This window comes from Salegentibacter sp. 24 (assembly GCF_004362395.1).
GTDB lineage: Bacteria > Bacteroidota > Bacteroidia > Flavobacteriales > Flavobacteriaceae > Salegentibacter.
Genome location: NZ_SNWE01000013.1, coordinates 57672 through 115342, shown reverse-complemented (window position 1 = coordinate 115342; position 57671 = coordinate 57672). Strand labels below are relative to the sequence as shown.

Genomic DNA, 57671 nt, shown 5'->3' with positions numbered 1-57671 from the left:
GTCCTAGTTTTTTTTCTCTTTTTCTATGATTTCCAGGATTTCCCTTAGTTCCTGAGCACTTATTTTTTCCTCTTTAGCGAAAAAGGAAACCATACTTTTATAAGAATTGTCAAAGAATCGCTTGGATGTTAAGCTTATAATATGCTTTCTGTATTTTTCTTTGGAAATCACCGGGTAATATTGGTGGGTGTTCCCGTAGGTCTGGTGGGAAACAAAACCCTTATCTTCTAAGTGGCGCACTATGGTGGAGATGGTATTATAATGCAATTTTTTATCCTGTATATGAGGTATTATTTCCTTTACAAATGCCTTTTCTAACTTCCAGAGGATGCGCATTATTTCCTCTTCTTTATTAGTTAATCTTTTCATCGTTAATTTGTTTGGTTTCCTCAAATATAACGAAATGTATAGTTATTTTACTATATAAATAGTTCCTTTTTGATTTATGATGCTTTTAAGCTGAGTTGATGAGATTATTTTATATTCGCAAAAAATTAAAATTAAATGAGTATTATTTTTATTCTTATAGGTCTGGCTTTACTTGTGGTAGGGGGAGAATTTCTTGTTAGGGCTTCGGTGGCACTATCCTTTAAATTAAATGTATCCCGAATGGTAATTGGTTTGACGGTAGTTTCCTTTGCTACTTCCGCTCCAGAGCTTCTGGTGAGTTTACAGGCTGCTTTAAGCGGGTTTTCAGATATCGCCCTTGGCAACGTCATCGGGTCTAATATTGCCAATCTGGGATTAGTCCTGGGAATTACTGCCGTAATCTCAACCATAGCTGTGGACAGGGAATTCTACCGGTTTAACTGGCCGGCTATGATGATTTTTTCCATTGCGCTTTATTATTTTTTGAGTACTGGTGGCAATATTTCACGTTTAGAAGGTCTTATCCTCTTTTTGGGGATTATTGTCTTTCTTTTTTTCCTTATAAAAAGATCACGCCGAAAAACTGAAATTGCGGTAGAAGGCATCGATGATTCTCTGAAATATACTTCTAATATTAAAATGATTATTTGGCTTCTTATCGGAGGGATAGCGCTTTATGGCGGATCTGAATTATTGGTGAGCGGTGCAGTGGATCTTGCTACAAAACTTGGGGTGAGCGAAAGGGTGATTTCGGTGACTATGATCGCAGTTGGTACAAGTGTGCCTGAACTCGCTGCCTCAGTAATAGCCGCTTTAAAAAAGGAAAAAGCGCTTTCTCTGGGGAACCTTATAGGTTCAAACATCTTTAATATAGCCACCGTATTAGGAATTACTGCCATGATCCAACCGATCTTTCTCAAATCAGAACAGATTCTAAGTAATGACATTATTTGGATGATTGGGGTGGCATTTGCCATTGCTCCTTTAACTTATCTTCCAAAAAGGTTTCTTTTCACCAGGTATAAAGGTGTGATTTTATTTATAAGTTATGTTATTTTTACGGGTCTTGCATTTTTGGGGTAATTTTAAGGGGGTGTATTAAGAAAAACATAAAAATATAAATCAAGGTGCTGTTATTTAGCGGGGTGTGTGTAAAATTACATACATTTGGTAGCTGAAATTTAAAATTATCAAACAACACCAATATGTCAACTTTACGATTTGAAGCTTTAAAAGAAACCTTTAACCGCAAGCCGGTTAAAATTAAAGAGCCGGCCCGAAGATCTGAGCTCTTTGGAACAAATGTGTTCAACGAAGCCTCCATGAAGCAATACCTTACCAAGGAAGCTTACGAAAATGTGATGGAAGCTATAAAAACTGGTAAGAAAATTGACCGTAGAGTCTCAGACCATATTTCTACGGGAATGAAGGAATGGGCCATCAACAAAGGTGCAACCCATTACACCCACTGGTTTCAACCCTTAACCGGAGCAACTGCTGAGAAGCACGATGCTTTTTTTGAAACTCAGGCTGACGGGACTGCAATAGAAAAATTTGGGGGTGGTGCATTGGTACAACAAGAACCGGATGCCTCAAGTTTTCCCAGTGGAGGAATAAGAAATACCTTTGAAGCTCGTGGTTATACAGCGTGGGATCCTACTTCACCTGCCTTCATTTGGGGAACTACACTTTGTATTCCTACCATCTTCGTTTCATATACCGGAGAAGCTTTAGATTATAAAACCCCGCTTTTAAGAGCCTTACAGGCTGTAGATCAGGCTGCTACTTCAGTAGCTAAATATTTTGATAAGAATGTAACTAAAGTAACTGCAACCCTTGGTTGGGAGCAGGAATATTTCCTAATAGATTCCGCTTTAGCGGCAACACGTCCAGACCTTAGTTTGGCCGGACGAACTTTGCTCGGACACTCTCCGGCAAAAGGGCAACAATTAGATGACCATTATTTTGGTTCCATTCCTTCCAGGGTACTGGCCTATATGCGTGACCTGGAAATCGAGTGTATGAAACTCGGAATTCCGGTTAAAACTCGTCATAACGAGGTAGCACCAAATCAATTTGAGTTGGCTCCTATTTTTGAGGAAGGGAATCTTGCTGTAGACCATAATTCATTAATTATGGATATTATGAGTAAAATTGCCGAGAAACACCATTTCAAGGTAATTCTTCACGAAAAACCATTCGCTGGAATCAACGGAAGTGGTAAACATAATAACTGGTCATTGGCTACTGATACAGGCACAAATCTTTTATCGCCAGGTTCTACCCCAATGAAGAACCTTCAATTTTTAACCTTTTTCATCAATATAATTAAAGCGGTTCACGACAATGAAGAATTGTTGAGAGCAGCCATTGCAAGTGCATCTAACGATCACAGGTTGGGAGCTAACGAAGCACCCCCGGCAATTATTTCAGCATTTATTGGTTCTCAGTTAACTAATGTGCTAGATGAATTGGAAAAAGTAACTGATGGGAAATTATCACCCCAGGAGAAAACCGAGTTAAAACTTAATGTAGTAGGTAAAATTCCTGAAATTTTACTGGATAATACAGATCGAAACCGTACTTCTTCTTTCGCCTTTACAGGTAATAAATTTGAATTCAGGGCGGTTGGTTCCACTGCGAACTGCGCGAACCCTATGACGGTTATAAACACCATTATGGCTAAACAACTCAACGACTTTAAAGCAGAAGTTGATGAGCTGATCAAAGGCAAGAAAATGAAGAAAGATGATGCTATCTTTAACGTACTTAGAGAATACATCAAGCAATCCAAGAACATCCGTTTTGAAGGTGATGGTTATGGGGAAGCCTGGGAAAAAGAGGCTAAAAAACGTGGTTTAAGCAATAACAGAACCACCCCACAGGCATTAAAAGCGCAGGTTTCCGAAAAAACAATCGCGCTTTATGAACAAATGAAAGTGATGAATAAAGTGGAAATTGTAGCTCGTCATGAAATTGAGCTGGAAGATTACGCGATGAGAATTCAGATTGAAGGTAGAATTCTTGGGGATATCGCCAGGAATCATGTGATCCCAACTGCTGTTCGTTACCAGAATATTCTTATTGAGAATGTAGAAGGACTGAAACATATTTATAATGAAGACTTCAAGAAGCATTCTAATGAACAATTGGAAATAATCGAAGAGATTTCTGCTCATATCGCTAAAATCAATAGTGGGGTAAAAGCTATGATCGAGGCAAGAAAGGTTGCCAATAAAATCGATGACGCTGAAAAACGTGCTTTCGCTTATTGTGATGATGTAAGGCCTTACTTCGATGAGATAAGATATCACTGTGACAAATTAGAGCTTTTGGTAGATGATGAGCTTTGGCCATTAACTAAATACAGAGAATTGTTGTTTACACGATAATTTGCTGGAACAAATAGTTATTAAAAACCACGTGTTGAAAGACACGTGGTTTTTTTCTTATGTAAAATTAATAATCGACATCTTACGTTGAAAAATCTAATCTGTTTATCTTTGGGATTTCAACAACACAATTATGAGTCAGGAAATAAGCAAAAGATATGCCCAGCGTGGGGTTTCAGCAGGAAAGGAAGATGTTCACAATGCAATTAAAAATGTAGATAAGGGTTTATTTCCACAAGCATTTTGTAAAATTGTGCCCGATTATCTAACCGGTGATCCAGATCATTGTCTTATTATGCACGCCGATGGAGCTGGTACAAAATCTTCCCTGGCTTATATGTACTGGAAAGAAACCGGAGATCTTTCGGTATGGAAAGGGATTGCCCAGGATGCACTAATTATGAATATTGATGACCTATTATGCGTGGGGGCTACAGATAATATAATGCTTTCCTCCACCATTGGCCGGAATAAGAATAAAATTTCGGGGGAGGTAATTTCTGCAATTATCAATGGTACCGAGGAACTGATTGCTGAATTGAAAGAATTCGGTGTTGAAATTCATTCCACTGGTGGAGAAACAGCTGATGTTGGGGACCTGGTGCGAACCATTATTGTAGATTCTACCGTTACTGCCCGAATGAAAAAAGCCGATGTAATTGATAATGCCAATATCAAACCCGGAAATGTGATTGTGGGCCTCTCTTCTTCTGGAAAGGCGTCTTACGAAAAAGAATATAACGGGGGTATGGGTAGCAACGGACTTACTTCTGCACGACATGATGTATTCTCTAAAGTTTTAGCTCAGAAATATCCTGAAAGTTTTGATAATGATATTCCACAAGACCTGATCTATTCCGGAACAAAATCCTTAACAGATACTGTTTCTAATTCTCCTTTAAATGCCGGTAAGCTGGTGCTTTCTCCAACAAGGACATATGCCCCGGTTATCAAAAAAATACTTTCTAAATTCAGTAATAAAGACATTCATGGGATGGTGCACTGCAGTGGGGGAGCACAAACAAAAATTCTGCACTTTATAGATAAACTACATATAATTAAGGATAACCTATTTGAAGTCCCACCCCTTTTTAAACTTATTCAACAGGAGAGCGGAACCAACTGGAAGGAAATGTACCAGGTTTTTAATATGGGCCACCGGATGGAACTATATGTAAACCCTGAAATCGCACCGGAGATTATAGCAATTTCTAAAGCCTTTGATGTAGATGCACAAATTATCGGTAAGGTTGAAGATTCGCAAGAAAAGAAACTTAGCATTAAAAGTGAATTTGGAGCGTTTCAGTATGAATAGTGATAGCTGCGGCTTATTTCATATTAAAAATATACTGAATCCTTTTAAAATGATTCACTTATACCTAAAAGACCCGTATTGTTTCTCAAAAATCATAAGGTCCCTTGTTGTAGATAATGATGATCTTCAAGTTCTTTTGGTGTAGTAATAAGCCGGGAACATCCGTCTTTTAAAAAATATAAATCATCGCTTAATTCCAGAATATCGCGATAGAGATGATCTGTCATCAAGATGGCCTTATGGTGTTTTTCTATGAGAATTTCTCTCTTAATTATTTCACAGTAAACCGGCGCCAGGTGAGAGAAAGGTTCGTCCAGAAGGACCATATCCGAAGGACTCTTGAGAATTAACCAGCTCGATATAAGTCTTCTCTCTCCGCCGGAAAGTTTTTTCAAACCAAAATTCTTGAAGGCTTTAAAGGAAGGGAAGCGTTGGGTGAAATGCTTCCATGAGACCTTATGATATTTGAAAATTGAAATAATTCTCATATCCTGTGGTAGAAAATCTTCCTGAGGTAAAAATTTTACATTTTTATGCGTATAAAGTGGCTTTAAGCTCCCCTGATGGTTTACTCGCACTAGCTTGTTGTTACAGGAAAGGCTTCCGAAGAAAATTTTAAGCAGACTCGTTTTTCCAGAACCATTTGGACCGAGCAGACCAGTGATTTTTCCTTTTTCCGCTTTGATATAAACACCGTATAAAATACGTTTTTCATCAAAACTCAGCTCCACGTTATCCAATTCAAAGATCATAGCATAATTATTGAAACCTTATAACATAGCATCATAATGATTAAATCTGTAAAAATGCAGTAACCGAATAAATATAGGGGGGTAATGCTAAAATTGCGATAGAAAAGTAATTTGTCATTAGAAGCCAGAAACCGGTGATGAAGAAAGAGCAATCCTATTAAAAATATCTTTACTAGCAGCGTGACTTGTTGGGGATTACCAAAAAAGATCATAATTAAATTCAGGAGCACCGAACTTATTATAAGCCTTTGATAAAAATGGAAAGCCAGCCTTAGTTTAAAAAACAATTTATTTAAGAATAAAGATGAATAGTTAAATTTAGGAAAATTTTCGTGGTTGTCGGTTTTTATATTTTATTCTTCAGGTTTTTTAAATTTTCTCGCATTCCCTTTCTAGCCTTCAAAGGACTTGATTAAAACCATTTTGGATAATTTTACGTAAGTTAGGAGGCCACCAAATTAATAATTATGCCCTCCAATAGAGTACTGGTTTTATTTGTCCTACTTTTATTATTTTTCAATTGTCTGGTAATATCCCAACAAGAACTTGTCCTGAATCGTTGGTCCAGATTTATAAGTACCGGTCTAATTTATTTAATGCTGGTATTGCAAAGGTCTAATTCGAAAAAAGTACGCAGTATTTTTGCGCTTTTTTTGATTGCAGATATCTTGCTTTTCTTTTATGAACAGGTTTTATTTAACGCCTTAACCTTCATCGTCAAGATCTCAGCCTATATCTTACTTTCCTTACTTGTGGTACCTGAACTAAAGAAATTAAAAACCAATCTTTTTCAAAAAATTCTTTTTCTTGCCATTTTGGGATTAAACCTGGCCATGCTCGTCTCTCTGGTGAAGATGGTACCGGAAAAATTTAATTACCCTTATTTGAATGTATTGTTTTTTGCTTATGGAATGGCGATGATGGCGATGATAATTACAGCGGTTTCCTATAGCAACCGTTACGCAAGCAATCCATCCTTTTATTATACAGCCGCGACTTTATTTATAGTTTTTGCTGATATCACTTCATTTATAGCCTATTACCTGGAGTTTTATGAATTCTTTTATGCCGACCGGATTTTTTACCTTCTTTCTCTTTTAGCCCTGGTTAAATTTGCCTCTTTAGACAGGAAACACTCGGCAGTTTCTGAATTGGAAAACATTTAAAGCCATTCTTAGATTTCGGGCAATTTATCGTAAATTTGTTTTCCTAAAATCCGTGTGATTATATGATTGAGAAGCTTAACATAGTAAAGCAGCGTTTTGATGAGGTGAATGATTTAATTATTCAGCCCGATGTAATTTCAGATCAAAAGCGATATATAGAATTAAATAAAGAGTATAAAGACCTTAGGGCTTTAATGGATGAGCGAGAAAAATATTTGGAGCTTACCAATAATATAGAGGAAGCCAAAGAAATTATTTCAGATGGGAGCGATCCCGAAATGACTGAAATGGCCAAAATGCAGCTTGAGGAAGCCGAAAAGGAAGTGCCCAAACTCGAAGAAAAGATCAGGATGATGCTGGTCCCTAAGGATCCGGACGACGCCAAAAACGTGGTGATGGAAATCAGAGCGGGAACCGGTGGAGATGAAGCCAGTATTTTTGCTGGAGATCTTTATAGAATGTACACTAAGTATGTGGAAAGCAAAGGCTGGAAACATAATATTGTAGATTATAGCGAGGGTACCAGCGGGGGATTTAAGGAGATGATTTTTGAAGTTTCTGGGGAAGATGTGTACGGGACTATGAAATTTGAAGCTGGTGTACACCGCGTTCAGCGTGTACCTCAAACCGAAACTCAGGGTAGGGTACATACCTCGGCAGCAACGGTAATGGTGCTTCCTGAAGCTGAGGAATTTGATGTGGAATTAGATCCGAAAGATGTAAGGATTGATTATTTCTGTTCTTCTGGTCCAGGTGGTCAATCCGTAAATACAACCTATTCTGCAGTACGTCTGACCCACGAACCAACCGGTTTGGTTGCACAGTGTCAGGATCAGAAATCTCAGCATAAAAATAAAGAAAAAGCTTTTAGGGTTTTAAGGTCCAGGTTATATGAAATTGAACTTGCTAAAAAGCAGGAAGCCGATGCCGCCAAGAGAAACTCAATGGTTTCCAGTGGGGATCGTAGTGCCAAGATTAGAACTTATAATTATTCCCAGGGAAGGGTTACTGATCACCGTATAAACCTTACTTTATATGATCTTTCTAATATCATTAACGGGGATATTCAGAAAATTATAGATGAATTGCGTTTGGTGGAAAACACCGAGAAGCTTAAGGAGAATTCTGATATATTTTAAATCCAGCATCCCGGAACTGGAAATCTATTTTCTTTTAAGGATTACTTTTTCTTGAAAGCGGAATTTTCTTTTTATATTTTCAAACATATTTTAATTACAAAATCTAACCTATGTCTCCACAAGAATTAACCGAGCAGATCCTGAAAAAGAACTCTTTTTTGTGTGTAGGCCTTGATGTGGATATAGATCGTATTCCGACTTATTTATTATCTGAAGACGATCCTATTTTTGAATTCAATAAAGCCATTATTGATGCAACCCATCGATTTTGTGTCGCATATAAACCGAACATTGCCTTTTATGAAGCAAGTGGCGTTGAAGGTTGGCTTGCTTTAGAAAAAACGATAAATTACCTTCATCACCAGTATCCTGAAATCTATACTATTGCAGATGCAAAACGCGGGGATATTGGTAATACCTCCAGAATGTATGCTAAAACTTTTTTACAGGATCTCGGGTTCGACTCCGTGACAGTGGCACCATATATGGGTAAAGATTCGGTAGAACCCTTTTTGGAATTTGACAACAGGCAGGCAATTTTACTGGCCCTGACTTCCAATGAAGGTGCTTTCGATTTTCAAACACAGGTTATAGATGGGGAAGAGCTTTATAAAAGGGTGATTAAAATTTCTAAAACCTGGAAGAATGCCGACCGGCTTATGTACGTGGTCGGAGCTACGAAAGCGGAGTTTCTAAAGGAAATTAGAGAAATAATTCCCGAAAATTTTATTCTGGTGCCCGGGGTGGGGGCCCAGGGGGGGAAATTGGAAGATGTGTGTACCTATGGAATGAGTAAAAATGTAGGACTTCTGGTAAATTCTTCTCGAAAAATAATATACGCTTCAGAATCTTCAAATTTCGCTGAAATAGCAGGAGCAAAAGCTGAAGTGCTGCAAAAGCAAATGGCCGAGGAATTGAAGCAGCTTTAATTTTTTTGCTTATGGAGCTCAGAGATCAGTTACATAGAGAAATTCACCTTCCCGATGTGCCAAAACGTATTATCTCCCTGGTGCCCAGCCAAACAGAATTGTTGATTGACTTAGGCCTAGAAGAAAGCCTGGTAGGAATCACTAAGTTTTGTGTTCATCCCGAAGAGCTTCGGAAAAGCAAGAAAATTGTTGGGGGAACCAAACAGGTAAAGCTAGAAAGAATAAAGTCCCTAAAGCCTGATATTATTCTTTGTAATAAAGAAGAGAACACCCGTGAGATGGTGATGCAGTTAGAAGATATTGCTCCAGTTCATGTTTCAAATATCGTAAAGCTTGCCGATGCCTTTGAATTAATGGATCAGTATGGAAAGCTCTTTCAAAAACAAGCTTTGACCCAAACCATGGTGAATTCCATAAAGATAAAAATGAACTCGCTGGAGAAGCAACTTAGCGGCAGGCCTGTAAAAAAAGTAGCTTATTTAATCTGGAAAAAACCTTTAATGGTAGCCGGAAAGGATACTTTTATAGATGAGCTCTTAAAGTTGAATAGGCTGGAAAATGTTTTTAATGAAGCTCGCTATCCCCAAACAAGCCTGAAGGACTTAAAAGCAAATAAACCTGATATTATTTTATTATCTTCTGAGCCGTTTCCTTTTCAGGAAAAGCATAAAGCATATTTTTCTGAATTAAATACTCAAGTAAAGTTGGTAGATGGGGAATATTTCAGCTGGTACGGGTCAAGGTTGATAAAGGCGATGGATTATTTTAAAAGCCTTAGCCTTTAATCAATTTTATCATACTGCATTCTTTTGAGCTCCATTAGAATCTTCTTGGCCCGGGCGTTCAGCCTGTCACTCTCTTCTTTGTCGGTAAGTGCCAATTTATAAGCTTTATGCATAAGGTATTGATACTTATCACTAAGGTGTTCTTCTGTAGATTTTGTCTCAAAGATTTTGAACATAATTTTGTTTTCGTCTTTGGAACAAAGATAAGCCTCATCTATGCAAAGTAAATGCTAAGCGGGCGTTAAGATTGATGTAAAAATTATCCTGTTTGAACTCAAATTGTTAAAAATATTAATTAAACGTTTTTATTTGGTGAATCCTTGTCATAATTAACCCTCATCTTGTGTTTAGAACTCATAATGAAATACAGAAATGCTCCAAGGAAGTTAAAGAATATTACTACAATGATCCAAACTATTTTATTGTTAGCGGTAAATTCATTCCTTAAAATGTCTATTAAAGCAACGATGGGTAGTAATAAAAGTGGAATAAGAACTATGAGTATCAAAATAATTTGAGGAGCTCCAATAGCTAGAAAGTGAGTCATTTTTTAGGAATTTTTAAATGAAAAAGTTAATCCTGAAGTGCGAAAACGCGTTTTAAAAGGGCTGTAGATCTTGCCGAAACCTTTTCCCTAATCTCCCTTTCTTCAATGGCAATCATGGTATAAACCCCATCAAGGGCCTGATCGCTCACATAATCTGCAAGATCTGGATTTACGTCATTGGTAAGGGGCAGGTTGTTGTAACGCTTGATAATAGTAGCCCAGATTTCTGTCGCCCCAACTTTATCAAGGGAAGAAGCAACTACTGGCTTAAATTTATTATAGAGGGGTTCTTGTGTTTTATTGGTAAGGTATAAAGTGGCGGCATTATCAGGGCCTAACAGAATATCCCGAGCATCATAAAATGTAATTTCTTTCACCGCATCTACAAAGATTGGAGTAGCTTCTTTTACGGCTTCTTCAGCAGCGCGATTTAGAACTTTTAAACCTTCATCGGCTAAGGCGTCTAAACCGACATCACGAAGGGTTTTGTCAATTTTTTGCAATTCGGGGGGAAGCGTAATTCTTACCAGTTCGTTATTGTAAAACCCATTTTCTTGCGTAAGCTTGGTCACCTGCTTTTCAATTCCCATATCTAAAGCCTGACGCAAACCGGAAGCAATTTCAGTATTACTAACACCAATTTGTGGGTAGTTTTCGGCAATGGTTTGCAACTGGGCACAGGAAGAAAAGATAAGTACTATAAAAACCAAAAAAATCTTTTTCATATAATTGCTTTTTAACCAAAGATATAAATTTAAGATTGGGACTTGAGAATTTACTTTTTCAATGCAATGTTTTTCGGGAATAGCAATTGGAAGATCCTTATAAAAAACTTAAAATACCAATATTTGAATGCGATTTTCGTAAATTGCAGGTCCAAAATTCAGAGATAATTAGCAATGGAACAACAAAAACCATATACTCCTAAAAATAAAATAAGAATTGTTACGGCTGCCTCGCTCTTTGACGGGCATGATGCAGCTATAAATATAATGCGCCGGATTATTCAGTCTACGGGTGTTGAGGTAATTCACCTGGGGCACGACAGAAGTGTGGAAGAGGTGGTCAATTGTGCAATTCAGGAAGATGCACAGGCCATTGCAATGACTTCTTACCAGGGTGGGCATACCGAATATTTTAAGTATATGCACGATTTGCTTCAGGAAAAGAACGCCAGTCACATTGCTATTTTTGGTGGTGGTGGCGGAGTTATTCTTCCTGAGGAAATTAAGGAGTTAATGGATTACGGAATAACCCGAATCTATTCTCCTGATGATGGCCGTGAAATGGGACTCCAAGGGATGATCAATGATATGGTCAGACGGGTTGATTATGAAACACGTGATCTGGCGGAAGAAAAATCTGTTGCTGAAGATTTAAAGGATAAGAATGTAAACACTATCGCAAGGCTTATTTCCCTTGCTGAAAATAAACATGATGCTTTTCTTAAGCATTTTAGGAACTTAAGAAAAGAAACCGAAAAAAGTAAAATTCCTGTACTGGGAATCACAGGAACCGGTGGTGCGGGAAAATCGAGTTTAGTAGATGAACTGGTACGCCGATTCTTAAGTGATTTCCCCGAAAGAAATATAGGGATTATCTCAGTGGATCCTTCTAAAAGAAAAACCGGTGGCGCTTTACTAGGGGATAGAATTCGAATGAATGCCATTAACAGCGATCATGTCTATATGCGTTCCCTGGCCACACGACAATCCAACCTTGCCCTTTCTAAACACGTGGCTGAAGCCGTGGAGGTTTTAAAAGCAGCGGAATTTGATTTGATAATTTTGGAAACCTCAGGAATCGGCCAGAGTGATACCGAAATTATGGATCATTCTGATGTAGCATTATATGTTATGACTCCGGAGTTCGGTGCCGCAACGCAATTGGAAAAAATCGATATGCTCGATTTTGCTGATTTAGTGGCCATAAATAAGTTCGATAAGCGCGGGGCACAGGACGCCTTGAGGGATGTGAAAAAACAATATCAGCGCAATCACCAGTTATGGGATAAAGACGCTGAAAAATTACCAGTTTTTGGAACCATTGCCTCTCAATTTAACGATCCTGGAATGAATACCCTATATCGTGAAATTATGGATACGGTAGCGGAAAAAACCCGGGCGGATCTCCATTCCACTTTTGAGATCTCGGCTGAAATGAGCGAAAAAATATTTGTAATTCCCCCAAAACGTACCCGTTATCTTTCGGAAATTGCTGAGAACAACAGAAGCTATGATGAAAAGGCCGCAAGCCAGGCTGAGGTCGCCCAGAAACTATATGGAGTTTTTAAAACTATAGAATCTGTGTGCGGTCTAGACCTGAGCAATAACCAATCTCAGTACCTGGAGAAACACGGTATTAACCAGGAGGAAATAAAGGAATTTGCGGAAGATTCTCAAAAGGATTTTCTAAAAATGCTTTTTGCAGAATTCGATAGGGTGAAAATGGATCTGGATCCTTATAATTGGGAAATTATTCAGAGCTGGCAGGATAAAGTAACAAAATATGTAGAGCCGGTTTATTCCTTTAAAGTTCGGGATAAAGAAATTAAAATTGATACTCATACGGAATCCCTTTCACATTCGCAGATTCCCAAGGTTGCATTGCCCAAGTATAAAGCATGGGGTGATATTTTAAAATGGTGCCTTCAGGAAAATGTACCGGGAGAGTTTCCTTTTACTGCAGGGCTTTACCCCTTTAAACGTCAGGGAGAGGATCCCACAAGAATGTTTGCCGGGGAAGGTGGCCCGGAGCGTACCAACCGACGTTTTCATTATGTGAGTATGGGCTTGCCGGCTAAAAGGCTTTCTACTGCGTTCGATTCGGTGACCCTTTATGGAAATGATCCCGATGAGCGTCCTGATATTTACGGGAAAATCGGGAATTCCGGAGTTTCTATTTGCTGTTTGGATGATGCTAAGAAATTATATTCCGGCTTTGATTTGGCCGATGCGATGACCTCGGTCAGTATGACTATAAACGGTCCTGCGCCCATGTTGCTTGGTTTCTTTATGAATGCGGCTATAGATCAGCAATGTGAAAAGTATATCAAAGAAAACCAACTAGAAAATAAAGTTGAAGCAAAATATAAAGAACTTTATGATGACAATGGTTTGGACCGCCCGGTTTATCGAGGAGATCTGCCCGAGGGAAACAATGGTCTTGGCCTTATGCTCCTGGGGCTTACCGGTGACCAGGTATTACCGCCAGAGGTGTATGCTAATATCAAAGAACAAACTATCAGCGTGGTTCGGGGAACGGTTCAGGCCGATATTCTTAAAGAGGACCAGGCACAAAATACCTGTATATTTTCTACGGAATTCGCTTTACGTTTAATGGGTGATGTCCAGGAGTATTTTATCAAAGAAAAGGTAAGGAACTTTTATTCGGTGTCTATTTCCGGATACCATATTGCTGAAGCCGGAGCCAATCCAATTACCCAGCTGGCCTTTACCCTTGCCAATGGTTTTACTTATGTGGAGTATTATTTGAGCCGTGGAATGGATATCAATAAATTCGGTCCCAACCTTTCTTTTTTCTTTTCCAATGGAATTGATCCCGAATATGCGGTAATTGGACGGGTAGCACGGAAGATTTGGTCTAAGGCACTTAAACATAAATACGGAGCGAACCCACGAGCACAGATGTTGAAATACCACATTCAGACTTCTGGGAGATCCCTGCACGCCCAGGAAATAGATTTCAATGATATTAGAACGACGCTTCAGGCTTTGTATGCCATTTATGACAATTGTAATTCCCTGCATACCAATGCCTACGATGAAGCCATTACCACGCCTACAGAAGCTTCAGTAAGAAGGGCAATGGCAATACAGCTGATTATCAACAAAGAGCTAGGACTTGCCAAAAACGAGAATCCAATTCAGGGATCTTTTATAATCGAAGAGTTGACCGATCTTGTAGAAGAAGCCGTATTAACCGAATTCGATCGAATTACAGAAAGAGGCGGGGTGCTTGGAGCGATGGAAACGATGTACCAACGTGGAAAAATTCAGGAGGAAAGCCTGCATTATGAGACCCTGAAGCACAACGGAGATTATCCCATTATTGGAGTCAATACTTTTTTAAGTTCGACGGGTTCTCCCACGGTCACCCCAGGCGAGGTAATCAGGGCTACGGAGGAGGAAAAAAAGCACCAGCTTAAAACCCTCAACACGCTTCATAAAGCCAAAGAAGATTCCGCTGAAGAGGCATTGGAGAGGATTAAGGAAGCTTCGATTAAAAACGAAAATATTTTTAAAGAATTGATGGAGGCCACCAAAGTTTGTTCCCTGGGGCAAATTACCAAGGCGATGTTTGAAGTTGGGGGCCAGTATAGAAGAAATATGTAAGCAGAGAATGAATTTTCGAAGCCCCTTTGCCTGCTAACAATTCGTGAAGCAGTTATCCCGATTAACTAGGGGTTTTTGGGCTCATGCGAAATATTTTAAAAGTTGATCTGGTATCTTAGAAATTAAAAATCCCAAGAGCTTAGTGCACTTTGTGATGATTGGATAAGTTGCTTTTGGCCTTATTATTCTTTTAAGGATCGGAAATTGAAATATTCTCTAATACAAGATAGGTATAAGGCTTAAAAATTTCCTATTTTTTATTGGGTGGGGCTAAATTTTCAGATTAGTTTTACAGCTTCTAAATTTCGACCTTTTAAGTACCCAAAAATTTAATCTATGGAAAATGTCTGGTTATATGCCATAGGTGCGTTTACCGCATTTTTTGCGATCAATAATCCTATTGGGAATATCCCCATATTTCTGAGCCTGACCAAGCAGGCCGATGGAACAAGAAAGCGTTTTATTTCTAAGAAGGCAACCTTTACGGCTTTTGTGATTGTGACCGGTTTTATTTTATTGGGAAAATATATTTTTCAGCTTTTTGGTTTAACCATCCCTGCCTTTAAAATCACTGGTGGTATCCTGGTGTTTTTTGTTGGTTTTGAAATGATTAGAGCGCAGCAGTCAAGTATTGATAACCAGAAAGAAATCGACTTTAACGAAGGTATTTCAATATCTCCGCTTGCAATTCCTATTCTTGCGGGGCCGGGTACTATTGTAACGGCGATGAATTATACCACTACCGCCAGTTATATGGATATGGGAATTATTGTTGCAATGTTCGGGTTGATTATGTTTTTAAACCACCTGGCTTTTATTTCCAGTGATTATTTAGTGCGGTTCATTGGGCAAAACAAGATTATTGTGATAGAGAAAATAATGGGATTAATTATTGCCATTATTGGTACGAATATGCTTATCGAGGGAATTAAAATCGCTTTCTTTTAAACGAAAATAAGCAGAACAAACTAGGCTTTTCTAATGTGCTTAATCCAATCTACGATCATTTTGTCGAAAATTTGGATCTCGTTTTTTAACAGCACGAGAAATTCACTTTCCCTTACTCCCGAAAATTCGAGGTTTTTGCAAAGTAATTTCAGGCTTTTACTGGCTTTTCTGATATTTCGAATACGTTCCAGACGGGAACCATAATTTTTTGCCGTAGCTACGGAAGCCACTCCTGGAGCAAGCTGTAGGGATTCAGTTACAAGATCTCCTGCAAATCTATCCTTCGAACTTGCGGAGAAGCCCATTTCAAGGACATGTTTGTCTTGTGTAAAATGAACGGCCATTGCTCTGGAAAGCTTGAAAATTTCCAAAGCTTTGCGATAAGCCGGCATTTGGTAGGTGTTATTAGGAAAAGCTTGTGGCATTCTATTTAATTTCAAAGTAAAATTAGCGAGAAATTAAATAGTTTATCTTTGGGTTTTAATGCAGAAATGAATTTTTACCTAAAAATTGAAGGTATTACTTGTTAAAAACTTTGATATGCAAATTGATGATTTAAACTGGAAAATTTTGGACCGATTGCAAAAAAATGCCCGTTACTCTTTTGCTGAAATTGGACGAGAAATAGGATTAAGTTCTCCAGCGGTAGCTGAAAGGGTAAAAAAAATGGAAGATGCTGGGGTTATTCACGGATATAAAACCCAAATTTCTTATCATAAAACCGGCCATCAGTTAAAAGCCATAATAACCCTACGTGCATTTATGGGAAGGCTAAAACCTTTTCTGGAAAAGGTCAGGGAATTTAAAGAGGTAAGCAATTGTTACCGAATAACCGGAAATGAAAATATTATTATGGAAGTTGTGCTCCGTGATCAGGCACATCTGGAAGAATTCATAGATAAGTTAATTACTTATGGCGAAACAAAAACCCATATTGTACTATCACAGGTAGTGAATTTCGCACCTATGCATAAAAACAAGCTATTATAATGTTAAAAATAAGTAAAGCCAGTTCTCAGAGATTTTCAAATAACCAATTATGGAAGCCTTTTTTTCTATGAATTAGTTAAAATCCATTGGTTTTATTTTTGTTTTTAACGAATTGCTAATAGCTATATTTGATTTAGTTAAATTATAGCAAATTGTAATTTTATTAATAGCGACACGACTATTATGTAGCTATTTTTGCTTAAAAGAAATTGCATTATGAGAAAGTATAGTACATTGTTCCTAATTGTAGCGGCTTTAACCGGTGCTTTGGGATTTTCCGGATTAAATTTTGCCGGTATTGAAGTAGTGAGGGTATTGTTTTTAGTCTTTGCAGATTTACTTGTAGTATCTTTAATTGCCCGTCTTTTCTTTAGAAATGACAACTTGAGACTTCAACGTATTAAAAAGTAAAACCTATCAACGATATAGTAATATGCCTTCATCTTTTGATGAGGGCTTTTTTATGCACGATCTTTGTTATCAATGCTTATATTTATAATAATTATATACTATTATGTTGAAAAAAGCATCATTTCTAATATTAAGTTTTCTTTTTATTTCTCAAATCGGGCATGGCCAGGAAATTAAAATTCCCTTAGGAAGCATTGTAGATTCGATCCCAGCGGCTGATACTACTGGCAACAGTTTCTCCCTATACCTTCCTCAGGATTATTCTGAAAAAGAGCAGTGGCCGATCATCTTTGTTTTCGATCCCAAAGGAAGGGGAAGAGCGGCTACCCAACTTTTTAGAACAATTGCCGAACAGCAGTCTTATATTATAGCAGCCTCTAATTTGAATTTAGAAAAGGATTCATTGCAAAACAATATTAAGAAAGTAGGACCTTTTGTAAACCAGGTAGACGGGATGCTGCCATTAGATCGGGAGCAGGTTTATATAGCAGGTCTTGCAGAGGGAGGTCAATTAGCCACTGCACTTCCGTTTATCTTCAATAATGTCTCTGGGGTACTTGCCATCGAAGATGCCTGGATAAACACACAATACCTGAATTCGTCCAATAAATTTATGTTTAGTGCAATTGCCTGTGATCGTAATAATTCCATGAATACCTTAAAGGAAATCGTATCCTATATGGACCAGGAGGACTTTCCAACGGAAATGAACTATTATAGCTGTGAGAAAGAAATTGAATGGCCCAGTGTGGATGTAATTCAAAACGCAGTTACAGGTTTTACCCTGAATGCGATCAAAGAAGGCAGCCGACCAAAAGATTTAGATTTGGTGAGAACCCTTTTTAATGAGGAAGTAGCCTATGCAGAAGTTTTACGCCGCAGGCGCGATTATTATCGAGCTTTTGAAAAATTACAGCAAATCGAGGAAAAATATGAAGATTTTGACCTGGAAACAGATTTAAAAGATAGGATAAGGGATATAAGAAGGAATGATGCCTTTAGGGAACAAAGAAGAAATTATCGGAATGCTACGGCCAAAGAGGAGGAAAGTCAGCAAGAGTATATTTATTTTATGGAGACCGATGTGGTAACAGCCAATTTTGAAAATATTGGTTGGTGGGCCGCAAAGGTGGCAGAATTGGAAGAAATGGCAGAAAAATCTAATGGGGCGCAGCAGAAAATGGCCAGCAGGCTACAGGGATTTCTGGATGTGTTAAGCAAAAATTATTATGATAATTACGTGAATTCTGCTGCGGATTCCAAAACAAAAATCTTTGTAAGTATACTGCGAACGATTTTCGATAAAAAAGATCCAGAAGCTTATTTAAATATCATTAAAATAGCCGGACACGATGGGGATCACCAGACTGCACTGCTATACCTGGAGGATTTACTAAAAACCGGATTTGACGATATGGAAGCTCTGTACGATATAAAAGGTATTTTAGATCTTAAAATAAGTGAACCTTATAATGATAAAATCAGGGAATATCTTGGAGAGGCCAAATATTATAAAGCCGGCAATTAAGCTGAAATTCAGTTTCCTATTCTTTTTACTGCTGTCCAACTCATTTTTGGCGCAGGAGCAAAGCGTAATGAAGTTTCAACAGGAAATAAATGAAAAGTTCGGTGATCCCCAACGCACCCCACTTTCTGATAAAGATTTAGCTGAATTTAAAGGCCTGGATTTTTTTAAAATTGATTCGGCTTTTATAGTGAAAGCTCATTTTTTAAGAACCCCGGCTGAAGCGCCATTTAGAATGCAAACTACTACAGATAGAAAACCGGTGTATGTGAAGTACGGAGAATTATATTTTAAAATTAAGGGAGAGGATTTTAAATTAAATGTTTTTCAGAATCAGGAGCTTATTTCTGACCCTGAATATTATAATTATTTATTTCTTCCTTTTACAGATCTTACTAATGGCGAAACCACCTACTCCGGCGGACGGTATTTAGACTTAAGGATACCGGAGGGTGATTCCATTTTGTTAGATTTTAATAAAGCATATAATCCTTACTGTGCTTATAGTGGTAATTTTTCCTGTCCTATAGTTCCTGCCGATAATCATTTAGAAATTGCTATCCCGGCAGGGATAAAGAACTTTAAATGATTAATTTAAAACGCGTAGATGGCTGCCAGTACAAAAGAGGACAGATTATCGGTTCCTTCTAAATCCGAGTTTAAAAAGACCGGATCAGGGGTGTTGGATACTTGGTCCAAACGAACCTCTGGTTTAATAGTTAGGCTTCCAACTGAATAGCTCCCGGTAAGGGTGAAGTCTATTGCTTCTGCATCAGCGCCATATACTGGCCCTCCATCCTCTAGTTCCTTAAAATATTCCGCCCGCAGACCAATAGCAAAACTATCAGAAGTTTGGATTTGTGGATAAAGTGCTGCTCCATAAAATCCTGCACCATCCGTAGTATTATAGGTTGTATTCAGGCCTAAATAAAAAGATTCGGTAAAGTCCCACCCGGTGGTCAAATCTATCTGGAAAGTAGCTTCATCCGAAAGCGGCATTTGTTCTCCATATAAAAGGTTTAAAAATCCGCTTCCCTTAGAGTTGGCATAACCAAGCTGGCCTCCAAAAGTATATTTTCCATAAGGATTAAATTCAGTCCAGTCCGTGGGGTTCATAACAGCAAGCATAGCACTCCAATTGTCATCTATCGCAAAGTCAGCTTTAATTCCGGTATGAGAAAAAGGGCCATAGGAAAACATATATGAAGTAGAATAGTGAAAGTTGGCAGTTGGTGAAATTACTTCATAACCCAAATAGGTATTGAAATTACCCATCGTTAGGGTAACCGCGTCCGAGACATTCCAGTAAACATATAGCTGGTTTACAATATTGCTGGGTGCCGAGGATGCAAAAACAGCATCTTCCCCCCTTGGACCGAATACTAAATCGGCCACAAAACCTACTTTTTCACCCTCGTAGCCCAAAATAACATTGGCCATTCCAATAGCAAAACCCGGGTCATTGGCAAAAGAAGAGGCGGGAGCCTGGGGAACAGCAATAATCTCCCCTGCTTCGTTATAGGCATATTTATTTAATCCATTGAAATTGGTTCGAAAGTAAGTGTCAACAGATCCGCTTATGCTAAAATTGGACATAAAACTTTCACTTTCAGAAGTATCAGCTTCCTGAGCTTGCAAGTTAGAACCTATGGCAAAACATATTCCTAACAGGAATATTTTTTGGATATTTGTAATTGTAAATTTTTTCATAATAAAAGTCTTGTTTAATGAGTTGAAATGTGTTGAGCAAAGCTTTATGAAAGGTTTACCTATAGGAGCGCTCCGCCAAGCGCTCCTTTTTTCTTTTAAATTATTAAAATTTATCTATCGTGCACAGCACCAAATTCGGCATAGGCATCCATCCCGTGCTCGTGTGCATCCAGGCCTTCTGTTTCTTCTTTTTCTTGCATTCTTAATCCCATGGTGGCTTTAATAATCGATAGAATAATAAATGCTGAAATACAACAAAAAGCACCTATTATTCCCACGCCAGCCAATTGAATGAGCAACTGGTCAAACCCTGCTAGGCTTCCAAAGATTCCTACGGCAAGTGTTCCCCAAATTCCGCAGATAAGATGAACCGCTACTGCTCCAACAGGATCATCGAGTTTAAGTTTATCGACAAGGGCCACCCCGAATACAATTATACCGCCCGCAACAAGACCTATAAGGATAGCGTCCAAGGGAGACATAACATCGGCTCCTGCAGTAATACCTACAAGTCCTCCCAGAATTCCGTTTAAGAACATGGTAAGATCGTAATTCTTATAGGTTAGTGTGGAGACAATAAATGCAGAGATACCTCCAGCAGCTGCAGCAAGGCAGGTGGTCACCAGAGTGATAGAAGTTAAAGACGGATCAGCTGAAAGTACTGAGCCTCCATTAAAGCCAAACCAACCTAACCAAAGGATGAAAACCCCGGCAGTTGCCAGTGGGATGTTGTGTCCTGGTATGGCATGTGAAGTACCATCTTTCCCAAATTTTCCCAAACGAGAGCCTAATAAGTATATGGCAATAAGTGCTGCCCAGCCTCCTACAGAATGGACTAAAGTAGAACCGGCAAAATCATAGAAACCCATATCAGCCAGGAATCCTCCGCCCCATTTCCAGGAACCTACGATGGGATAAACAATAGTGATATAAATCACAGAAAATAGCATAAAACTTCCTAGTTTAATTCTTTCAGCTACAGCCCCCGATACGATGGTTGCAGCTGTGGCTGCGAACATTCCCTGGAAAAGAAAGTCTGTCCAGTAGGTGTAACCCTGGTTATAAGTTAAGTCTAAAGAACCGTCCGCCAGAGGTGCACTTAATCCAAAAAGATCAAAGAAATAGTCAGGGATTATTCCTGCAATAAAGGAGCCAGGGTACATCAGGTTGAAACCTATAATAGCGTAGGTAAGTAACCCGGCACAAATAATAAATACGTTTTTAAACAGGATATTAATGGCATTTTTTTGTCTTGTAAGTCCAACTTCAAGTAGTGAAAAGCCCAGGTGCATAAAAAATACCAGGGCGGTACACACCATCATCCAAACATTATTAATAGTAAGTAATTCCATAAAAGTGATTTTTTAAGTTTATTTTTTTTAGGATAGCGAGTCCGTACCTTTTTCTTTTGTTCTAATGCGGTATGCTTCTTCTACAGGGGACACAAATATTTTTCCATCCCCAACCGAACCGGTATGCGCAGCCCTTAGAATTGTTTCTACGGTACTTTCTACATTATGGTCTGAAACCACTAAGGATATCTTTCGGCGTTGGATGTCGCTGGTGCTATAAGAGACTCCACGATAAACGTGACCCTGTTTTTCGTTACCCACCCCGGTAACATCCCAATAGCTAAAAAAATTGACTTCGGTTTCGTGAAGTGCTTTTTTTACTTCATCAAACCTGGATTTTCTAATGATTGCTTCTATTTTTTTCATAAAAACTATATTTTTAATGGATATAAATGTATAAAATTATCTTAACACCCGTTAAAAAATAGGGGTGTATGCTAAATAAATATGGAATAAATAAAAACAACCCCTTAAAAATTAGGGGTTGATCTATAAAACAGGAAAGTTTTGGTTAGTTTCTAAATTTTTGAAGTTAACTCAGGTCAGTTTGGAGAGAAAAAGGCCTAAAAAAACAGCCAAAATTCCACAAATTATACTTCCGAAAGCGTAAAAGAAGAAATTTAGGTAATCTCCGGTACGCAAAAGTGCCTGATTTTCAAATGCGAAACTTGAAAAGGTTGTAAAGCCGCCACAAAAGCCAACGGCCAGGAATAATACGGTATTTGAATTGAAAATGTCAGATTTGGACGCCATCCCGAGAATTAACCCAAGGATTATACTGCCCAAAATATTTACTGTAAAGGTTCCATAGGGTATAAAGGCCGTTTCAACATTTAAACTTTTACTGATCAGGTATCGCAAAACACTCCCCAGCCCGCCACCAAGGAAAATCAATAATAGTTGTTTAAACATAATTTTTTATTTAACCGGAATATAAAGGTGGGTAATCCATTTTGCAGGATTTGCTACCTGGTCAGGGGAGGTTAAGTAAACTTCAAAGCTGTTGGCCTCTTGTTGAACTTCCAGACCGTTTTTTTCAATGTAATTACGGGTTTGCTCCCAGGCTTCTTTAAGGTTTTTGTAATCTCCTTTTAAAGTGGTCTTTAAAACTTTTTGATTTGGCATAAAACCATTTAGGATTTCACTTTCAGCTGGAGTAATGACCTGGCTGGGAGTAAATATTCCTGCGGAAAAAATGACGTTCCCGGAAGTTTCGTTCCACTGGTTATAAAGCACAAATGGGTTCCCATTTTTTTCAATACCATTCTCATCCATAAAGGTGGAAACCTCAGAAAACATAGCTCCCATCTTTTGGTCTACCTGGCTTATTTTGCTTGCCGTTGTGGTATACATATAATACCCGCCACCGTGCTGAATTACCCCATCAACATTAATGGTGTATTCATCCATTTTATTGAGCACCACATTCTCAAGGTTGTTAAGGCCTTTTTCAAGCATAGGGCGCATCAATTCCATTATACTTTGTTCCTGAAAGGTGAAGGCCATTTTTTCCATAAAACTTTGCTCCCCCTTTATGCCCCAGGTTACTTCCGTTCCGGTTTCGACTTCCTTGAATTCCCAATAAACTATACTAGTAGATTCTCCCAAGGGAGTGATAAGGCTTAATTCCTGCTCTATTTCAGAATAGGGTTTGGATGAAATTATTTTTATTGCTCCATCCCCGGCAGTCTCACTTTTCCAGGAATAAGAAGCACTATCCCCGCTGGTTTTCATACCATATTCAACAATCATATCATCAGCTTCCCCAGACCAGGGCTCCCAGTATTCCCAGTTTTTAAGCTCGTTTACTTCCCGAAATACCATTTCTACGGGCGCTGGAATTACTTTGGTTTCTTCCAAATGATAATCGCCATCCTGAGTGGCTATATAAATAGATCCGGCTATTATTACTATAAGCAATAAAAAGAAAAGGTATTTTAAAATTTTCATACTGGCAGGTTTAGAAAGCGAAGATACTTAATTTAACAATATTGGTTTAAAGCGTAGTTTAAGGGTTTAAAACGCCTTTAAGGATAAAGAGCAGACCAATAAAGGCAAGGAAAGCCAAAAGTACCCATATGCTTCCCTTGTATTGTCTTTTATGCAAGAGGGTGTCTTTTTTATAGCTAATCACTATAATTATTATAAAAGTTATTAGAAATAAACCTGCAAAAACGAGTTGGCCGGTGCTAAACATTTTATTTACTTTTATGCAAAGTTAAGGTTTTAAGCGGAGCTGTTATTGATTTAATTTTTTTAACTCTAACAGATGTGATCTGGAAACCTTAATAATTACGGATGCATTGGCGCAATGATATAAAAATAAAACAGATGAAAAAAAGACTTGCTGCAGTTAAGGAATTTCATAGGACTTTTAAGCTGGGGATCGCTGAGAATCCGCAGGCCTCCCTGGGACCGGAAACAAATCGGTTACGTTATGAATTAATGGAGGAAGAAAACCGGGAGTACCTTGAAGCTGCAACTAAAGGTGATATAGAAGAAGTAGCTGATGCCCTGGGAGATATGCTTTATGTATTATGCGGAACCATCATAGCCCATGGCCTGGAGCATAAAATTGAGGCGATTTTTGATGAAATTCAACATAGCAATATGAGTAAACTTGGCGAAAACGGAAAACCAATGTATAATGAAAACGGGAAAGTGATAAAAGGGCCGAATTATTTTAAACCTGATATTGCAAGAGCCTTAGAAGATAAGGACTCCTAAGCTTCTGAAAAATGCACACAGCGCAATAAAAGCAAGGCAAAGGGATCTATTATTTTAAGATTTAATTACCTGGTGCTATTACTGATTTCAACCGACCGTATTTGAACCCTATAAAAAAGCTTAAAAAATGAAAATGCTGTTTCTTTGGATCTTATTGTTTCTTGCGAGCTCTGGATGTAAGAATCCAAAAAATAATACCGGAAATTCCCAAGCCCAGCCTGCAGGGCATACAAAGGACAGTCTTCAAAGTGGTATTTTAAAATACAAGGACACTATCTGGAACTTTGCCTTTAAATATCCCTCAGATTATACTGTCATAAAAGGAAAGCTGCCAGGAAACAGCATTGTAATCAATGTATATCCAAAAGCTGCTGATATTGATAAACCTCTTGCAATCCACGAAAAACCGGAACGCTCCTATATTGCTTTTTTGCCAAAGGGTTTTGGGGTTGACGCTCCTTCAGGGGAACAAAAATCTGTAATGGACAGCAAAATCAATTTTAATTTAACTTTTAATATCAATGAGCAGGAGTCCATGGTTTATCTTCTTGAAAACGGGCAGGCCTGGGCTTATTTTATCAGGTTTGATCAGCCCCCTGAAAAATGGAACCGATACGGTGGGATCTTTGTGCATAATGCAATCAGAAATTTCAATGCGAGCTGCTTTTCTTCAAGCGGTAAGCTAAAACCCATGCAGCAATGTGATCCTATGGGAGAAGATCGGATAAAAATTTCCGGAGAAATCGATAAAACAAGTAAAAGAAAGCTGGATCTGGTGCTGAATTCTCTTTATTTTTTCAGCGAAGATGCAAAGCAACGCAGGGAACTTTCTGAGCTCATTAAAGTTAAGAATCCTATACCAAATACTCAGCTTAAGTCTCCATTACAAATTACCGGAAAAGCCAGGGGGAGTTGGTTCTTTGAAGGGGAAGCCCCGGTAAAACTAGTCGATAAGAATTACAGGACTTTGGCCAGGACCTCCATAAAGGCTAGCGGTGATTGGATGACTAGCAATTTTGTGCCTTTCTCTGGAGCGCTTAGCTTTGAGAATTTCCCAGAGGGTAAGCCTGGTTATTTGATTTTTGAAAAATCCAATGCTTCGGGAAAGCCAGAATTTGATAGAGAACTTATCCTGCCGGTACGTTTTCCGCCCCAATGAAAGGATCCAGTAGTTCTTTTGGACCTAAATATTCGAGGGGCTGCCATTAAAAAAGCCTCTCAGCTTTCAAAAACTCAGAGGCCTTAGTTATAAAAGGAAACCAGGTAAAATTATTTCACCTGATGTCTCCATCCGTGTTTGTCTTCGGCTTGGTTATACTGAATTTTCATTAAACGATCCTTAAATGATTTTCCATAGGAATCCTCCATTTTTGGAAGTTCAAACTTTTCATCTTTATAACCAAAACCGGCAATTGGGTTAATCACTGTAGCAGTTCCCGAACCGAAGATCTCTTTAAGTTCTCCTTTCCTGGCAGCTTCAATAACTTCAGAAACCGGTACTCTTCTGATTTCTACTTTAATATTAAGGTCTTTAGCAAGATCGATCACACTCTTTCTGGTAACACCATCCAAAATTCTGTCACTGGTAGGTGCGGTAATCAGGGTATCTCCAATCCTAAAGAAAATATTCATGGTTCCAGCTTCTTCCAGGTAATCGTGGGTATTAGCATCAGTCCATATTATTTGCTGAAAACCAGCTTCTTTTGCCAGGTTTGTAGGATAGAACTGTGCGGCATAATTTCCGGCAGCTTTGGCAGCTCCAACACCACCATCTGCAGCACGACTATATTTTTCTGAAAATTGAACTCTAACTTCGCCACTATAATAAGCCTGGGCTGGAGAGCAAATGATCATAAATTTATATTTAGTCGAGGGATTGGCAGAAACACATTCTTCAGTAGCAATAACAAACGGGCGAATATAAAGCGAGTTGCCAAAACCTTTTTTAATCCAGTCTTTCTCAAGCTTTAATAAGGCTTCTAGACCGCTGAAGAAAAATTCTTCCGGGAATTCGGGTATGGCCAATCTGGCGCTGGATTTATTTATTCGCTTAAAATTTTCTTCTGGTCTAAAAAGCCAAATCCTGTCGTCCTGATCTTTATAAGCCTTCATTCCTTCAAAAACAGCCTGTCCATAATGAAATACCTTAGCAGATGGATCAAGTTGAATAGGACCATAAGGCTTAATTTTAGGATTTTGCCATTGTCCATTTTCGTAATCACATTCAAACATATGATCGGTGAAAACTTCGCCAAAAACCAGATTGTCAAAATTTACATTTTCAATTTTAGATTTTTGGACTTTATTAATCTCGAGCTGGTCAGTATCGTATTTCATTATCATTAATTTAGTTAACAAATTTACCCAAATTAAAACAGAATCAAAATCTAAAGTTTTGGTAAATTTGATTGCCCGTAAGGTTGGAGAAATAAATAAATAAATGAGAAAAATTGTATTTGGACTGGTCCTATCCTTAATCTTAATCTCTTGTAATGAAGGGAATTCTAATAGAGGTGCGTCAGCTTTAGCAAAGAAAAATCCTGTTTCCTATAAGTCTTTTGGTACTGAAATCACCGCGGAAAATGCTTTGAGTGCTACCCAGGCCCTTGAGAAATTCAACTCCCTTGAACCTGGGGATACGCTAAATCTAAAATTTTCTTCGAAAATCAAGAGTGTATGTAAAAAGAAAGGCTGTTGGATAATTTTGGAGCTTCCAGAGCAAGAGGTGAGGGTTAGCTTTAAAGAGTATGGCTTTTTTGTGCCCAAGGATAGCGAAAATACAGAGGTGATTGTAGAGGGAAAAGCATTTTTAAATGAAATATCAGTTGAAGACCAAAAACACTATGCCCAAGATGAGGGGAAACCTCATGCTGGTCTGTCAGAGATCACTATGCCTAAAACCACTAAAGCTTTTATTGCTGAGGCTGTACTTTTAAAAGAATAATAATTTGGAGCGAAAAATTATAAGGACCGGCGATGGTTCAGTAACCATCCATTTAAGCCAGTGGGATGAACAATACCATTCCAAACACGGCGCCATTGCGGAAGCTCGGCATGTGTTTATAAAAATGGGTCTGGAATACTGGGTGGGTTGGAATAAAGAGAAGGAGCTTTCTATCCTCGAAATTGGTTTTGGAACCGGGCTCAATGCCTTAATTACTTTTCTTGAAGCCAAAAAACTTGAGCTCAATATTAATTATACGGGGGTGGAGGCCTATCCGGTTTCTGAGAATGAAATACAGGAACTGAACTATGCTCAAATGCTCTCACCAGGAAATCAAATAACATTTTTTCAAAAAATGCACAATAGCCCATGGGATGTGCCAGTAGCAATTTCAAAGAATTTTCAATTGGAAAAGCAGCAAAAGCGTTTTGAAGAAATTCAGGATGTCAATGCGTATGATCTGGTGTTTTTTGATGCATTTGGCGCCCGGGTTCAGCCAGAACTTTGGACAGAAGAAATCTTTGCTAAAATGTTTGTAGCTATGAAACCAAATTCAGTTCTAGTCACCTATTCGGCCAAAGGAAGTGTGCGAAGAGCCATGCAAACGGCAGGTTTTATAGTTGAGCGACTTCCAGGCCCTCCAGGAAAACGCGAAATGTTAAGGGCATTAAAAAAGTAGTGGTGTTTGCTGTTAAATCAGTAATAATTTTTAGCTAAGGTCTTTGCTTGTTGCTATCTTGTAAATAAAAATGCGTGTATTAATAACAGGAGCTACCGGATTAATTGGATCTAAAATTAGTCGGTTATGTCGTGAAAAGGGAATAGATGTTTATTACCTCTCTACCAGTAAAGATAAACTGGAAGATGAGCCGAACTACAAAGGTTTTTACTGGAATCCCGAGGAAAATGAAATTGATCCCAATGCCATTCAGGGAGTTGATGCTATTATAAACCTTGTCGGTGCCAGTATTGCAGAGCGATGGACCCCCGAACAGAAGGAAAAAATTCTTAAAAGCCGAACCGAAACGGCCAGTTTGCTTTACAAATGTTTAGAGGAAAATGAACATCAGGTGAGAAACCTGGTGTCCGCCAGTGCCATTGGCGTTTACCCCAGTTCCTTAGAAAAATTATATACTGAGCAGGACCAGGGAGTAGATGACTCTTTTGTTGGCGAAGTCGTCGTGAAATGGGAAGAAGCAGTGGATAATTTTAGAGATCTTGGAATCCAGGTTGCTAAAATTAGAATAGGACTTGTTTTGGCTGAAAATGGGGGGATGTTGCAGAAACTTAAGGAACCGGTTAATTTTAGTGTCGGGTCTCCTCTTGGAAGTGGTAAACAGTGGCAGTCCTGGATCCATATAGATGATATTGGCGGTATTTTTATGTTTGCCCTGGAACAGAAACTAAGCGGTATCTATAATGCCGTTGCACCAAATCCAGTTACTAATAAAGAACTGGTCAATGAGGTGGCTTCTCAAATGGGAAAACCGGTATGGTTGCCTAATGTTCCCAAAGTAGCCCTTAAGCTTGTATTGGGAGAAATGTCGCACCTGGTTTTATCCAGCCAATTGGTGAGCAGTGATAAAATAGAACAGCAAGGCTATACTTTTAAATATGTCAATCTGACCAAGGCGCTGGAGGATTTAATTTAATTTTTTACAAATTCTAAAGCATAAAAAAGGCTGTCTTCTCAGACAGCCTCCTTTAAATTTTTAATTAGGTATGTTATTAAACTTTAGTAGCTTTTATATCTATTTTTAATGCGATATCGTCACTTACGAAGTTGTCTCCAAGTCCGTCGAATACTGATTTGGATCCAAAATTAACATTCCAGTTTGTGCGGTCTATGGTGAATTCTTCACTGGTTATTTCAATAGTATCTTCAGTACGATTGATACTAACTGGGAAAGTGATATTTTTGGTTTCCTCTTTTATGGTAAGGTTACCCGATAACATCTTTTGACCGTTTTCTTCACTAATGCCTGTTACTTCAAAAGTAGCTTCCGGAAACTTTGTGGCATTAAAGAAGTCGCCTTCTTTACCTTCTACGGTTCCCATCAGGTGAGCTTCAAGATCAGCTTTATCCTGTCCTTCAAGATCTGTAACATTAATAGACTGCATATCAATCACGAAACTTCCGCTCTCTATAATGCTGTCATTGGCACTAAAGGTACCTTCTGAAAGGGCAATAGTTCCAGTATGTTCTCCGGTTGGCTTGCTACCCTTCCATTCTATAACAGAAGCTGAAGTGTCTACCGTGAATTCCATAGCTTCAGCTTGTGCGCTTGCTGCATCCTGAACCTCGGAAGTTTCCGCTTCTTTTTTATCGTTCTTACATCCCACAACTGCAGTTAAAAAGGCCGCAATTACAAAAGTGCTTAAAATTGATTTTCTCATTTGTTAACAATTTAGTTTTAAATTAGCTTGCAAAAATACATAAATATCAAATACCATAAAGGTAAATTTTTGGTAATTAATTATAGTGACATTTTGACATCGAATCATAATTGGCAATGAATTTGACCCGTTGTGCCTGTATTAAAATGCATAAAAATGAGTAAGAAGAAAAAGGATATAAGAGAAGACCAACAAGATCAATCTGTTAAAGATCAGGTTGAGGATGTTTTAGACGAAGCTATAGATGAGGTAGAGAATGAAAATAAGGAAACTGAAGATGAAGATACTCAGGATGCCCTATCGGAAGAGGAAAAGCTAAAAGAAGAGGTTCAGAAGGAGAAAGATAAGTTTTTACGGCTTTTCGCTGAATTTGAAAACTATAAAAGACGAACCTCCAAAGAACGATTAGAGCTGTTCAAAACTGCCAACCAGGAAGTAATGGCAGCCATGTTGCCAGTGTTGGATGATTTTGACAGGGCCTTAAACGAATTGCGAAAATCCGGAGACAAAAATTTAATACAAGGGGTAGAACTAATTCACAATAAATTCAAAGAAACCCTTACCAGTAAAGGCCTTGAATCTATGGATGTAAAGGAAGGTGATGCCTTTGATTCTGAAATTCATGAGGCTATTACCCAAATACCTGCGCCTGAGGATAAGCTTAAAGGCAAGATAGTTGATGTAGTTGAGAGAGGTTATATGCTTGGGGAGCGTATTATTAGGTTTCCTAAAGTTGTAACCGGAAAATAAAAGCTTTTTAGAATCTGCAAAACGAGACCATGAAAGAAGATTATTACGACATATTAGGCATAAGTAAAGGTGCTTCCACAGCTGAAATAAAAAAGGCTTACCGTAAAATGGCTATTAAATATCATCCTGACAAAAATCCGGGAGATACCGAGGCCGAGGAAAAGTTTAAAAAATCAGCTGAAGCTTACGAAGTCCTTAGCAATGAAGATAAACGAGCCCGTTATGACAGGTTTGGTCACCAGGCATTTGAAGGTGCCGGTGGTGGTGGCGGCTTTGGCGGAATGGATATGGATGATATATTCAGCCAGTTTGGAGACATCTTTGGTGGTGGTTTCAGTGGTGGCGGAGGCTTCTCTGGTTTTGGAGGCGGTTTTGGCGGAGGCCAAAGACGTGCCAAGGGAAGTAACCTTAGGATCAGGGTAAGTCTTACCTTAGAAGAAATTGCCAATGGTGCAGAGAAAAAAATTAAAGTAAAAAGAAAAGTTCAGGCACCGGGTACAACTTATAAAACCTGTACTACCTGTAAGGGGACCGGACAGGTAACCCGAGTTACCAATACAATTTTGGGAAGAATGCAAACTGCATCTCCTTGTACTGTGTGTAGTGGCTCAGGGCAGATTATTGACCAAAGACCCCCAGAGGCAGATGCCCACGGCCTGGTGCAAAAAGAAGAAACTGTTTCTATTAAAATTCCATCAGGTGTTGAAGATGGAATGCAGTTAAAAGTTTCCGGAAAAGGAAATGATGCACCCGGAAATGGAATCCCTGGAGATTTATTGGTGGCTATAGAGGAGAAAGAACATCATAGCCTCCAGCGTGAAGGAGATAACTTGCATTACGACTTATACATCAGTTTATCTGAAGCTGTTTTAGGCTCTTCCAGAGAAATTGATACGGTGACCGGGAAAGTGCGGATAAAGGTAGAAGAAGGAGTGCAATCCGGAAAAATCCTGAGGCTTAGAGGAAAAGGGATCGGAAATCTCAATGGATATGGAAAAGGAGATTTGTTGGTCCATGTAAATGTTTGGACTCCTAAGAATTTAAGTAAAGAACAAAGAGATTTCTTTGAGAACATGGCTGATGACGAGAACTTCCAGCCTAATCCAGAGAAAAGCGATAAATCATTTTTTGAAAAAGTTAAAGATATGTTTTCTTAGCACCTAGGTTTTAAGAAAAAAATTTATATATTTGATTATCACTAAGTCTTTTAGTGATAATTTTTCTTTTTCATAGCAATTTTTTTCCCATCCTTAATTTTTTAAGGGTGGGTTTTGTTTTTAACACTAGCGTTAAAAGTTATTTAAGCTTTTTTTAATTAGAATGATATTCTTTATCTGTTTCCTATCTTAGTGTAAACAAATTTTAATAACTAATTAAATAGCTTATTATGAAAAGGATGAACAAGATTTTTATTTTTACAATATTATTCTTAACAGGTACTTTTGCAGGTTTCGCACAGGATGATTATTTCTCTGGTGTAGAAGACACAGAAGATTACAGTGCTCTTGAGTTGGCGCAAATGGATGATCGGTTTTCAAACTTCGTTGAATTTTTAGAATTATCAGGTTTGGATTTGTCGGTTGAATTCGCCGATGATTTTACAATTTTAATGCCTACAAATGAAGCTTTCTCAGAAATGGAAGTCGACAAGTTGGCCTACCTTAGTGATCCGGAAAACAGGTTGGAACTCATTCAATTGATTAAAAACCATATGTTACCTACTAAGGTAATGAAATATGAATTTAACGAAACTCAGGTTGCCAATTCAGCCGGGGACGAAGAAATTGTGATCGGAGAAACTGGAGACGTTGTATATGTTGGTGGTGCAAAAATACTGGCTTCAGATATTGAAGCAGAAGATGCTGTGATTCACGTTGTGGATGGTGTTGTAGAGGCAACCAAAGATGTAACGATGGACTAAGGAAATTCTCAAAGTTTTATATACAATACCCCAATATTTCTGGGGTATTTTTTTATGAATTATTCTAAACTTCAACCTATTTCAATATATTTACTAAATATGTATGTATTGATTTATTTTCGTCATCCGTGACGAATTTTTTTTTCGAAAGAACATCTCCTTATAGGTTCGCCAGAGGATAATTTAAATTTACCAAGCTTTTTATATGGAAAATCTCTTAGTAGCAGAAAATATTTACAAGCAATTTGGCAATTTTACTGCACTAAACAATGTCTCAATAGCTATCCCGCGTGGAAGTATTTTTGGTCTTTTAGGACCCAATGGCGCTGGGAAGACCACGCTTCTTAGAATAATTAATCAAATTACCATGCCCGATAGGGGTCAGGTGTATTTAGACGGAAAACCATTACATCCTGATGATATCGCTCATATTGGTTATTTGCCGGAAGAACGGGGGCTTTATAAGTCAATGAAAGTTGGGGAGCAGGCCTTGTACCTCGCACGATTAAAAGGACTTTCAAAAACTGAAGCAAAAACCCGCCTGGAATATTGGTTTAAAAAATTACAAATCGAAGGCTGGTGGGATAAAAAAATCCAGGAGCTATCCAAAGGTATGGCCCAAAAAATACAATTCATCATTACGGTTTTACATCAGCCTAAATTATTGATTTTTGATGAGCCATTCAGCGGGTTTGATCCGGTAAATGCCGGTTTGATTAAAAATGAAATTCTTCAATTAAAAGAAGAGGGCGCTACCATTCTTTTTTCAACACACCGTATGGAAAGCGTAGAAGAATTGTGCGATTATATGGCATTAATTCATAAATCGAATAAACTACTGGATGGAAAGGTTTCTGAAATAAAAAGAGCTTATAAATCCAATACTTACGAGGTTGGTCTGGAATCTGAAAATAATGCTGTGCTTTTTGCTGAATTAAATGAAAAATTTGTGATAGGAAATACCAATTTTAAAAGTATAAACGACGATCTTAAATTGACTATTCAATTAAATAACCAGGAAACCCCCAATCAACTTTTAGAATATCTTCTCGGCAGAGCCAGGATCAATCATTTCGTAGAGGTCATTCCTTCGGTAAACGATATATTCATAAAAACCGTTACTCAGAATGCGTAATCTAAAGCTTATAATTCAGCGGGAATATTTGGCTCGGGTAAGGAACAAAACCTTTATTATAATGACCTTTCTGAGTCCATTATTTTTAATAGGAATGTTTGCCCTTATTGCTTATTTGAGTATGCTGAACAGCAGTGAACAGCGAATCATCGGCCTGTATGATGAATCTGAAATGTTTGCTACAGAATTTAAGGATCAGGAGCAGGTTCAATATTTGGACCTCTCTGGCAAGACTTTGGAACAGGCAAAAAGTTTAGTTAATGAACAGGAATACTATGGGCTGCTCTATATTCCAGAAAATATTGACAAGACCCTGGAAGGCGTGCAATTCTTTGGTAAAGAATCGCCCGGGTTGGGAACTGTACAAGCTATAGAAAAAACCATTGCCGATAGGCTGACAAGAGAGGAATTAATTGAGCGCGGGATTGATGTTAATCAATTAAATGAGGCAAGAACCGAGGTGAAAATTGAAATTCAGAATTTCTCTGGCCAGCGCACCTCTAAAATGTCCAACTATATAAAAATGTTTTTTGGTGGTGCCGCCGGGTACCTGCTAATGATGTTTATTATTATTTATGGCAATATGGTCATGCGCAGTGTTATCGAGGAAAAAACCAACAGGATTATTGAGATCATAGTTTCTTCGGTAAAACCCATTCAACTTATGATGGGAAAGGTACTGGGGACTTCTTTAGCCGGAATTACACAGTTCACCATATGGGTGATCCTTGCCGGGGCTTTGGCCATGATTTCATTTTATGTTTTGGGTATAGATATTTTTACGGTACAAAAATCCCAACTGGAAAGCATTGAACAGATAGCAAAACCGCAAGTAGCCCAACTGGTTATGGATGTGATTAATTTACCCATCCTAAGTCTGATTATATTCTTTCTTATCTATTTTATTGGCGGTTACTTTTTATATAGTGCCATTTATGCTGCAATTGGTGCAGCAGTAGATAGTGAAACCGATACGCAGCAATTTATGTTTCCGGTAATTTTGCCTCTTATGCTGGGAATCTATGTCGGTTTCTTTTCGGTTATAGAAAATCCCCACGGCAGTGTATCCACTATTTTCTCTATGATTCCACTAACCTCGCCAATTGTGATGCTCATGCGAATTCCATTTGGCGTACCATGGTGGGAACTGGCAATATCGGTAACGATTTTAATTCTTACTAATTTTGCGGTGATTTGGCTTGCGGCCAAGATTTATAGGGTGGGAATTCTGATGTATGGTAAAAAAGCGAGTTATAAAGAATTATTTAAATGGCTTAAATATTAAAAAAATGCAGGAACAGGATCAGGGAACCACGGAAGCCTTAAAAGAAGTAGTGGAAGAAGATATTTGGGGTAATATTGTTGATTTCTGGAATCTCATCCTTTTTAAATATGAAGTTAGTGGTACGCCAATTGAGATTACGGTAAGTCTAATATTGCTTGTCATACTGGCATTCGTGGTGACCGGAATTGTGCTTCGGATGATTCGTTCCTTTATTACCGGAAAATTAGCCAAGGAAGACAAACATAAATTTATAAGCGTATTTAAATTTATAAAATACTTCGTCTACCTGGTCGTTATTCTTATTACCCTAAGTTCCGCCGGGATAAATATTACCATACTTTTAACAGCTTCCGCTGCACTTTTTGTAGGTATAGGTTTAGCTTTACAGGAGTTTTTCCAGGATATAATCGGAGGAATTTTTATCATTTTAGATAAATCTTTATTAGTTGGAGATGTGATTGAGATGGATGGAAGGGTTGGACGTGTTTTTGAAATTAAATTGAGAACTACCCGTGCCCTGACAAGGGATGATAAAGTGATGATTATTCCCAATCACAAGTTTATGAGCGATGTGATTCTGAATTATACCCAAAATCATGAGGTCACAAGAGAATCGGTAAGTGTGGGTGTGGCTTATGGCAGTGATACTCAAAGAGTAAAACAGGTACTGGTAAAATGTGCAAAGGAAAATAAAAATGTCATGGATAGCCCAGAGCCCTTTGTGCTCTTTGAGGATTTTGGCGATTCAGCCCTGGATTTTTCGTTGCATTTTTATGTAACCGATAGTTTTGTAGATCCCAAAATAAAAAGTGCACTTCGATTTAAAATAGATGAAGAATTCAGGATGAATAATATTACAATTCCTTTTCCACAGCGGGATGTTCATTTTTATCCTACTCAAAATCAAAATTCACCCAAAGATGAATAAGCCCCTTAATTTAGTTGTAGTTTTTCTGCTACTGGGATTTGTGACTTTTCCGGTAATGGCACAATCTACAGATTTGGCACGGATAGAATACACTTATTTTCCCCAGTCGGATTCGGATAATTCATTTAGAAGATTTAGGACCTTTGTGAATTTCCCTATCAAACTAAATGAAAATGACGCTTATTTAATTCCTGGAGTAGAATACCGAAATGTTAATTTCAGGTATAGGAACGATGAAACTTTCTCCACCAACAATTTAGATCGTTTTCAATCTTTCACCGGGAAAATAGGCTACACATTTAAAATGAACGATCTATGGCGTTTTGGCGCCGAAACAGGGGTGAAGGTGGCTTCTAATTTCACAACTGATGAATTGGTGAAAGATGATTTTATCTATACCGGTTCTGTATATTTTATAAAAATTAAGGAAGACCCACGTTATGTAGAACCCTGGCGATTAATTTTAGGCTTGAGTTATTCCACAACCACAGGATTTCCATTTCCCCTACCCGTAATTAACTATTATAAGCGTTTTGATGAGAAATGGTCCTATGCCCTTGGAATTCCAAAAACAAATCTTATCCACTATTTAAATGAGAAACACCAGGTTCAGGGCTTTGTAACCTTAGACGGGTTTTTCGCAAATCTGCAGCAAAATTTCAATCCTTATCCGCAGACCAATCCCGGCACCAATAGACTTGCAGAAAGCATGTCTATGACTATTGTACTCAGTGGCCTGGGTTACCAATATAATTTCACCGAGCATATTTCATTTTATGCCTATGCAGGTTACACCCTTATAAACGATATTCGGCTAAGAGATAAGGACCGGGAGGACCTGTATACAATAGATGAAAACAATACATTCTATGCCCGCAGCGGTTTAAAATTTAGTATTTTGTAATATGGCACACATTTTATTAATTGAAGACGAAGCATCCATAAGAAGGGTTTTAGTAAAAATCCTTACCGAAGAGAGTAAAAATTACCAGGTTGAGGAAGCAGCAGATGGTCTTGAAGGAATTGAAAAAATAAAAGATCAGGATTTTGACCTGGTACTCTGCGATATAAAAATGCCTAAAATGGATGGGGTAGAAGTACTGGAGGCTATAATGAAAATAAAGCCCGAGATTCCGGTAGTGATGATTTCTGGTCACGGTGATCTTGAAACCGCGGTTAATACGATGAAAATTGGCGCTTTTGATTATATTGCCAAACCACCAGATTTAAACCGGCTACTCAATACGGTTAGAAATGCCCTGGATCGAAAGGAACTGGTGGTAGAAAATACCAGGCTTAAGAAAAAGGTAAGCAAGAATTATGAGATGGTCGGTGAGTCCGATGAAATTCAGAGAATCAAAAATTTAATTGAAAAAGTAGCACCAACCGATGCCCGGGTTCTGATCACCGGTCAAAATGGTACCGGGAAAGAACTCGTAGCCCATTGGATCCATGAAAAAAGTGAACGCTCCAAAGGGCCAATGATAGAGGTGAATTGCGCTGCGATTCCTTCTGAACTTATTGAAAGTGAGCTTTTCGGACATATCAAAGGAGCTTTTACTTCGGCCAATAGAGATCGTGCCGGGAAGTTTGAGGAGGCCAATGGCGGAACCATTTTCCTGGATGAAATTGGCGATATGAGTCTTTCGGCCCAGGCTAAAGTTTTACGCGCTCTTCAGGAAAGCAAGATTTCACGGGTAGGTAGTGGTAAGGATATTAAAGTAGATGTACGAGTGATTGCTGCAACAAACAAGGACTTGAAAAGTGAAATAGAGGAGAAGAAATTCCGTGAGGATCTTTATCACAGGCTCGCGGTAATTCTAATAGAAGTTCCCTCGTTAAATGATCGACGTGAAGATATTCCCTTGCTTATCGATTATTTTAGTGAAAAGATTTCCCTGGAACACGGTTCGGGTAAAAAAGAATTTACCCAGGATGCTTTAAAGCTCCTAAAAGATTATGACTGGCGGGGAAACATACGAGAGTTGCGAAATGTAATAGAGCGTCTTATTATCCTGGGCGGGGAAAAAATATCCGAAGAAGATGTAAAACTTTTTGGTAGTAAATTCTAAAGAACTTTAGCGCTCGTTCCCTGGAGGGTTATACCTTAAAAAGTACATCGTGTCGCCACTGGGGTGTAGCCATTGGTGAAATAACTCAAATCCAAATCGCTGATAAACCAGTGCGTTTTTACGCATTCTGGTTTCAGCATAAAGTGGGATCTGGTATTCTTTAGCCTGTCGGTAGAATTCATCTTTCATTTCTTTTCCCACCTGAGTATCTGCACCTCGGGATTCCGCTAAAATTCCCCAGAACCAGCAATAAAGATATTCCCCAGTTTGTGGGCGTTGCTTTTTAATATAATTCTGATTTTTTACAATTTGATAAGCATTCTTAATGCCGGTTACATTTAGAACCAGACCAATTTGGGTCCAGATATCTTTTAGGAAATTATCTTCTTTTCTGCTGGTTTTAAATAAAATCGCAATTCCCATTCGGTTTTCAGAAATGATAAGCGCATCCTTCTCAATAGCTTTTTCTACCATATGTGTGGCAAGATATTCAAAGCGCTTGTGGCGATTTCCTCCTTTTTTAACGATATCCATAGAAGATGGAATCTCCTTTAAAAGGCTGGTGACTTTTGTGATAATCTCCTGTTTTTCTTCTTTATCCAAACTGCTATAATTTAGGGGCGAAGATATAAAATTTATATTTTTTGAAGCTTATTAAAACTGGCTATAAATCAGCAAAAATTAAAGCGTGTTCAGGCACATTAATTGTTTATACATGACAAGGACCAGGTAAAAAAATAAAATACTTTAAAAAATTTCAGAAAAAAACACCTTATAATGAATTGCCTGGGAAGTAATAATTATTTTCGTAATCAATATGTTCTATAATAAAATTCAGTTTCCATAATGAAAAAATACATTTTTGCTACATTCTTTTTGATATTCACTTTGAGCCTAGCGGCCCAGACCCCGCAGGTTAAAGAAGATTCCCTTAAGATCCGCGAAATTTACGATGCCGCCCTGGTCAATGGAAAAAGTTACCAATGGCTGGAGCATCTTTCCAACAATATTGGTAGTCGACTGTCGGGTTCTTTAAATGCGCAGGAGGCAGTGGAATATACAAAGGCTCAGTTAGAAGAGTTAGGATTGGACAAAGTTTGGTTGCAACCGGTAATGGTTCCTAAATGGACTCGTGGGGCACGCGAGCACGCTTATTTGCAAACTGGTCCTGGAATGACTACCCCGATGAATATTACCGCTTTAGGAGGCTCTGTGGCCACCAGCCCGGGCGGATTAAAAGCAAAGGTAATAGAGGTACAGGGAATTCAGGATCTTGAAAATTACAAAGATCAAATAAAGGGTAAGATCGTTTTCTACAACCGACCTATGGATCCCAAGCTGATCCAGACCTTTGAGGCCTATGGAGGTTGCGTAGATCAGCGGTATTCTGGAGCGGAAGCCGCGGCTAAATACGGGGCTGCTGGTGTGATTGTGAGATCTCTGAGCCATAAAATTGATGATAACCCGCATACGGGTTCTATGAGTTATGGTGATTTGCCTATTAACAAAAGGATTCCGGCTGCAGCTATTAGCACCCAGGACGCTGAATACCTTTCAGGGATGTTAAAACTTAAAAAGGATCTTGAATTTTACTATAAGTTGAGTTCTGAAAATCACGGGGAAGTTCAATCTTATAATGTGATAGGAGAAATTACCGGTAGTGAATTTCCGCAGGAAATTATGGTCGTGGGTGGCCATTTGGATTCCTGGGATCTGGGTGACGGCTCCCATGACGATGGTGCGGGAGTAGTGCAGTCCATGGAAGTTCTAAGATTGTTTAAAGAAACCGGTTACCAGCCTAAGAGAACAATCAGAGTGGTGCTGTTTATGAATGAAGAGAACGGTTTACGTGGGGGAAATAAATATGCCGATGTAGCTCATGCTAAAAATGAAAACCACATTTTCGCTTTAGAAAGTGACGCCGGTGGATTTACCCCCCGGGGTTTTTCCTTTGATGCCGATGATGCCCAATTCGCACAAATTGAAAGCTGGAAACCACTTTTTAAACCCTACCTAATTCATTATTTTGAACAGGGTGGAAGCGGAGCAGATATCGGGCCGTTGAAAAAAGGAGATATTGTTCTGGCGGGATTGCGGCCTGACTCTCAAAGATATTTTGACCATCATCACGCCGCAACGGATACCTTTGAACATGTTAATAAACGTGAATTGGAATTAGGTGCAGCTACCATGACCTCATTAATCTATTTGGTTGACAAATACGGAATAAGGCATATAGATTTGAATAAAGAACAAAAGCTATAAACATAAATTTATTAATTCTTTATTCCATTTAAATTTTAGGGCGGCAAAATCCTGCTATCTTTGCCGCCAAAATTTATGTTTTGCAACTAAGCGCCTACACCAAAGAATTCGGTAAAAACCTACATATCGCCTTCCCCGTAATGCTCGGGCAGTTGGGGCATGTGATGGTAGGCTTAGTAGATAACCTAATGATTGGTCAACTGGGCCCGGCACCACTTGCTGCGGTTTCTTTAGGGAATTCACTTGTATTTATAGCACTTTCCCTGGGAATTGGGTTTTCATTTGCCATAACGCCTTTAATTGCTGAGGCCGATGGGGCACAGGATATCAATAAAGGCCGAAGCTATTTTCATCACGGGGTTATCTTGTGTACCATAAATGGAATTCTTCTTTTCTTAACCCTGCTGGTGGCAAAACCTGTTTTGTATTATTTAGATCAGCCACCAGAGGTGGTGGAACTGGCCATTCCATATCTAAATATTGTGGCGTTTTCCATGATTCCACTGATGATTTTCCAGGCTTTTAAACAGTTTGCTGATGGTCTTTCGCAGACCAAATATGCCATGTATGCTACCTTAATAGCCAACGTGGTCAATGTGATTTTTAATTACCTTCTTATCTATGGGATTTGGTTCTTTCCAAGGTTAGAACTGGAAGGTGCCGCTATCGGTACATTGATTTCTCGTTTCTTTATGTTGTGGTTTGTGTGGGAGATTTTAAGACGTAAAAAGAAATTTACGGAATATTTTAAATGGGGTAAAAAGGAATCCTTAAATGCTGAAGTTTTTAAAAGATTACTAAGCCTTGGTTTTCCAACCGCACTTCAGATGTTGTTTGAGGTAGGTATTTTTACCGCTACGGTATTTCTTGCCGGTTTACTCGGGACAAACCCACAGGCAGCCAACCAAATAGCCCTGAATCTTGCTTCTATGACCTTTATGATTGCAGTTGGCCTTGGGGTTACCGCAACTATTAGGGTGGGAAACCAAAAGGGGCTGGCAAATTTTAAAAATTTGCGACGGGTGGCCCTGTCAACTTTTCTGTTGGTTTTTTTAATTGAAGCAGTATTTGCGTTGGGTTTTATTCTACTTAAGAGTTGGCTTCCCACATTTTATATAGATAATGCGGAAGTAATTATCCTGGCGTCCCAGTTGCTCGTAGTTGCCGCGTTATTTCAGTTGAGTGATGGGTTGCAGGTTGTTATTCTCGGTGCTTTAAGAGGCCTTCAGGATGTGAAGATTCCCACAGTAATCTGTTTTATAGCTTACTGGATTATCGGCTTCCCGGTTTCCTGGTATTATGGAAAGGCCGAAAATTTAGGGAGTATGGGAATTTGGTTAGGCCTCTTGGCAGGACTCTCTGCTTCGGCATTAATGTTGTACATTCGATTTAACTATTTATCAAAAAAACTTATTTTGCAAGAAGCTAATCTTGTTCAATCAAAAATATAATTATGGATTTCCCTAAATTTCTTCTCGGTGATAATACCGATTATCCAACGGCAATTTTCGTAGTGCATACCGAATTTCCACGCTTTATAATCAACTTGGAAAACGATGAAATAGAATGGCTGGAAGAATTTGACCAGCACGATGAAGAAGAACTCGAAAATGAAACTGAAAACCTTATCAAGGAAGCTTCCGAATTTTATGATAGGGAAATAGCAAGATACGAAGAGGATTAATGGAAAAATTAATAGAATTAGATCATCGATTATTTATTTGGCTCAATAATCTGGGAAGCGAATCCTGGGATTGGATTTGGCTACTGATTACTTATAAATGGACAGCGCTCCCTTTATATGCGTTACTTTTATTTCTGATCTTCAAGAAATTTGGATGGAAACCCAGCCTGATTACTGTAGTATTTATCACCTTATTAATCACCGCAACAGATCAATTGGGCAATGTGTTTAAAGATGGTTTTGAACGCCTAAGGCCATGCCGGCAGGAAGGTGTGATGGAATACGCTCGTTTTGTTGCTGTTCGCTGTGGCACTTACGGCTTCTTTTCAGCCCATGCTTCCAATTCGATGGGGGTAGCCGTTTTCCTGGGTTTATTATTTAGAAAAGTATATCCGAAAATGATGATTTGGCTGGTCTTTTGGGCCTTATTGGTTGCCTATAGCCGGGTATATCTTGGTGTTCATTATCCGGGTGATATCATAGTGGGAATGCTAGTGGGAGCATTGATAGGCTTTATTTTCTATAAACTTCACCAATGGGTTCAGAAAGAAGTGTTCAAAAAAACCTAATCCAGTTTTTCATATTTTTCCAGTAAGAGATCAGCTGCGGCAAAAGCAGTGATTTTATTGCTTTCAATCGCTTTTAACTGGATTTCCAGTTCTTTTTTCATCACCGGATTTCTATAGAAACTGTTTTTAAGGTGTTCGTTTATAGTTTGTAAAAGCCAGAACTTATTCTGTTCTTTCCTATTTTTCTGAAAATATCCGTTTTCTTTTACATTTTTTTGAAATTCAGCAATAAGTTCCCAAACACTTTCAATCCCTGTTTGCTGTAAAGCACTACAAAGGGCAACCTTGGGTTTCCAGCCACTTTCTTTTGATGGATATAACTGTAGGGCACGATTAAACTCTGATTTGGCTTCGCGAGCCGCCTTTAAATTATCCCCATCGGCCTTATTGATCACTATGGCATCTGCCATCTCAATAATTCCACGTTTGATACCTTGCAACTCGTCTCCGGCACCGGCCAGTTTTAGCAATAGGAAGAAATCGGTCATACTGTGAACCGTGGTTTCACTTTGACCAACACCAACGGTTTCAATGAGAACGATATCAAATCCTGCAGCTTCACAAAGAATGATGCTTTCTCGGGTTTTTTTTGCCACCCCGCCAAGTGAAGTTCCGGAAGCCGAGGGGCGGATAAAAGCATTTTCTTCTTTTACCAGGTTTTCCATTCTTGTCTTATCGCCTAAAATACTCCCAGAAGAAACGCTACTACTGGGATCTACCGCTAATACAGCAACTTTTTTACCCTGCCTGATTAAGTAGGAGCCAAAACTTTCTATAAAAGTACTCTTCCCGACACCTGGCACCCCGGTAATTCCAATTCTGATCGATTTCTGGCTATAGGGCAGCGCACTTTCCAAAAGCTGTTGCGCTTTTTGCTGGTGTGTAAACTGATTGCTTTCCACTAAAGTTATCGCACGTCCAAGAGCGGTTTTGTTACCTTCCAACAATTGCTGAAGTAAATCTTCTTCTAAAAATTTACGCTTTCTGGATGCTCTTATTTTTTGAGCCGATTTGGGATTAACATTGCCTGCAACCGGTCTGCTGCCAGATTCATTTAATGCCGATTTGTGTTTATTTTCGCTCAAGCTAAGGTTATTTATGACAAATTTATGAATTCGATCTTTGTGAGCCTTGTTTTTGCTTGGTATATTCAGGCCTAATAAATATAACTTAAATAACGATGAAAAATTTGTATAAAACAACAGTTACTACCCATGGAACCAGAAATGGTCACGCCAAAAGTGAAGATGGAATCCTCGATTTAAAGTTGAGTATGCCTAAATCTATGGGGGGTGAAGGTGGAGATTTCACTAATCCTGAGCAATTGTTTGGTGCAGGCTATTCTGCTTGTTTTGGGGGAGCTTTAGTGCAGGCGGCTAAAGAGCACAATATCAAATTAGGGGAAGAACTAAGTGTAAGTGCAGAGGTAAAACTGGGTCTAACCGATAATAAAGAATTACAATTAGCGGTGGTCCTGGATTGCTTTCTGCCGGGAGTAGATGTAGAAACAGGGGAAAAAATTATTAATGATGCTCACGAGATTTGTCCTTATTCCAGAGCGACCAGAGATAATATAGATGTAACTCTTAATCTTTTAGTAGACGAGGATTAAATCGACTTTAAAAAGAATTGGTTTCCCACTAGCAAAATGAACTCAATTAGATGTTATTGAACTATTTCACAGATTTGGATCTTATCCAGAAATGGCGCTAGTAAAAAAAATCAAAAGAGCGGCTTTATAGCCATTAAAACCTCACAGCTTTGAAACCTGTGGGGTTTTTAATTTTTCTTCTGGTTTTATGGGAACACTTACCAGGGTTTGGTCCCAGGCCAGGTTTAAATTTACAAATTCATTTTTCTCATTAAAAAAAATGGTAAATTGTTCTAATGTTTTGCTCAAATCTTTGGTAGGGACTTCCAGTGTAAGTGCGTCGAATTCCGGTTCTCGGTAGGCCTTTTCATCAAGATCGATTCCCCAGGGATACATTTTTTCATTAAAAATCACCTTCCATGAATCTTTCATAGGGATGGTCCACAGCGTGTATTGACCTGCTTTTAAAAGAGAACCATCTACCATAATATCCTTGTTGGTAGAAAAGGTAGTCGCCTCGTTGGCTCCGGTTCGCCAGACTTCATTAAAAGGAACTAGGTTGCCGAAGATCACCCGTTCCTTTTTATATGGCCTGTTATAAAAAACTTCCAGTCTTAGCTCTCCCTCTGTAAAGCTTACCGTGTCCTCAGGGCTATGGGCTTTGGTGCTATAGCGAGTTATAAAAAGCACTACCACAGCCAGTACGATAAGTATACCGCCAAGTTTTAAAAAGGTTTTAACCGGTCTTTTCATTATTATTTTAATTTTTTAATAGCTGTTCAAAAAGCGTGCAAACTTCATCTTAAACAAAAAAAGGAAAAAAATGTATTTTCAACAAGAAATTAGCAAAAGCTTGCAACATTGGTAAAATGGCTTCGTCTTTATAATGAAACCAAGTTGGAATAAGCCGTATCTTTTCAATAAGAACGAAAATAATTGGCTATTTGTTTCCAGTATATTTAACCCCACACAGTGGGTGAAACCAACCATCAAAATGATACAGCATCAATTAATCGAAGCCTGTAAAAACAACGATCGCAGAGCTCAGCTGAAGCTCTACAATCAGTATAGTCAGGGAATGCATTACGTGGCATTACGTTTTTTAAAAGACCCATATGAAGCGGAGGATGCAATGCAGGAAGCCTTTATAAAAGCCTTTTCAAAACTCCAGCAGTTTACAGGAGAGGTAAGCTTTGGCGCCTGGCTTAAACGAATTGTTATCAATAAATGTATTGATAAACTGAAATCCAAGAAGCTGGAATTAATCGCTATAAACGAGCAGGTATTGAGCACTGCGGAAGAAGACGACAATTGGCAGGTAGAAGATGAAATTGGGATGGCAGAGGTGAAGCAGTGCATGGAAAGGCTGCCGGAAAAATATAAATATCCCCTGATGCTGTTTTTAATGGAAGGTTATGATCATCAGGAAATATCAGATATATTAAATATAAGTCCGGTAGCCTCGCGGACGCTGGTACACAGGGGTAAGAAAAAATTGCAAGAAGAATTAAAGACTATAAAAAATGGCACAGGATATTAGAGAAATGTTCAAAAATGAGAAAGAGCCTCAACCAAATACGTTACCTAAGGGGCATCAAAAACGATTTGAAGAACGCTTAGATAAAAAATTGTCCCGGAAAAAGCGAAACAATACCTTCTTTTTCCTAAAGATTGCGGCAGTTTTGATTGTAAGCTTCGGCATAGGATTTTTTTATCTGAATTCAGGTGAAAATAATTTTAACAAGGAACCTTCGATGGCAGACACTCCTGCTAAGGTTTTAGATCAAAAAGAGAATAAATTAAAACTCAATGAGGATAATTTTCAGCTAAGTGAGATTTCTCCTGAATACAAAAAAATTGAAGATTATTATATGGCGAGTCTTAATATTGAACTATCTAAAATCAATATTACTTCAGAGAACAAAGCTCTTATCGATTCTTTTATGCACCAGATGTCTGAACTGGATAAAGAATACCAGCGCCTTAATCTGGAAATTAAAGAAACAGGGCCTAATGAAGAAACTTTAGAAGCGCTGATCGCTAACCTTCAGCTCAGGCTGGAGCTCTTGTACAAGCTTAAAAACAAATTAAAAGAAATCAATCAATCAAAAGACAATCAATATGAGGACTATGAGGTATAATTTAATGTTTGCGCTGCTCGTTTGCCTTCCGGCAATGCTTGGCGCACAAAGTAAAAAACTGGAGAAAACCTATAAGACTTCCAGTGATGTGGAAGTGAACATCGATGCCAGTCACACCAATATAATAGTAGATTATTGGGACAGGAATGAAGTGCAAATAGAGGCTGTTTTAGAAACCCAGCAGGTTGAGAAAGAAAAAATGCAGGAGTTACTCGATAGTTGGAAGCTGAGTACTTCAGGAAATACTTCCCGGGTAACAGTTACTTCAGGGGGTGCCATGCAATGGAGTGGCGATGTAGATCTTAGCGGACTAGAAAAACCACTTAGTAATCTTCCCCAGATGTTGGAGCCGTTAATGAATGATTTGGTTACTCCGCTGATTGCCAGTATGGGTGAGACCATGGGGGCGCCGCTTCCACCGGAATTCAGTGAAAAGATGGGGAACATCAAATTCGATTACCAAGCCTACGAAAAGGACGGAGATAAATACCTTGCGAAATTCGAGAAACAAATTGAAGCTAATTTCGGCGAAGATTTTGAAAAATCTATGGAAGAATGGGCTAGTCAGTTTGAGAAAAATGCTGAAAACTGGGAGAAGAATTTCGAGATGAAGATGGAGATAAACGAGGAAGAGTTTGAGAAATCTATGGAAAAATGGGCAGAGAGCTTTGGAAAAGATATGGAGGCCTGGGGAGAATCCTTTGGTGCACAAATGGAAGCCCGGTTTGGGGATCTAGAGCATGGAAAACCCAATATAATTGGTATGAATAATGCTAAGGCTAAAAAGACCATAAAATTAAAAGTACCAAACAATGCCAATCTTAACCTAGATATCCGCCACGGAAATGTGAAACTCTCGGGAACTACCCAAAGCCTGCGTGCTGATCTCTCACATAGTAAACTTACTGCTGATAGGTTAATTGGTAAAAACACCAGTGTAGAGGCTGCATATACGCCAGTGCATATCAATTTCTGGTCTTATGGAGTTATGGACGCCAAATATGTGCAAGACTTCAAAATCAATAAGGTTAAGAGTATTAAGCTGAGCTCGAATTCCAGTAATGTACATATTGGCGAACTCGAAGATACGGGGATTCTTTCAGGAAATTTTGGGGAATTAAATATTGAGACTGTAGCTCCAAATTTTAAAAATCTGGATATCAACCTGGAGAACAGCGATTTGAAACTGGGTCTGCCTTCCTCAGCATTTGATTTTATCTATAGCGGTACACAAAGCGATATTAAGCATCCCAAGGCTTTAAATTTAACTTCCACGGAATCTTATGATAACAGGAAGCTAAGTGGTTATCATAAAACCAAAGATTCAGGTGGGAACATAAGTATTAAAGCTAATTTTAGTGATGTCTTGTTAAATTAGATTTCAAGGTGTAATTTTAGCGATTCTTAAACGGCAAACCGTTTCAATTATCGCTTATGGGAACAACTAATTTTTCTGAATTTCTATCGCAACTAACAACTGGATTTACCCAGGTACTGGACGTGAATTTGAAGGCAGAAGATTATATCGTAATAGATTTATCTGAGAATAATGTTGAGCTCGGGAAAGTTGATATTTCTTCTTCCCGGGCTTTTTCCAATTATATTGCTGATTATTTAAATGCCTTTGGCAAAAAGGTCGCTTTTGGCGGCTATTCCGAAGTTCGCAAACTCTACAATAGAAGTGAGCTTTTCAAGGCTTCCAAGGACCAGCAGGATGATAGGAATATTCATTTGGGACTCGATTTTTGGGCTGATGCCCATACCGATGTTTTAGCTGTTTTGGAAGGTAAGATTCACAGTTTTAACGATAATTCTAATTTTGGCGATTATGGGCCAACAATAATTTTGGAACATCGGTTTCAGGAAAAGAAATTCTATTCTCTATACGGACATTTAAGTAAAGCTTCCTTGAACGGTATGGTGCCGGGGTCCATGGTAAAAAAAGGGGAAAAGATTGCCGAACTTGGCAGACCGGAAGAAAACGGCGATTACGCACCACATTTACATTTTCAGATCATTGAGGACCTGGTAGAGAAAATTGGCGATTTCCCGGGGGTGACCTCAAGAAGAGACCTGGATTTTTATTTACAAAATTGTCCCGATCCTAATTACCTGCTGAAACTAAGAAACTTCTGATTATTTTCTTTTTAAAATTAAGGCCACAATGGCTGAGGTGACCACACCCATCATTAAAGCACCAGCAATGGCCTGGATAATGTAGGAATTTAAGCTAAAGTAGGCCTGGGCTTCCTGGCGCTCCATCCTTTCCGTAGTTACTGCAAATTCAATGGCATTCTCAAAGTATTTAGGCGAAATAAGATAATGGGTAAATAATTGACCAACTGGAGAAAGTAAGGCGATCACAGTGGTTAGAATAATTCCGGAGATGAACCCCTGGGTCCAGGTCATTTTTCCGTGGAAAAAATTCTTCCTTTTGTCATGAATAGCCAACAGGTAAATCGCTATGGCGATAAGACCGAAAAAATTGGTGTAGATAGCGTGCTTGCTGATAAGTACATCATGCCAGCCCATCAGTTTTTCAAAGTACATCCAAAGTAAGGAGGCAGCGAAGAAGATAACTCCCCACTTTATTTCTATCTGGTAGTTTTTCATTTTTTTGACCCGTTGGTTGAACGGCTAATTTACTCAAAAAAATAGAGGCAATAAGAAAGGACTATCCAAAAGCTCCGGTATTGTGGAATTTAGATAGTCCTTTTCTATAAGAAATTGAAATTCAGTTATTGGTTAACCACGACCCATTCTCCTTTTTCAATAAGAGGAATGGCCTGTTTGTATTTCAGGGTTTTATTTTCACCACTCATCACATTTTTAATGGTAACCTTATCATTACGACCAATTTTCGGCTGGTCCCTGGTAATGGTTTCCGTAACCTGCGGGCGACGCTGCTGCTGGGTATTCCCTGCAGCACGGCTTTGAGCAGCCCTTTCATCAATATTAGGAATTTCTTCCTTCTGGGTTTCTACTTTCTCCTTTCTGCGTTGTCTGGCTTCTTGAATACTGGAAACATTGCCTTCTGGAATTTCCCCTTTGAAAAGAAAAGAGATTACATCCCGATTCACCTGATCCAGCATTGCTTTAAATAATTCAAAAGCTTCAAATTTATAGATCAATAAAGGATCTTTTTGCTCGTGCACGGCCAGCTGAACACTCTGTTTCAACTCGTCCATTTTACGAAGGTGGGTTTTCCAGGCATCATCAATAATGGCCAGACTTATATTTTTCTCGAAATCTTTAACCAGTTGCACGCCTTCTGTTTGATAGGCCTTTTCAAGATTGGTTACTACCTGAAGGGTTTTTTGCCCATCAGAGAAGGGAACTGAAATCCTCTCAAAGTTATTCTTTTGGTCCTCATACACCTGTTTAATTACAGGGAAAGCTTTGGAAGCACTGTGCTTCATTTTTTCCTGGTAATGCTGGTAGGCTTCCTTATAAACAATTCCGGAGATTTTTTGTACGCCCATTTTCTCAAACTCTTCTTCTGAAACAGGGGCGCTCATAGAGAAATACCTGATCAGTTCGAATTCAAAATTTTTATAATCCTGGGCAACTTTATTATTTTCTGTAATGGCTTCAGCGGTGTCAAAAATCATATTGGCGATATCGACTTTAAGCCTGTCCCCAAATAAAGCATGGTATCTACGTTTGTATATGACTTCCCGCTGGGCATTCATAACATCATCATATTCCAGCAAACGTTTCCTGATTCCGAAGTTATTTTCCTCTACTTTTTTCTGGGCTCGCTCTATTGATTTTGAGATCATGGAATGTTGAATTACTTCACCTTCTTCCAGCCCCATCTTATCCATTAATTTCGCGATTCTTTCAGAACCGAATAAACGCATCAGATTGTCTTCAAGCGAGACGTAGAACTGAGAGCTTCCCGGATCTCCCTGACGACCTGCACGACCTCTTAACTGCCGGTCTACACGACGTGAATCGTGGCGTTCTGTACCTACAATTGCCAAACCACCTGCAGCTTTAACTTCTTTACTCAATTTGATATCTGTACCACGGCCCGCCATATTGGTAGCAATGGTCACAATACCTGATTTACCGGCTTCAGCCACAATATCGGCCTCTCTTTTATGTAATTTCGCGTTAAGCACGTTATGGGGTACATTCCTTAATTTCAGCATTCTGGAAAGCAACTCTGAGATCTCCACGGAGGTTGTACCAATAAGAACTGGTCGACCGGCATTGGAAAGATCGGTAACATGATCTATAACCGCGTTGTATTTTTCTCGTTTGGTTTTATAAACCAAATCGTCCTTGTCGTTTCTTGCAATGGGTCGGTTGGTAGGAATTTCTACCACATCCAATTCATAAATCTCCCAGAATTCTCCCGCTTCAGTTACCGCAGTACCAGTCATACCAGATAACTTACCGTACATTCTGAAGTAATTCTGAAGCGTTACGGTAGCAAAGGTTTGGGTGGCATCCTCAATTTTCACATTTTCCTTGGCTTCAATGGCCTGGTGTAATCCATCGCTATAACGACGCCCATCCATAATACGGCCTGTCTGCTCGTCTACAATTTTTACTTTATTATCCATCACCACATATTCGTCATCTTTTTCGAATAGGGTATAGGCTTTAAGTAATTGACGTAGGGTGTGAATACGCTCACTTTTTACGCTGTAATCACGAAAAAGTTCCTCTTTTTTCTCAGCCTCTTCTTCCTTGGAGAGTCCTTCTTTTTCAATTTTGGCGATTTCCATTCCCATCTCTGGCATCACAAAGAAATCGGAATCCCCTTCCGCCGAAAGGAATTCAATACCTTTATCGGTCAGGTCTATTTGGTTGCTTTTTTCTTCAATGGTGAAATAAAGATCCGCGTCTACCTTTGGCATTTCACGGTTGTTGTCCTGCATATAATGATTTTCGGTCTTCTGCAGTAATTGTTTTATACCTTCTTCACTTAAGAATTTAATTAAAGCTTTATTCTTTGGAAGCCCGCGGTAAACCCTGAGCAGTAGAAATGCACCGTCCTTGGTGTTTCCTTCTTTGATGAGTTTTTTAGCTTCAGCCAGGACTTTGGTAAGATGCTTTCTTTGTAATTCAACAATATTCGAAATAGCAGGTTTAAGCTCATTAAATTCGTGAACATCTCCTTTTGGAATTGGTCCTGAAATGATTAGCGGGGTACGCGCATCATCAATCAACACGGAATCTACCTCATCTACAATGGCGAAATTATGCGGCCGCTGTACTAAATCATTTGGGGCATGAGACATATTATCACGCAAATAGTCGAATCCAAATTCATTGTTGGTTCCGTAGGTAATATCCGCATTGTAAGCCTTTCTTCTTGCGGCAGAATTAGGCCTGTGATAATCTATACAATCCACACTCAAACCGTGAAACTCGAAAATAGGCGCCATCCATGCGCTATCCCTTTTAGCAAGGTAATCATTGACCGTTACAAGGTGTACGCCGTTCCCCGTAAGGGCATTGAGGTACATGGGCAAGGTGGCCACAAGGGTCTTACCTTCACCGGTCTGCATCTCTGCAATTTTACCCTGGTGCATGGCTACACCACCAATGAGCTGCACATCATAATGGATCATATCCCAGGTTACCGGTTTTCCGGCAGCATCCCAGGAGTTATCCCATATGGCATGATCTCCTTCAAGATTTACATAATCTTTTTCCGCTGAAATCTCCCGGTCAAATTCTGATGCGGTTACTTTTAACTGCTTGTTATGGAAAAAGCGTTTCGCAGTTTCTTTTACAGTAGCAAAGGCTTCGGGTAGAATATCGTTTAGAACCCCTTCGGATATTTCGTAAGACTTGGACTTCAATGCATCAATTTCAGCATAAATATCTTCCTTTCGGGTAATATCTTCACTAGAATCGGCCTCAGCCTCCAGTTCATCAATTTGTTTGTTTATATCTTTTAAAGCTTCAGCGATCTTGGCTTTGAAACTTGAGGTTTTCGCCCTAAGTTCATCTATAGATAGTGCTTCAAACTCACCTTCCAGCGCCTTTATCTTTTCAACTATAGGTTGTATTTCCTTGACGTCTTTTTTTGATTTATCGCCAACAAATACTTTCAATACAGAATTTAAAAAACTCATAATAGTTTTTGTTTAATACGGGGTTCAAATGTACGCAAAAAAAAAGCCTCACTTTGGAGACTTTTTTCTATTTTTTGCGCGTTGTTATTTAATATTCATCCTCATTCCAAAGATAATCTTCGTCAGTTGGATAATCAGGCCAAATTTCCTCAATAGAATCATACGAGTCTCCTTCATCTTCAATTGCCTGCAGGTTTTCTACTACTTCTAAAGGAGCACCTGTTCTAATAGCATAGTCAATTAACTCGTCTTTAGTTGCTGGCCAGGGTGCATCGCTTAAATAAGATGCTAATTCTAAAGTCCAATACATGGGTTGATCAGGTTTATTATTTTTGCAAAAATAAATTTTTTGTGGTAATAGCCAAGAAAAAAATCTATTATTTAATCAATAATGTTAAGAACATACGCTAGAATTATATTTTCACTAAATAATCCTTGCTTCAGCTTTTTGAAGAAATTAAGATTTTTCCGGAATCCATTTCACTTCTTCGGCCTTTAATCTTTTAGACAACATCCGTGCCAGCACAAATAGATAGTCAGAAAGTCTATTCAGGTATTGCAACACGCTTTGATCAAAAGCTTCTATTTCATATAAAGCGGTGGCAAGTCGCTCTGCGCGGCGACACACACAACGGGCTATGTGACAGAATGACACGCTTTGGTGCCCCCCGGGAAGTATGAAATGGGTCATCTCAGGTAGCTTCTCATTCATGGAATCCATTTCTTTTTCCAGCAGTTCGATATCTTCTTTAGAAATTTTGGGGATTTGAAGCCGGTCTTTTCCATTTTTTAATTTTTGTTTTTCGGGATCCGTGGCCAGGGTAGAACCTATGGTAAAAAGTCTATCCTGAATCCTGCTTAAAATTTGTTTGGTATGGGCCCCGGTGTCCTGGTCACGAATTAACCCGATATGTGAATTAAGCTCGTCTACTGTACCGTAACTCTCTATGCGAATATGGTGTTTGGGAACCCGGGTACCTCCAAAAAGGGAGGTGGATCCTTTATCACCAGTCTTGGTATAAATTTTCATAATAATGTTTTCTTTTTTCTACCAGTTGACCTGAATAATTCATAACTGGGAAATTTGCATTTCAAAGGTACGAAACGAAGAATTAAGCAATAGCGCTGTTGTAAACGAAAATCAGGTGCTGGTGTTCGTTTTTTCATCTTTGCGGCGTTCCATATAACGCCTTCTGAAATTTCTGTTTTTCCGTGCTTTTCGATTCTTTTTAGCCCTGCGGGAATTCCAGATGAAATAAATTAAAAATGCTGCTATGAGCGCGAAGTAAATCCAGGTTTCCTGGTCAAACTCAAACATGATAGGTTGTTAATTTTTTACAAGATAAGAAATTCTATCTTTTGGGGATAAAATAGCATCTGAAAAAATGAGGCCAGGCCTGGATGAAATTAAAACAGGCCTGGCAGGTTGGTTATTAATAATTTTAATAAGTTGAAGGGGCCAAAAGTATTTTCATCTTGATCAATCCTTTGTAGCGGTTGTCACCTGTGGTCCTATACCACTAAGATCCTGGTTATAAACCCATAACTCTTGAGAGGCACCCTTGGTGGTATCCATCCATTCCTGGAGAAAAGTATCGAAAGCTCCTTCCCCGTAAACCTCATTGTATTTTTCTTTGAGTTGTATGTCCTTTGCCAGCCAGGAAAATTCATCAAAGAAATAAACTACTGATAAGTCCTGTCCCGATTTGGTAGAAGAAAACTCATTGGTGTAAATTCCAAAGGGCATTTCCGGTAATTTTTCCTTTAAGACTTTGGATACTTTATCCAATCCCTTTAACATTGCCTGATATTCTCCTCTTTCAATATCCCAAACGCTAACTTTGAGTTTGCTCATTTCAAAACCTGGCGGAAAATGGGAAAGCCTGTGGTGGAATTTCCAAAAATTTGTCTCATTCTCTTCAGCTATATAAGGGACCACGTTATTGATCCAGTCCGTATCGTGGGCCTGTTGGTTTAGCTCGGGTTCATCTAATGCGCTCCATGGCATGGGGCCCATAACTGCCATAAAACTATTCGCATTTTGGCCGTTTAAGATATTGAAAATTCGAACGCCCATCGCCCCCTGATCATGGAATTGTTGGTTGTGATTTTTCATTCCTTCAGAAAACTCTTTCATTTTATCGCTTTTAGCTGAAAAAACGGTGGTGCCCACAATAAGATATTCCTCATGGCTATCCTGCTCGTTCTGGGAGAATACTAAAAATGGAATTAGCATCATCCAATAGAAAATTGATTTCATAAGCTGTTTAATTAAGTGTTAGTAATGCAGCTATGATAGATGAAGGGTATAATAAATAGGTGTTCTAAGTTACTGATAAATAGCGGTATATTGAGTAAATTTTGTTTTTTTTTACAAAACTATTCATAAAAAAACGCCCAAAGCGGGCGTTTCTCATTTTCAAAAGATCTCTTTACCTACTATAAACCGAAGCTTATAGAAAGAATTACATTGGAAAGCTCCCTGTCTATATTGGCCGCGTTGGTTAATCCGGTTTGGTAGAGTCTTTGATTTTCCTGGTAGCTGGCATTGGTATAGGCCAGGTCTAATTTCATACTCCCAAAATTATAACCCAACCCAGCTGAATACCCAGTAAGGTCGCCTACAGTAGATTCGTCGGCGTAGGGACTCTGCTCATAGCGATAGCCTCCTCTTAAACTCCAGTTACTAATTCTGTATTCCCCACCAAGTCTAAAAGTAGATACTGCCTGAAGCTCATTGGAGATAAGTTCATTTTGAAATTCGAATTCAGGATCGTCTAAAGGTTTAAATTCAGTAGTAGAATAATCCTTATAAGAATAATCAAAACTAATCAATCCTTTGGAGCCAAAAAGTACAGCCAGGCTTCCGGTAAGTTTCCCCGGGGTTTTCAAAGTGTAATCCGGATAAACGTTTAGAACATTTGGATTTATCACAACTCGCTCATCTGCAGTGTTGTTGGTTTCAAGATATTGTGTGGATTCTTCAATTATATTGAACCAGGTTGGAGATTGATATGCGGCTCCAACTCTTAACCTGTCGCTTACTTTTGCAATTGCGCCAAGTTGAAAAGAGAAACCATCTCCCACAGTGCTTAAATTGTTATTGAATAATACGGTGTTGGTAGCACTGTTTGGATTATCATTGGTTTCGCGAAACCTTGTCGATCGCTCGTAATTAAGAAAATGGGTGTTTAAATTGGCACCTAGATAGAGGAAGTCCTTGTACTGGGTTCCGAAATTAAAAGAAAATTTCCCATTTAAACCAGTGGATACAGAACGATATTCCTGGTTGAAATCACCCGGACCTATAAATGAATTATAGGATATGTTTTCAGGAGAATCAACAGCCTGATCGATGATATATCCCTGGTAGCCCAAAAATGCCTGTTGCACCCCGAAGCCTTCGTTTTCTCCCAGGTAGGAATATAGATCTGAAATGCTTTCCCCTTCCCGGGTTTGTAAAAGATCCAAGGGTACCCCATTTGCGTAGTTTAAAAAGTAGCTGTCAATGGAAGTCTGGCTGATTCCGCGGGCTACAAAAGCATCATCGAAATTACTGGTTGCTCCGTAATTTAAACCTAAGCTAAATTTTTTCCAGGGGCTGTCATTGCGCGAATCGAAGACCAGGACCCCACCGGCCTGATTGAAATCAATATCCGAACTTTCACTAGAGGTGCGTGTTCCAAAGTAATTTACTTTTCTATTGGATGCAGTATGATCTAAAGTAATGGTTCCAAATGAATTTAAAAATACAGCTGAACTTGCTGGATTCACCGTAATAGCCGATAGGTCGCCGCCCAGGGCTCCAAAGGCACCACTTAATGCTCTGAATCTTGCAGTTCCATTTAATTCTTCCGCGCTATACCTATAGGCATCGGTAATGTTTTGAGATAGGGCATTTCCCGTGATAAAAAGGAGACCCATTATTAAAAATATCTTCTTCATAATTTTCTTTTAATCCCCAACAAGGGGTGTTTTCTCGGAATAGAACCGAAGTTTGAATTGATGAGTTTAGAAAAAACCTTACAGGATAAACTGTAAGGTCGGATCTATAATTTTTATTCTATAATTTTAAGTACAGAAGTCTGTTATCTTCTGCCTCCCCCTCTGGAAGAGGATCTTCCACCCGAACTTCTGGTACCGGAGCTTCTGGAACTACTGCTGCTACTTCTAACGGTTCCACTACTTCTGGAAGAAGTATTTGAAGACCGATTATAGGTAGGGGTGGATCTGGAGCTTCTAGTCGACCTGTTTATAGATGAATTTCTTCTTGAAGATGAAGTGTTAACTCGCACAGGTTCACTTCTTCTGTTAGAACGGGAATACACATTGTCGTTATTGTCATAACTCCTGGAGTAACTTCTGGTTCTATCAGCATCCCGGTTGCTTCTTATAGCTCGTATGCTTCTGGAATAAGAAGATTCATTATCTCTGAGGCCAGTATTATTTCTACTACTGGAGCCGTAATCAGAATAACTTGCTCTGCGCCCAGAATTATAGGCTATATCGCTGTAATTGTTGCGGTGGGGATAATTATTACGATGGTAATAGTAAGGGTTATTTACGTATCCTCTTCCCCAGTAAGGGCTATAGAATGCGCCAAAACCATATCCAAAAGGATTACCCCAGCCCCAGCCGGGACCGTATGCTAAACCAGCGCCCCAAGGGCCAAAACCTCCACCCCAGTAGGCTGGGCCATAAAATGGATCCCAAAAGAAGGGGTCACCCCAGTAACCACCAAAGCCATACCCATAGCCGTAATTGTTCCAGCGCCAAGGGTTATAGAGTCCGCCATAGAAACCATTGTTGTAAAAATTAATGGTGTATTGGTCCGGATCCTCGCCCCATGGTGCATTTCCACCAACATAATCTGGCTGTTGGCCATCATAGGTTTCTTCTCCTTCGAGACTTTCGGCTGAAGAATAAGATTCTACATCAGTAAAGATGATGTTATCGGCCATTTGCCCGTAAAATTCTGATTTTTCTGAAAAAAGGTTCTTGTAATAGGTGTTTCCCTGGTCCTCATCATTGTCAGCATATTGAGATGGCTCTTCAGAGTCTGATTGCCGCTGATCAGAACCGCTGTAGATTCCGTCTTGGTAACCGGTGTACTGGTAAGAACCGCAAGATGCTAACAATAGCAATAACACAGGAGCAACTAAAAGAATTGCTTTTCTTGGGAAGTCGTATTTGCGTATCATTAGCGTATTATTTTATTGTTGAACATTACAAAAATAGTTAGTTTTGCGCTAACTAAACCTGCATTTAGATTGTGTTTAACAAAATCACAAGATTTATGCCAAATTCATAAAATGAGTAAAAAGTTAACCAAGAGAAGCGAAGATTATTCAAAATGGTATAATGAATTGGTAGTGAAAGCCGATTTAGCTGAAAATTCCGCAGTTCGGGGTTGTATGGTAATCAAGCCATACGGATTTGCCATTTGGGAGAAAATGCAGGCCCAACTCGATAAAATGTT

At 38.9% G+C, this 57671-nt stretch carries 59 protein-coding genes (1 of these 59 only partly in view); 36 read left to right on the top strand and 23 right to left on the bottom strand.

Features of this window, described 5'->3' with window-relative positions; translation table 11 throughout:
- Nucleotides 1-3: 3 nt before the first annotated feature.
- Nucleotides 4-369: a BlaI/MecI/CopY family transcriptional regulator gene (locus DET49_RS11005; protein ID WP_133548158.1), complete on the bottom strand. Its 366-nt coding sequence runs from the start codon at nt 367-369 to the stop codon at nt 4-6.
- 135 nt (nt 370-504) lie between these two features.
- On the opposite strand from DET49_RS11005, the gene DET49_RS11000 reads away from it, so the two are divergent.
- From DET49_RS11000 to DET49_RS10990, 3 genes are all read left to right on the top strand, one after another.
- A complete protein-coding gene (locus tag DET49_RS11000) occupies nt 505-1452 on the top strand; it encodes a calcium/sodium antiporter (RefSeq protein ID WP_133548157.1) in 948 nt (315 codons plus the stop codon).
- A 122-nt stretch (nt 1453-1574) separates the two neighbouring features.
- Nucleotides 1575-3761 carry a glutamine synthetase III gene (locus DET49_RS10995; protein ID WP_133548156.1) on the top strand — a complete coding sequence of 729 codons (2187 nt, stop codon included), beginning with the start codon at nt 1575-1577 and terminating at the stop codon, nt 3759-3761.
- Between the two features lie 133 nt (nt 3762-3894).
- On the top strand, nt 3895-5076 hold the full coding sequence (locus DET49_RS10990; protein WP_133548155.1) for an AIR synthase related protein: 1182 nt from the start codon (nt 3895-3897) through the stop codon (nt 5074-5076).
- 92 nt (nt 5077-5168) lie between these two features.
- Here the strand turns inward: DET49_RS10990 and DET49_RS10985 are convergent, their stop codons facing one another.
- Nucleotides 5169-5828, bottom strand: a complete 660-nt coding sequence (locus tag DET49_RS10985) for an ABC transporter ATP-binding protein (RefSeq protein ID WP_133548154.1) — start codon at nt 5826-5828, stop codon at nt 5169-5171.
- A gap of 467 nt (nt 5829-6295) precedes the next feature.
- Here DET49_RS10985 and DET49_RS10980 point away from each other — a divergent pair, with 467 nt between their 5' ends.
- From DET49_RS10980 to DET49_RS10965, 4 genes are all read left to right on the top strand, one after another.
- A complete protein-coding gene (locus tag DET49_RS10980) occupies nt 6296-6994 on the top strand; it encodes a hypothetical protein (protein ID WP_133548153.1) in 699 nt (232 codons plus the stop codon).
- Nucleotides 6995-7056: 62 nt separating this feature from the next.
- Nucleotides 7057-8133, top strand: a complete 1077-nt coding sequence (gene prfA / locus DET49_RS10975; protein WP_133548152.1) for a peptide chain release factor 1 — start codon at nt 7057-7059, stop codon at nt 8131-8133.
- Between the two features lie 110 nt (nt 8134-8243).
- Complete coding sequence (gene pyrF / locus DET49_RS10970; RefSeq protein ID WP_133548151.1) at nt 8244-9062, top strand: orotidine-5'-phosphate decarboxylase; 819 nt, start codon at nt 8244-8246, stop codon at nt 9060-9062.
- A gap of 11 nt (nt 9063-9073) precedes the next feature.
- Complete coding sequence (locus DET49_RS10965; RefSeq protein ID WP_133548150.1) at nt 9074-9847, top strand: ABC transporter substrate-binding protein; 774 nt, start codon at nt 9074-9076, stop codon at nt 9845-9847.
- On the opposite strand, the gene DET49_RS10960 is transcribed toward DET49_RS10965, so the two are convergent.
- From DET49_RS10960 to DET49_RS10950, 3 genes are all read right to left on the bottom strand, one after another.
- Nucleotides 9844-10023, bottom strand: coding sequence for a Lacal_2735 family protein (locus DET49_RS10960; RefSeq protein ID WP_133548149.1), 180 nt, complete (start codon nt 10021-10023; stop codon nt 9844-9846). The two genes, DET49_RS10965 and DET49_RS10960, sit on opposite strands and share 4 nt — an antisense overlap.
- 119 nt (nt 10024-10142) lie before the next feature.
- Nucleotides 10143-10394, bottom strand: coding sequence for a PLD nuclease N-terminal domain-containing protein (locus DET49_RS10955; protein ID WP_133548148.1), 252 nt, complete (start codon nt 10392-10394; stop codon nt 10143-10145).
- A 26-nt stretch (nt 10395-10420) separates the two neighbouring features.
- Complete coding sequence (locus DET49_RS10950) at nt 10421-11119, bottom strand: DUF4197 domain-containing protein (RefSeq protein ID WP_133548147.1); 699 nt, start codon at nt 11117-11119, stop codon at nt 10421-10423.
- 174 nt (nt 11120-11293) lie between these two features.
- Between DET49_RS10950 and DET49_RS10945 the strand changes: the two genes are divergently transcribed.
- A complete protein-coding gene (locus DET49_RS10945) occupies nt 11294-14749 on the top strand; it encodes a methylmalonyl-CoA mutase family protein (protein WP_133548146.1) in 3456 nt (1151 codons plus the stop codon).
- Between the two features lie 336 nt (nt 14750-15085).
- Nucleotides 15086-15697 carry a MarC family protein gene (locus tag DET49_RS10940; protein ID WP_133548145.1) on the top strand — a complete coding sequence of 204 codons (612 nt, stop codon included), beginning with the start codon at nt 15086-15088 and terminating at the stop codon, nt 15695-15697.
- 20 nt (nt 15698-15717) lie between these two features.
- Here the strand turns inward: DET49_RS10940 and DET49_RS10935 are convergent, their stop codons facing one another.
- Nucleotides 15718-16122: a hypothetical protein gene (locus DET49_RS10935; RefSeq protein WP_133548144.1), complete on the bottom strand. Its 405-nt coding sequence runs from the start codon at nt 16120-16122 to the stop codon at nt 15718-15720.
- 115 nt (nt 16123-16237) lie between these two features.
- On the opposite strand from DET49_RS10935, the gene DET49_RS10930 reads away from it, so the two are divergent.
- From DET49_RS10930 to DET49_RS10915, 4 genes are all read left to right on the top strand, one after another.
- The gene (locus tag DET49_RS10930; protein ID WP_133548172.1) at nt 16238-16687 is read left to right on the top strand and encodes an Lrp/AsnC family transcriptional regulator; all 450 of its coding nucleotides are present in this window, start codon (nt 16238-16240) and stop codon (nt 16685-16687) included.
- Nucleotides 16688-16903: 216 nt separating this feature from the next.
- Nucleotides 16904-17098 (top strand): DUF1328 domain-containing protein, encoded by a 195-nt coding sequence (locus tag DET49_RS10925; protein ID WP_133548143.1) that lies wholly within the window; start codon nt 16904-16906, stop codon nt 17096-17098.
- A 103-nt stretch (nt 17099-17201) separates the two neighbouring features.
- Entirely contained in the window at nt 17202-18626 is a 1425-nt protein-coding gene (locus DET49_RS10920; RefSeq protein WP_133548142.1) for a hypothetical protein, read from the top strand.
- 67 nt (nt 18627-18693) lie between these two features.
- Nucleotides 18694-19212: a DUF1684 domain-containing protein gene (locus DET49_RS10915; protein ID WP_317130315.1), complete on the top strand. Its 519-nt coding sequence runs from the start codon at nt 18694-18696 to the stop codon at nt 19210-19212.
- Between the two features lie 5 nt (nt 19213-19217).
- Here the strand turns inward: DET49_RS10915 and DET49_RS10910 are convergent, their stop codons facing one another.
- The 5 genes from DET49_RS10910 to DET49_RS10890 all read right to left on the bottom strand — a co-directional run bounded on the left by DET49_RS10910 (nt 19218) and on the right by DET49_RS10890 (nt 23635).
- Nucleotides 19218-20333, bottom strand: coding sequence for a porin (locus tag DET49_RS10910; protein WP_133548140.1), 1116 nt, complete (start codon nt 20331-20333; stop codon nt 19218-19220).
- 110 nt (nt 20334-20443) lie between these two features.
- A complete protein-coding gene (locus DET49_RS10905) occupies nt 20444-21685 on the bottom strand; it encodes an ammonium transporter (protein WP_133548139.1) in 1242 nt (413 codons plus the stop codon).
- Nucleotides 21686-21712: 27 nt separating this feature from the next.
- The gene (locus DET49_RS10900) at nt 21713-22051 is read right to left on the bottom strand and encodes a P-II family nitrogen regulator (protein ID WP_133548138.1); all 339 of its coding nucleotides are present in this window, start codon (nt 22049-22051) and stop codon (nt 21713-21715) included.
- Nucleotides 22052-22222: 171 nt separating this feature from the next.
- Nucleotides 22223-22597: a fluoride efflux transporter CrcB gene (crcB, locus tag DET49_RS10895; RefSeq protein WP_133548137.1), complete on the bottom strand. Its 375-nt coding sequence runs from the start codon at nt 22595-22597 to the stop codon at nt 22223-22225.
- A gap of 6 nt (nt 22598-22603) precedes the next feature.
- Nucleotides 22604-23635 carry an SRPBCC family protein gene (locus DET49_RS10890; RefSeq protein WP_133548136.1) on the bottom strand — a complete coding sequence of 344 codons (1032 nt, stop codon included), beginning with the start codon at nt 23633-23635 and terminating at the stop codon, nt 22604-22606.
- A gap of 381 nt (nt 23636-24016) precedes the next feature.
- Between DET49_RS10890 and DET49_RS10880 the strand changes: the two genes are divergently transcribed.
- Nucleotides 24017-24412, top strand: a complete 396-nt coding sequence (locus DET49_RS10880; protein WP_133548134.1) for a nucleoside triphosphate pyrophosphohydrolase family protein — start codon at nt 24017-24019, stop codon at nt 24410-24412.
- Between the two features lie 127 nt (nt 24413-24539).
- Complete coding sequence (locus DET49_RS10875) at nt 24540-25571, top strand: Gmad2 immunoglobulin-like domain-containing protein (protein WP_133548133.1); 1032 nt, start codon at nt 24540-24542, stop codon at nt 25569-25571.
- Between the two features lie 110 nt (nt 25572-25681).
- Here the strand turns inward: DET49_RS10875 and DET49_RS10870 are convergent, their stop codons facing one another.
- Nucleotides 25682-26749, bottom strand: coding sequence for a branched-chain amino acid aminotransferase (locus DET49_RS10870; protein WP_133548132.1), 1068 nt, complete (start codon nt 26747-26749; stop codon nt 25682-25684).
- A 103-nt stretch (nt 26750-26852) separates the two neighbouring features.
- Here DET49_RS10870 and DET49_RS10865 point away from each other — a divergent pair, with 103 nt between their 5' ends.
- The 3 genes from DET49_RS10865 (at nt 26853) to DET49_RS10855 (ending at nt 29008) form a co-directional block, all read left to right on the top strand.
- The gene (locus tag DET49_RS10865) at nt 26853-27356 is read left to right on the top strand and encodes a DUF4920 domain-containing protein (RefSeq protein WP_133548131.1); all 504 of its coding nucleotides are present in this window, start codon (nt 26853-26855) and stop codon (nt 27354-27356) included.
- Between the two features lie 4 nt (nt 27357-27360).
- Entirely contained in the window at nt 27361-28035 is a 675-nt protein-coding gene (gene mnmD, locus DET49_RS10860) for a tRNA (5-methylaminomethyl-2-thiouridine)(34)-methyltransferase MnmD (RefSeq protein WP_133548130.1), read from the top strand.
- 70 nt (nt 28036-28105) lie between these two features.
- A complete protein-coding gene (locus DET49_RS10855; RefSeq protein WP_133548129.1) occupies nt 28106-29008 on the top strand; it encodes a TIGR01777 family oxidoreductase in 903 nt (300 codons plus the stop codon).
- Nucleotides 29009-29084: 76 nt separating this feature from the next.
- Here the strand turns inward: DET49_RS10855 and DET49_RS10850 are convergent, their stop codons facing one another.
- Nucleotides 29085-29753, bottom strand: coding sequence for a YceI family protein (locus DET49_RS10850; RefSeq protein ID WP_133548128.1), 669 nt, complete (start codon nt 29751-29753; stop codon nt 29085-29087).
- A 156-nt stretch (nt 29754-29909) separates the two neighbouring features.
- On the opposite strand from DET49_RS10850, the gene DET49_RS10845 reads away from it, so the two are divergent.
- The 8 genes from DET49_RS10845 (at nt 29910) to DET49_RS10810 (ending at nt 37844) form a co-directional block, all read left to right on the top strand.
- A complete protein-coding gene (locus DET49_RS10845) occupies nt 29910-30503 on the top strand; it encodes a nucleotide exchange factor GrpE (protein WP_133548127.1) in 594 nt (197 codons plus the stop codon).
- A 29-nt stretch (nt 30504-30532) separates the two neighbouring features.
- On the top strand, nt 30533-31660 hold the full coding sequence (gene dnaJ, locus DET49_RS10840) for a molecular chaperone DnaJ (RefSeq protein WP_133548126.1): 1128 nt from the start codon (nt 30533-30535) through the stop codon (nt 31658-31660).
- Nucleotides 31661-31890: 230 nt separating this feature from the next.
- A complete protein-coding gene (locus tag DET49_RS10835; protein WP_133548125.1) occupies nt 31891-32424 on the top strand; it encodes a fasciclin domain-containing protein in 534 nt (177 codons plus the stop codon).
- A 205-nt stretch (nt 32425-32629) separates the two neighbouring features.
- On the top strand, nt 32630-33559 hold the full coding sequence (locus DET49_RS10830; RefSeq protein ID WP_133548124.1) for an ABC transporter ATP-binding protein: 930 nt from the start codon (nt 32630-32632) through the stop codon (nt 33557-33559).
- Entirely contained in the window at nt 33552-34844 is a 1293-nt protein-coding gene (locus DET49_RS10825) for an ABC transporter permease (protein WP_133548123.1), read from the top strand. The genes DET49_RS10830 and DET49_RS10825 overlap by 8 nt, the downstream gene beginning before the upstream one ends.
- Nucleotides 34845-34848: 4 nt before the next feature.
- A complete protein-coding gene (locus DET49_RS10820; RefSeq protein WP_243729610.1) occupies nt 34849-35772 on the top strand; it encodes a mechanosensitive ion channel family protein in 924 nt (307 codons plus the stop codon).
- Nucleotides 35765-36676, top strand: a complete 912-nt coding sequence (locus tag DET49_RS10815; RefSeq protein WP_133548121.1) for a DUF6268 family outer membrane beta-barrel protein — start codon at nt 35765-35767, stop codon at nt 36674-36676. The genes DET49_RS10820 and DET49_RS10815 overlap by 8 nt, the downstream gene beginning before the upstream one ends.
- A 1-nt stretch (nt 36677) precedes the next feature.
- The gene (locus DET49_RS10810) at nt 36678-37844 is read left to right on the top strand and encodes a sigma-54-dependent transcriptional regulator (RefSeq protein WP_133548120.1); all 1167 of its coding nucleotides are present in this window, start codon (nt 36678-36680) and stop codon (nt 37842-37844) included.
- 6 nt (nt 37845-37850) lie between these two features.
- Here the strand turns inward: DET49_RS10810 and DET49_RS10805 are convergent, their stop codons facing one another.
- Nucleotides 37851-38447 carry a hypothetical protein gene (locus DET49_RS10805; RefSeq protein WP_133548119.1) on the bottom strand — a complete coding sequence of 199 codons (597 nt, stop codon included), beginning with the start codon at nt 38445-38447 and terminating at the stop codon, nt 37851-37853.
- 243 nt (nt 38448-38690) lie between these two features.
- Between DET49_RS10805 and DET49_RS10800 the strand changes: the two genes are divergently transcribed.
- The 4 genes from DET49_RS10800 (at nt 38691) to DET49_RS10785 (ending at nt 42362) form a co-directional block, all read left to right on the top strand.
- Nucleotides 38691-40109 carry a M20/M25/M40 family metallo-hydrolase gene (locus DET49_RS10800; protein ID WP_133548118.1) on the top strand — a complete coding sequence of 473 codons (1419 nt, stop codon included), beginning with the start codon at nt 38691-38693 and terminating at the stop codon, nt 40107-40109.
- An 80-nt stretch (nt 40110-40189) separates the two neighbouring features.
- Entirely contained in the window at nt 40190-41560 is a 1371-nt protein-coding gene (locus DET49_RS10795) for an MATE family efflux transporter (RefSeq protein WP_133548117.1), read from the top strand.
- A 2-nt stretch (nt 41561-41562) separates the two neighbouring features.
- On the top strand, nt 41563-41793 hold the full coding sequence (locus DET49_RS10790; protein ID WP_133548116.1) for a hypothetical protein: 231 nt from the start codon (nt 41563-41565) through the stop codon (nt 41791-41793).
- On the top strand, nt 41793-42362 hold the full coding sequence (locus DET49_RS10785) for a phosphatase PAP2 family protein (RefSeq protein ID WP_133548115.1): 570 nt from the start codon (nt 41793-41795) through the stop codon (nt 42360-42362). The genes DET49_RS10790 and DET49_RS10785 overlap by 1 nt, the downstream gene beginning before the upstream one ends.
- Here the strand turns inward: DET49_RS10785 and meaB are convergent.
- Nucleotides 42359-43447, bottom strand: coding sequence for a methylmalonyl Co-A mutase-associated GTPase MeaB (gene meaB, locus DET49_RS10780; protein ID WP_133548114.1), 1089 nt, complete (start codon nt 43445-43447; stop codon nt 42359-42361). The two genes, DET49_RS10785 and meaB, sit on opposite strands and share 4 nt — an antisense overlap.
- 95 nt (nt 43448-43542) lie before the next feature.
- On the opposite strand from meaB, the gene DET49_RS10775 reads away from it, so the two are divergent.
- Complete coding sequence (locus DET49_RS10775) at nt 43543-43974, top strand: organic hydroperoxide resistance protein (protein WP_133548113.1); 432 nt, start codon at nt 43543-43545, stop codon at nt 43972-43974.
- Nucleotides 43975-44115: 141 nt separating this feature from the next.
- Here DET49_RS10775 and DET49_RS10770 read toward each other — a convergent pair whose 3' ends face one another.
- On the bottom strand, nt 44116-44706 hold the full coding sequence (locus DET49_RS10770; RefSeq protein WP_133548112.1) for a DUF2911 domain-containing protein: 591 nt from the start codon (nt 44704-44706) through the stop codon (nt 44116-44118).
- A gap of 241 nt (nt 44707-44947) precedes the next feature.
- Between DET49_RS10770 and DET49_RS10765 the strand changes: the two genes are divergently transcribed.
- Genes DET49_RS10765 through DET49_RS10750 form a run of 4 tightly spaced genes read left to right on the top strand, consistent with a single transcriptional unit; the run spans nt 44948 to nt 48230 of the window.
- Nucleotides 44948-45493, top strand: a complete 546-nt coding sequence (locus tag DET49_RS10765) for an RNA polymerase sigma factor (protein ID WP_133548111.1) — start codon at nt 44948-44950, stop codon at nt 45491-45493.
- Complete coding sequence (locus DET49_RS10760; RefSeq protein WP_133548110.1) at nt 45477-46094, top strand: hypothetical protein; 618 nt, start codon at nt 45477-45479, stop codon at nt 46092-46094. Before DET49_RS10765 ends, DET49_RS10760 begins: the two co-directional genes overlap by 17 nt.
- Complete coding sequence (locus DET49_RS10755) at nt 46084-47472, top strand: hypothetical protein (protein WP_243729608.1); 1389 nt, start codon at nt 46084-46086, stop codon at nt 47470-47472. The genes DET49_RS10760 and DET49_RS10755 overlap by 11 nt, the downstream gene beginning before the upstream one ends.
- A gap of 56 nt (nt 47473-47528) precedes the next feature.
- On the top strand, nt 47529-48230 hold the full coding sequence (locus DET49_RS10750; protein WP_133548108.1) for a peptidoglycan DD-metalloendopeptidase family protein: 702 nt from the start codon (nt 47529-47531) through the stop codon (nt 48228-48230).
- Here DET49_RS10750 and DET49_RS10745 read toward each other — a convergent pair whose 3' ends face one another.
- The 7 genes from DET49_RS10745 to DET49_RS10715 all read right to left on the bottom strand — a co-directional run bounded on the left by DET49_RS10745 (nt 48231) and on the right by DET49_RS10715 (nt 57393).
- A complete protein-coding gene (locus tag DET49_RS10745; RefSeq protein ID WP_133548107.1) occupies nt 48231-48707 on the bottom strand; it encodes a DUF4199 domain-containing protein in 477 nt (158 codons plus the stop codon).
- A gap of 125 nt (nt 48708-48832) precedes the next feature.
- A complete protein-coding gene (gene secA / locus DET49_RS10740) occupies nt 48833-52192 on the bottom strand; it encodes a preprotein translocase subunit SecA (protein WP_133548106.1) in 3360 nt (1119 codons plus the stop codon).
- 88 nt (nt 52193-52280) lie between these two features.
- Nucleotides 52281-52502, bottom strand: a complete 222-nt coding sequence (locus DET49_RS10735; RefSeq protein WP_008272287.1) for a DUF2795 domain-containing protein — start codon at nt 52500-52502, stop codon at nt 52281-52283.
- A 147-nt stretch (nt 52503-52649) separates the two neighbouring features.
- Complete coding sequence (locus DET49_RS10730) at nt 52650-53222, bottom strand: cob(I)yrinic acid a,c-diamide adenosyltransferase (RefSeq protein WP_133548105.1); 573 nt, start codon at nt 53220-53222, stop codon at nt 52650-52652.
- A gap of 450 nt (nt 53223-53672) precedes the next feature.
- Nucleotides 53673-54452, bottom strand: coding sequence for a hypothetical protein (locus DET49_RS10725; protein WP_133548104.1), 780 nt, complete (start codon nt 54450-54452; stop codon nt 53673-53675).
- Nucleotides 54453-54631: 179 nt separating this feature from the next.
- Nucleotides 54632-56137 carry an OmpP1/FadL family transporter gene (locus tag DET49_RS10720; RefSeq protein ID WP_133548103.1) on the bottom strand — a complete coding sequence of 502 codons (1506 nt, stop codon included), beginning with the start codon at nt 56135-56137 and terminating at the stop codon, nt 54632-54634.
- Nucleotides 56138-56280: 143 nt separating this feature from the next.
- Nucleotides 56281-57393 (bottom strand): hypothetical protein, encoded by a 1113-nt coding sequence (locus DET49_RS10715; RefSeq protein WP_133548102.1) that lies wholly within the window; start codon nt 57391-57393, stop codon nt 56281-56283.
- A gap of 111 nt (nt 57394-57504) precedes the next feature.
- Between DET49_RS10715 and proS the strand changes: the two genes are divergently transcribed.
- Nucleotides 57505-57671 carry the start of a proline--tRNA ligase gene (gene proS, locus DET49_RS10710; protein WP_133548101.1) on the top strand. 1312 nt of this gene lie beyond the right edge of the window, so the window shows 167 of its 1479 coding nt (coding positions 1-167); it begins with the start codon at nt 57505-57507; the stop codon falls past the right edge of the window.

Bases quoted from the DNA above. Each gene is read 5' to 3' on its own strand.
- DET49_RS11005 (WP_133548158.1), bottom strand. From the start codon at position 369: ATGAAAAGATTAACTAATAAAGAAGAGGAAATAATGCGCATCCTCTGG.
- DET49_RS11000 (WP_133548157.1), top strand. From the start codon at position 505: ATGAGTATTATTTTTATTCTTATAGGTCTGGCTTTACTTGTGGTAGGG.
- DET49_RS10995 (WP_133548156.1), top strand. From the start codon at position 1,575: ATGTCAACTTTACGATTTGAAGCTTTAAAAGAAACCTTTAACCGCAAG.
- DET49_RS10990 (WP_133548155.1), top strand. From the start codon at position 3,895: ATGAGTCAGGAAATAAGCAAAAGATATGCCCAGCGTGGGGTTTCAGCA.
- DET49_RS10985 (WP_133548154.1), bottom strand. From the start codon at position 5,828: ATGATCTTTGAATTGGATAACGTGGAGCTGAGTTTTGATGAAAAACGT.
- DET49_RS10980 (WP_133548153.1), top strand. From the start codon at position 6,296: ATGCCCTCCAATAGAGTACTGGTTTTATTTGTCCTACTTTTATTATTT.
- prfA (WP_133548152.1), top strand. From the start codon at position 7,057: ATGATTGAGAAGCTTAACATAGTAAAGCAGCGTTTTGATGAGGTGAAT.
- pyrF (WP_133548151.1), top strand. From the start codon at position 8,244: ATGTCTCCACAAGAATTAACCGAGCAGATCCTGAAAAAGAACTCTTTT.
- DET49_RS10965 (WP_133548150.1), top strand. From the start codon at position 9,074: ATGGAGCTCAGAGATCAGTTACATAGAGAAATTCACCTTCCCGATGTG.
- DET49_RS10960 (WP_133548149.1), bottom strand. From the start codon at position 10,023: ATGTTCAAAATCTTTGAGACAAAATCTACAGAAGAACACCTTAGTGAT.
- DET49_RS10955 (WP_133548148.1), bottom strand. From the start codon at position 10,394: ATGACTCACTTTCTAGCTATTGGAGCTCCTCAAATTATTTTGATACTC.
- DET49_RS10950 (WP_133548147.1), bottom strand. From the start codon at position 11,119: ATGAAAAAGATTTTTTTGGTTTTTATAGTACTTATCTTTTCTTCCTGT.
- DET49_RS10945 (WP_133548146.1), top strand. From the start codon at position 11,294: ATGGAACAACAAAAACCATATACTCCTAAAAATAAAATAAGAATTGTT.
- DET49_RS10940 (WP_133548145.1), top strand. From the start codon at position 15,086: ATGGAAAATGTCTGGTTATATGCCATAGGTGCGTTTACCGCATTTTTT.
- DET49_RS10935 (WP_133548144.1), bottom strand. From the start codon at position 16,122: ATGCCACAAGCTTTTCCTAATAACACCTACCAAATGCCGGCTTATCGC.
- DET49_RS10930 (WP_133548172.1), top strand. From the start codon at position 16,238: ATGCAAATTGATGATTTAAACTGGAAAATTTTGGACCGATTGCAAAAA.
- DET49_RS10925 (WP_133548143.1), top strand. From the start codon at position 16,904: ATGAGAAAGTATAGTACATTGTTCCTAATTGTAGCGGCTTTAACCGGT.
- DET49_RS10920 (WP_133548142.1), top strand. From the start codon at position 17,202: ATGTTGAAAAAAGCATCATTTCTAATATTAAGTTTTCTTTTTATTTCT.
- DET49_RS10915 (WP_317130315.1), top strand. From the start codon at position 18,694: ATGAAGTTTCAACAGGAAATAAATGAAAAGTTCGGTGATCCCCAACGC.
- DET49_RS10910 (WP_133548140.1), bottom strand. From the start codon at position 20,333: ATGAAAAAATTTACAATTACAAATATCCAAAAAATATTCCTGTTAGGA.
- DET49_RS10905 (WP_133548139.1), bottom strand. From the start codon at position 21,685: ATGGAATTACTTACTATTAATAATGTTTGGATGATGGTGTGTACCGCC.
- DET49_RS10900 (WP_133548138.1), bottom strand. From the start codon at position 22,051: ATGAAAAAAATAGAAGCAATCATTAGAAAATCCAGGTTTGATGAAGTA.
- crcB (WP_133548137.1), bottom strand. From the start codon at position 22,597: ATGTTTAAACAACTATTATTGATTTTCCTTGGTGGCGGGCTGGGGAGT.
- DET49_RS10890 (WP_133548136.1), bottom strand. From the start codon at position 23,635: ATGAAAATTTTAAAATACCTTTTCTTTTTATTGCTTATAGTAATAATA.
- DET49_RS10880 (WP_133548134.1), top strand. From the start codon at position 24,017: ATGAAAAAAAGACTTGCTGCAGTTAAGGAATTTCATAGGACTTTTAAG.
- DET49_RS10875 (WP_133548133.1), top strand. From the start codon at position 24,540: ATGAAAATGCTGTTTCTTTGGATCTTATTGTTTCTTGCGAGCTCTGGA.
- DET49_RS10870 (WP_133548132.1), bottom strand. From the start codon at position 26,749: ATGAAATACGATACTGACCAGCTCGAGATTAATAAAGTCCAAAAATCT.
- DET49_RS10865 (WP_133548131.1), top strand. From the start codon at position 26,853: ATGAGAAAAATTGTATTTGGACTGGTCCTATCCTTAATCTTAATCTCT.
- DET49_RS10855 (WP_133548129.1), top strand. From the start codon at position 28,106: ATGCGTGTATTAATAACAGGAGCTACCGGATTAATTGGATCTAAAATT.
- DET49_RS10850 (WP_133548128.1), bottom strand. From the start codon at position 29,753: ATGAGAAAATCAATTTTAAGCACTTTTGTAATTGCGGCCTTTTTAACT.
- DET49_RS10845 (WP_133548127.1), top strand. From the start codon at position 29,910: ATGAGTAAGAAGAAAAAGGATATAAGAGAAGACCAACAAGATCAATCT.
- dnaJ (WP_133548126.1), top strand. From the start codon at position 30,533: ATGAAAGAAGATTATTACGACATATTAGGCATAAGTAAAGGTGCTTCC.
- DET49_RS10835 (WP_133548125.1), top strand. From the start codon at position 31,891: ATGAAAAGGATGAACAAGATTTTTATTTTTACAATATTATTCTTAACA.
- DET49_RS10830 (WP_133548124.1), top strand. From the start codon at position 32,630: ATGGAAAATCTCTTAGTAGCAGAAAATATTTACAAGCAATTTGGCAAT.
- DET49_RS10825 (WP_133548123.1), top strand. From the start codon at position 33,552: ATGCGTAATCTAAAGCTTATAATTCAGCGGGAATATTTGGCTCGGGTA.
- DET49_RS10820 (WP_243729610.1), top strand. From the start codon at position 34,849: ATGCAGGAACAGGATCAGGGAACCACGGAAGCCTTAAAAGAAGTAGTG.
- DET49_RS10815 (WP_133548121.1), top strand. From the start codon at position 35,765: ATGAATAAGCCCCTTAATTTAGTTGTAGTTTTTCTGCTACTGGGATTT.
- DET49_RS10810 (WP_133548120.1), top strand. From the start codon at position 36,678: ATGGCACACATTTTATTAATTGAAGACGAAGCATCCATAAGAAGGGTT.
- DET49_RS10800 (WP_133548118.1), top strand. From the start codon at position 38,691: ATGAAAAAATACATTTTTGCTACATTCTTTTTGATATTCACTTTGAGC.
- DET49_RS10790 (WP_133548116.1), top strand. From the start codon at position 41,563: ATGGATTTCCCTAAATTTCTTCTCGGTGATAATACCGATTATCCAACG.
- DET49_RS10785 (WP_133548115.1), top strand. From the start codon at position 41,793: ATGGAAAAATTAATAGAATTAGATCATCGATTATTTATTTGGCTCAAT.
- DET49_RS10775 (WP_133548113.1), top strand. From the start codon at position 43,543: ATGAAAAATTTGTATAAAACAACAGTTACTACCCATGGAACCAGAAAT.
- DET49_RS10770 (WP_133548112.1), bottom strand. From the start codon at position 44,706: ATGAAAAGACCGGTTAAAACCTTTTTAAAACTTGGCGGTATACTTATC.
- DET49_RS10765 (WP_133548111.1), top strand. From the start codon at position 44,948: ATGATACAGCATCAATTAATCGAAGCCTGTAAAAACAACGATCGCAGA.
- DET49_RS10760 (WP_133548110.1), top strand. From the start codon at position 45,477: ATGGCACAGGATATTAGAGAAATGTTCAAAAATGAGAAAGAGCCTCAA.
- DET49_RS10755 (WP_243729608.1), top strand. From the start codon at position 46,084: ATGAGGTATAATTTAATGTTTGCGCTGCTCGTTTGCCTTCCGGCAATG.
- DET49_RS10750 (WP_133548108.1), top strand. From the start codon at position 47,529: ATGGGAACAACTAATTTTTCTGAATTTCTATCGCAACTAACAACTGGA.
- DET49_RS10745 (WP_133548107.1), bottom strand. From the start codon at position 48,707: ATGAAAAACTACCAGATAGAAATAAAGTGGGGAGTTATCTTCTTCGCT.
- secA (WP_133548106.1), bottom strand. From the start codon at position 52,192: ATGAGTTTTTTAAATTCTGTATTGAAAGTATTTGTTGGCGATAAATCA.
- DET49_RS10735 (WP_008272287.1), bottom strand. From the start codon at position 52,502: ATGTATTGGACTTTAGAATTAGCATCTTATTTAAGCGATGCACCCTGG.
- DET49_RS10730 (WP_133548105.1), bottom strand. From the start codon at position 53,222: ATGAAAATTTATACCAAGACTGGTGATAAAGGATCCACCTCCCTTTTT.
- DET49_RS10725 (WP_133548104.1), bottom strand. From the start codon at position 54,452: ATGAAATCAATTTTCTATTGGATGATGCTAATTCCATTTTTAGTATTC.
- DET49_RS10720 (WP_133548103.1), bottom strand. From the start codon at position 56,137: ATGAAGAAGATATTTTTAATAATGGGTCTCCTTTTTATCACGGGAAAT.
- DET49_RS10715 (WP_133548102.1), bottom strand. From the start codon at position 57,393: ATGATACGCAAATACGACTTCCCAAGAAAAGCAATTCTTTTAGTTGCT.